Origin of the sequence: Aestuariibius violaceus (assembly GCF_040779325.2) — a bacterium.
In the GTDB taxonomy this organism is placed as follows: Bacteria; Pseudomonadota; Alphaproteobacteria; order Rhodobacterales; family Rhodobacteraceae; genus Aestuariibius; species Aestuariibius violaceus.
This window is the reverse complement of sequence record NZ_JBFONT020000011.1, coordinates 1-57671: the sequence shown is the minus strand read 5'-3', so window position 1 is coordinate 57671 and position 57671 is coordinate 1. Positions and strand designations below refer to the sequence as shown.

The window sequence follows — 57671 nt, the reverse complement described above, 5'->3', positions numbered from 1 at the left end:
GGTGAAGCTCGTTACGATATCGATCGCCTCGAAGAAGGCTTGCATATGCGGGATAGGCTTGTGCGGCGGGTGATCAGGCACTGGCGCCGGATCAGGATGGAAGCTCGCGGGCAGGCCCTCGATCTGATCGGCGTTGAACACGCGATACGCCTTCTGAAACCGAAACCCGCTCGTTTCGGCCTCATCGTCCTCTGTGTCACCCGCTTGCCCGTCGCTCCGGTTTTTCGCCTGGCCATAGTAGACCACGACGGAGGATTTCTCGCCCTTACGGACCTTGGCTTCGAGTGCGTTGGCCTGCCGGAGCGTCATCCAGAATGGCGAGCTAAAGCCCGCGAGCTGTGTGCGCATCGTGAGCAGGAAGTTGTTGATGCCTTGATAGGGCTCGCCGCTGTGCCGCAGCGGGCGCGAAGCAGCACCAGCCGTCCACGGCTTTCGCCAGGGCAGAATGCCGCGCTCGATCACGCGGATCAGCTCACTTGTAATCGCCTCCGAAGCGTCGAATCTGGACGCGCGGGATCGGGCCATGGCTGGCCTCCTTTCTGGGGTGCGATTGGGGACGATGTCGGGACGCGCAGCATGGCCGCGCGTCGCCACGGATCCGCGCGCCGAGCGGCACGAGCGGATCGCTTTACGAGGATAGAAAGACTTCCGGGGCGGGCGTGTTGGCCTAAACGACCTGCCGCCATCGTGCGACGGCGGTCACGGGCAGACAATGCCTGTCAGCAGAGTTCAGGGGGAGATCGTTGATCCTGACCGACAGGCCGAACTCCGACCGGACCCGTCAGAGACACCCCCCAACTGCCAGTTCCGTCAGTACCCAAATAGTAAGGGCACTTTCACTTTCGAAGGACAGGAGAGGACCCGCAGACCGAGGAGCTCCGGAGGGAACAGGCCCTACTTGATCGCGTAGTCCTCGAGCGACTTGCCCGCCTCGAGACCTTCCTTGATCCAGGCAGGCTGACGACCGCGCCCGCTCCAGGTCAGTGCAGGGTTCTCCGGATGGCGGTACTTCGGCGGTGAGGCCTTTGCTTTCCCCTTCGCCTTGCCCGTCAGATCGGCCAGCGAGTAGCCGAACTCTTTCGCCTTTGCCTCGACTGCAGCGAGGGCCTCTTTGCGCTGGTTCTCCTCGAAATCGTCGATGGCCTTGGCCACCTGCTTTTGGAGCGTTTTCAGTTCGTCGAGGGAAAGCTTGTCGATCTTGGGAAGAGCCACTGGGTCAGTCCTTGGGATGCGCGGATAATCGTTCTTTAATCATGAGTTGGACCTAGTTGGAAGAGAATGCGCAGATCTGGCGATCCGCAGTCAAACGTCTTCTTTGCGCGATGAGCTCACCAGGGTACGGATAACCGAGAACTATCGTCACCTTCGACGTCGAGGTCTTGTTCCAGTCCACTAACTTGCCCGACTTTTTTTCCGCCCGGATCAGTGAACCGAGATGTGTTGCGTAATTCGGTTGCAAATCAATTTCATTTTGCAACAGGTTTGCGAGACACGGCGAGTTGAAAGAACAACAACGGGCAAAGCCGAAGAAATCCTAGAAAACATTCTACAACAATGGTTTGCATGAGGTCGACCGCGCCTCGCGGCGTGGCGTAAAAGGACGTTTGTGCACGGCCTTTCTGCCATTCTAGCCATGTCCGATCTGGAACGGCCGTCAGACCCTCTGCTTCCTGCGAAGCGAAGATGGCGGCCTTCCGTAGAGCGCCTTGAACACGTCGTTGAAGCGCCGGACGCTTTGAAAGCCCGCCGCAAATGCGATCTCTGAAAGAGCTAGGTCACCGGCATCAATCATCCGTTTAGCGCGCTGCACTCTCGCCGTCGCTGCAACTTGCGACGGGCTAGCTCCTGTGTGTTTGGCAAACAGGCGCGACAGATGCCGTGATCCAATGCCGAGAGATGCTGCCAACTCATCCACGCTTCGCGTGTCGAGAAAGCCGTCTTCGATAAGCCGCATGGCGCGACCAACAGTGGTCGCGGTGCCGCGCCAAGCCGGGCTTCCGGGCGCTGTCTCTGGGCGACACCGCAAACAGGGGCGGAACCCAGCCCGCTCGGCGGCCGCTGCTGTCGGATAAAACGTGACGTTGGCCGATTTGGCCGGGCGCACCGGGCAGACAGGACGACAGTAGATTTTGGTGGACCGGACACCAGAAAAGAACAGCCCATCGAAGGATGGATCGCGTGCAAGCCGAGCTTTGTCGCACGTTTCAGGATCGGGGAACAAAGGTGAGACGTCTTCCATACCTGAACTTCGCCCGAAGCCGTGATCGCGGTCTAGCTGGAATCGGACTCCATCGGGGGATGACATCTGATTCCAGCCAGCGGAGCTGCCCAGTGCGGGTGATAACGCGGGAAATTCAAAGGTCTCCCATGTCGCAATCGCCTCAAAACCCCGTACTCGAAATCGCTCTGCTCGTCTTATTGTCTTTCCTGTGGGGTGCGTCCTTCACGCTGATCGAAGTCGCCATCGACACGATTCCGCCTGCCACAATTGTGTTTGGTCGGCTCGTCATCGGTGCTGCACTGCTTGTGGTTCTCGCCCTTTGGAGCGGCGTTGCCTTTCCAAGGTCAATGACACGCTGGGGCGCGCTATTGATCCAGGGCATCCTTCAGAGCGCACTTCCGTTCACTCTGATAAGCTGGGGCCAGAAACACATCGACAGCGGGCTCGCAGGGTTGCTGAACACGACGCCGCCGCTATTCGTCTTTCTGATTGGATTTTTCCTCCTTAAAGATCGCAGCGCGGGGACCAGGCAAGTTCTCGGTATTTCATTGGGTTTCGCGGGCGTTCTTGTGATCATGGGTCCAGCGGCATTTGCCGGTGAGGGCAGTTCTGTCCTCGGACAGTTGGCCGTAACGGGAGCAAGTCTCAGCTACGCGGTTGCGGCGATCTACGCGAAGCGGTTCTCAGATCAACCCCCGGTCCTGACCGCTGCGTGCTCGATGGCGTTCGCGGCGCTCCTCATGGGGCCTGTATCCTTTTGGGTTGGTGATCCTCTAAGCCTCGAGCCCACTGCGCCCGCAATCGCCGCCGTCATTGCCATGGGCGTATTTTCGACGGCAATCGCCATGGCGATCTACTTTCGGCTTGTCCGCACACTCGGACCTTTGGGTGTCACGACAGGCAGCTATATACGGGCTGGATTCAGTGTGGTCTTGGGTGTTGCACTACTCGGCGAAGCTTTGTCACCGACGCTCATCGCTGGCCTTGTGATGATCTTTGCAGGTGTTGCCATCGTCACAGGTCATCTGAAGCTGCCAACCAAGGGGCGTCTATTGAACAAAAGTGGCTGATCACCATGCAGGGTTACCCACCTCGGCGGCTAGACCGGCTCGCACATGGCGACTGTTGCACAAAGGAGCGGTTGCGCGCGGCCAGAGCTGCTCAGAAACCGTCCAGAACCGCGCCGCCTCTACCGAAAGGTTCCGGCCGGGCGGAGTCGATGATCCTCCGAGGCTTAGGAGCTCGGACAGAATCCACCGATTTTGCGCTGGCCGCTATCACAGAGGAGACAAGGCTTCCGATGGTCTGCGCTCGCGAAATGGCCTTCTAGCTGCGATCCTAGACGGCTTCAGCGTGCGCGCCGCCCGCTTCAATGATGGCGGCAGCGAGCGGTCCATAGAGGGTTCCGTGCAGCGATCCGGGGATGATCTTCAGGACCGAACCGGGAAGCGCGCGATGGAGAGACCATGCGGTCGAGAGCGGGCAGGACAAATCAAGTCGGCTGTTGATGAGCGTCACCGGAAGGCCCGCCAGGTACCCTGCGCGGTCCAGAAGCGGCGGATCGAGCCATGCCAGATGTCGGAAGTAATGCGTCACGATGCGTGCAAAGCCCAAACGGAAGACGGGATCGTCGAAGCGTCCCGATGGCTCCGCGCGCGGGTCCACCTGAAGCACGGCCTCCTCCCATCGGCACCACGCGCGCGCGGCCTCGAAGGCGATGCCCGGATCATCGCTCGCGAGACGTGTCGCGTGGGCCTCCGCCATGCCGACGCCCGGCGCACTGTCCGGGGCACCTGCGCGAAAGGCCTCAAATGCCTCGGGAAGAAACATCCCTGCGCCACCGTAGAGCTGGTCCAGTTCGACCTGCCCCGTCGTTGTGACGGCAGCGAGTATCAGACCAGTGACGCGATCCTTATGGGCATGGGCGTAGGCCTGCGCGAGCGTCGTTCCCCACGATGCTCCGTAGACTGTCCAACGCTCGACCCCAATCAAGGAACGCAGGCGTTCAAGGTCGGAGACGAGGCAATCGGTCGTGTTGGCGTGGAGCGCACGAAGGTTTTCGCCTGCATGCGGGCGCGAGCGGCCGGACCCGCGCTGATCGAGCGTCACGATGTGCCATCGCTCCGGATCAAAGAGGCGCGGAAGCCGCTCTGACGTGCCTGCCCCTGGACCGCCATGCAGGAGGACAACCGCAGGCCGCGATACGTCCCCGAATGTTTGCCACCAGACTTCGTGGCCGTCCTCCTTCGGCAACCAACCGGACTGAAGTGGAGGAGAGGCTTTGAAAAGCGCCATGTCTGAACCTCGCAAAACAATGCCTGGTGTTCTTATTCAAGAGGGAAGGGTGCGCTGGTCCTCCACGCCTCTGGTCCTTCGTTAGCTGAGCCTTTCCGCCATGAACGCTTCAGCGGCCTTCCATGCCCTGTTGGCGGAACGCTCATCATAAGCCATCCCGGTTTCTGGAGAGTTGGCCCTTGGATGTGTAAATGCATGACCGGTATGGCCAAAGGCGAGGAGCTGCCAGTCCGCCCTGGCCGCGGTCAATTCAGCAGCAAGGCTCAACACATCTGAGGGCTGCGCCAAGGGGTCGTCCCATCCATGAAGAATAAGGATAGCTGCTTCAATCGCGGCGGGAGACTCAGGGAGCCAATCCGGCTTATTGAAGAGGCCGTGAAACGAGACCGCAGCTTTTATCCCGATGTTCGCTCGCGCCGCGTCGATCACGCATTTGCCGCCAAAGCAAAAGCCAATCGCGGCTGTCCGCTGAGCGTCGACGCCATCCATTGCGATCATTGTCGTATGAGCGATCCTTAGTCTTTCGAGTAACTTGGCGCGGTCTGCATTCATCTCGCCCATAAGGGCATTGGCTTCTTCTGCATTCGCCGCACGCCGTCCTTGGCCGTAAACATCCACTGCAAATCCCACGTAGCTCAGACGGGCAAGTCGTTCGGCGTACCCTACATCGATATCGGACTGGCCGCCGAATGCATGACAGACCATAACGCCTGGTCTGGGGCCGTCGGTGCCGACAGGGCGAAACCGAACTCCCTCAAATGGTCCACCGGGGCCATTATAAACAATAGTGTCCGTTTCAATATCAGTCATCGCTCTGCCAAATCTAATCTCATTCCAAATACTGCCGATTCCACAATGACCCTGTTTTCCCAATTGCTTTCGCAAGCTACCTTCTGAGGAAACCCAACTCTACACCTCGTAGGGCCGCTCAACACCCAAAGCCTCTTGCAGCTTGTCCCAGGTTGCGACTTCGAACCGCTCCGGCCAGTCCACGCCACGCTGTTTCGCGAGCTTGCGGGCGCGCGGCAAATAGGCCTTCGCATAGGCGAGGTGTGTTGCGATCATCGCCTCCCGCTCTGCGACAGGCGCGGGCAAGGCGGTAATCAACGCCTTCTGCTCTTCGGTCAGCAGGCGGTTCAAGTGAAGTGCTCCGCCTCGATCCGGCGCAGCGGTTTCTTCAACCATGAGGTCGATCAGTTTGGTGCGCAGGTGGAAGATACCCGCGACACCGTTGATGTATTCTTCGCGACCTGCCGCAAGATGCAGAAGCCCCAATATGCGAATGAACTCCTCGATCTGACGGAACAGGCGCGCCGGTGAAGCCTGCGGTTGTGGTTGCTCTTTCGGTAACTGGTCGTAAAGACCGTCATGATCGAAGAGAGGTCGAAGGCTTGTCTGATTGTGTGCTGCGAACTGTTCGGGCTTCAGGATGATCACATCCGTGCGTGTCCAGTCTGCGGTGATGGCATTGATCAGCGCAGGACGAACATTCCGATCCCACCACATCACGATGTCGCCGGTGCGTGCGATGGCGGTCTTCCACGCTCCGGCAACCTTGTCGGTAGGCCCGTCTTCCGACACCAGAACGAAGTCGATGTCACTATAGGCGTCTGCCCGTCCGTTGCCGAAACTGCCGCTCAGGAAAAGGCCGCGAACGGCAGAATGATCGCATAGCGCGTTGCTGATCGTATCTATGACACGCTCTGACTTCATGAACTCTTCCTTTCACTTGGCATACGGATTCGCACTTCAGGGACGTGAAAAGCCGTTGAGGCGCGCTGCGACCGGAGGCTGTATGGCGGATGCTACCGTTTGATGGACCAGACCATCGCGATCTCGTAGCCAGCAGCTTCCAGCACCTCGATCTTGGACGTCCATCCAGCCGGGCAGACGACAAAGGCGGCTCCCATACCGCGGTTGACGAACGCCGCCTCGGCCGCGCGCAACAGTGCATGGGAACCCTCACTTCCTTGGTCAAGCTCCGCCGGGTTGGCCAGCTCGGGGTGGTAGTAGTCGTCAATCACACCCGTCTCGGTGATGTCATGGGCCGGGGGAAAGTGCAGCCGTGAGGCGGGCTGTGCGATGATGTAGCCCTGCAAATCCTCGGACGCGCCCAGGACCATCATGTCCCGATCCCGGAGCGTCAGGCTCCGCGTCATCCATGCTGAAAACCGGGGATCTGCGTCAGGATGGGTTTCCCAGAACGGATCGATGTCGAAAAGTACCTGCCGGTTCTCGACGCTGCGTGCAACGACACCTGGAACATCGTCTTCCGTTGCTTGCCGTACACCGGGCGGCATTCCTTGGTCGCCAAGCTCACTGCGTGACAGATAAAGCGTGAGAGGTTCATACCCGTTTGCCTCGAATGCAGTTCGCCAGACTTCGCCTGCGACATGGGATGCCAGTTTGATCCTTGCACCGGCTTCGTGAAGGGCGTTCTCGGCTGCGGCCAACAGGCCCTCTGCCGTGCCGCTTGGAGCATCGGTTGCTAAGAAAGAGTCCGGCAGGATCAGTCCCGGCTCCCCGAACGAGCCCGCGTAAATTGGGGGCACTGGAAACATCATCGCATGGATGACGCCCGTGATCTGATCCCCATCCTCCGCGACATGCCAAAACTGTCGAAAGGGTTGCCCATCGGCCGTCAGCGCAAATGTCAGCGCCTTCTCGATCTGCGCGGGCGCGTCATCTGCCAACTTCCAGAGGATGGCATCCTCTGCCTGGCGCGCCTCGGCATCCAGCATGAGGAGCTCGACCAGGCGCGGCATGTCATCGGGTGTCGCTGGTCGGGTTGTCTGGGTCATCGCTCGGTCTCTTGTAGCTATCTCTGAGTGCGGCTTGCCCGTTTGTATCGGCCAACTGCACCAAATTGACAAAGCAGGATAATTCCATCAGCGTTTAGAAAAACTATCGCCTCCAAGGTGTCGAATGAAAAACGTGAACCTCAACGCGCTCCGGGTGTTCTCTGTCGTCGCATCGCACGGAAACCTGCAACGCGCTGCTGAGGAGTTGAACCTCTCGCGTGGCGCAGTCTCCCAGCGGATCAAGCAGCTCGAAATCGAGCTGGGGGCGGTTCTTCTCGTGCGTGGCGCACGCGGTGTCTCGATGACACCGGAAGGCGAGCGCTGCCATGCAGCCATGCAAGAAGCCATCGCGATCATTGATACTGCGTTAGTGAGCTTCGGCGAGGACGATAATCGCGTCACGCTACACCTTGGGTCTTCCACCGCAACGAAGTGGCTGATGCCCCGGATGGACGCTTTCGCGGCCAAGTTTCCGAACGTATCCCTGACCACGCAGGTCCACGAGCAAATCCTGGCGCGCAGTCTGGGCCGCAACGAGATCGCAATCTGGCCTGGCAAAGCACATGACACGAATACGGCCCACGGTTCGCGCCGCTTGACCGACATCCGCCTTGTTGCCGTATGCAGTCCTGATTTCCTGCGACCAGACTGGCCAATGGGGCTAGAGACATTGCTGACGCTGCCACTCCTCCAGGATGCTCACCGGCGGTGGGAAAAGCTGATCCAGGAAAACGGGTATGGAAACACGCACAAGTTGCTCAACTTCGACCGTTCTGCCTTGGCTCTCGATGCTGCCATCGGTGGTCACGGCGTTACAATCGCGCCGACCTATATGGTGGAGCACGATCTTCGGTCAAAGAAACTGGTGGAGATTTGGGTCGATCCCGACCCCTCTGATGATGGGCTCTATATCTCGTGGGCAAAGGACCATTTTGGCCAAACTCGCATCAAGCGGATCGTTGATTGGATCGCTTCAGAGTTTGAGTAATGGGTCCCGTTATTGTTAATGCTGGACGCGACCAGTCGCTGTTCAGAAAATGGTATCAGTCTTTTCCATTGAGCAAAACAATGCGCATAAGCCTGTTGTAGAAACTGGTCGCTCTATTCGACGATACTAAAAGCGCGCCTTGTCTCGCAAAACATTCCTGACCCTTACGTGATCAGTCGGTCCTCATTTGCAAGCGCCAAGTTCTGATAGATCCGTCCGGGTATGGGAACTCTCGCCCGTCACCAGTTCTATACAACAGTGTCCCCCGATACCCGTTGCCGGGACTCACTTTCCGTGTCAGCCTGCCCATGCATTTGACACGGAGTTTTTTATGCCTCGCATTCTCTACGCCTGTCTTGGCGCACTTGTCCTGTCGATCTCTGGCGCCGTCGCCCCTGCACAACGGGCCGTTCCCGACGCCCGGGCCGTCTACGATCCGAATACCGATCTCGTCGGCACCGACCTCGCCAACATCTTCGACACCACGCTCGAGGCTTGCGAGGCCGCCTGCGCTGCCGACGCCGAATGCACCGCCTTCACTTTCAACCAGCGCAGCAATGCCTGCTTTCCCAAAACCGATATCCGCGACATCATCCCGTTCGACGGCGCCGTCTCGGGCCGCATGGTCCGGGCCAGGCCCGAGGTGCTCGCCGGGCTCGACGCACGCACCGCCGAGCTGTCCTTCCTGACCGAAACCGACTTCGACCGGGCGCGCGACCTGGTCCGCGGCACCAACTGGCCCCAGCGCGGGGCGACCACCAATCAGCGCGAGGCGGGTCAAAGGGCGCTGACCTCCGACCTGTCCGCCGCCTGGCTCGAATATGCCCGGCGCGCAGGGCGCGAGAACAGCCGCATCCGCCGCAACGAACTGCCCGCCACAATCGCCGCCTACCTGCGTGCCATCGATCTCGAAGACCGCCGCTCCGCCGCTGTCGCCATGGCCTTCGCGCTGGAAAGAGAGGGGCGCGGCCGCCGCATGATCCCCGCCCTCCGCCTGGCCCAGTCGATCCGCTTCACCGACGTGATCGAAGAGCGCCTTGAAGAGGCGATCGGCAAATACGGTTTCCGCGTCATCAACACCCAGGTCGATAGGGACAGCGCAACGCCTCGCATCTGCGCCACTTTCAAAGAGGATCTCATCCAGGCCGGGACCGACTACGCCCCCTTCGTCCAGCTTCCCGATCCCCAGCTCGTCGTCTCGGCCAAGGGCGATCAGCTCTGCATCGACGGCGTCACACATGGCGAGCGTTACCGCTTCGTCGTCCGCGAGGGCCTGCCCGCCGCCAGTGGCGAAACGGTGAACCGACCGATCGAGCTCACGCTTTATGTCCGCGACCGCTCTCCGGCCGTCCGCGCCGTGGGCCGCGCCTATGTCCTGCCCCGCCTCGGCGACGTTGCCCTCCCGATCGAGACAGTGAATACAACGGACCTTGAACTCACCCTCCACCGGATCGATGACCGCAACCTTATGCGCGCCATCCAGCAGGGCCTGGTCGGAGAAACCGGCGGCTGGGGTGCCGGATACCTCTCCGACGAAATCGGGGCGGAAATCTGGTCCGGTACGGCCGAGGTCGCGATGGAGCTCAACCGCGACATGCTGACCCGCCTGCCCCTGACCGAGGCGCTCGCCGGCCAGCCCGCCGGCCTCTACGCGCTGACCGCTTCCGTCGCGAGCGAGGCGAACGACACGCCCTCGGCGCGGCAATGGTTCGTGCTCTCCGATCTCGGCGTCGCCACCTATCTCGGCAATGATGGCCTTACCGTCGCCGTGCGCTCCCTCGCCGACGCCTCCGCCATGGCCGACGCGACAGTCACCCTGATCTCGCGCGCCAATACCGTCCTCGGCGACACCACGACCGACGCGGACGGCACTGCCCGCTTTGCCGGGGGCCTCACCCGTGGCACCGGCGGCAACGCTCCGGCTCTCGTTACCGTGGAAAGGGACGGCGACCTCACCTACCTGTCGCTCACAGATCCGGCCTTCGACCTGTCCGACCGCGGGGTCGAGGGGCGCGAGCCCAGCCCGCCAATCGACGTCTTCGCCGCCACCGACCGCGGCGCCTATCGCGCGGGCGACACGATCCACCTCACCGCGCTCATGCGCAACGAGGTCGCGACCGCCTTGCCCGGTATCCCGCTGACCGCGATCCTCGTCCGCCCCGACGGCGTCGAATACATCCGTACCACGGCGACCGCCGACCGCGCGGGCGGCCATGTCTTCACCCTGCCCGTGGCCGCCTCCGCCCCGCGCGGCACCTGGCGGATCAACCTGCTTGCCGACGAAGACGCGGCACCGCTCGCCACTACCACCGTCCTGGTCGAGGATTTTCTGCCAGAGCGCATCGACTTCGATATGGACCTCCCCGACCGGATCCACCTCGGCGACAGCCCCACGCTCCGCATCGACGCGCGCTACCTCTTCGGCGCTCCGGGCGCCGACCTCGGTGTCGAGGGCAGCGCGCTCCTCCGCTCCGCCACGGCGCTCGACGGCTTCCCCGGCTACCGTTTCGGCGAATACGACGCGGCGTTCGACGCCCAGCGCAGCTACCTTGACACGGCGACCACCGATGCGTCCGGCGCCGCCACGCTCCCGGTCGCGCTGCCAGACGTCACGGCGGCACAGCCGCTCGAGCTGCGCGTGACGGCCCGCGTCAAGGAAGGCTCCGGCCGCCCGGTCGAACGCACCGAAACCGTTCCGGTCCTCCCCGACCGGCCGATGATCGGCATCAAGCCCCGCTTCGACGGCGTGATGGCGGAAAACACCGCCGCGGGCTTCGACCTCATCGCGCTCACGCCCGACCTTGCCGCGGCCGATCTCGACGTGCAATGGACGATCAACAAGGTCACGACCCGCTACCAGTGGTACTCGGTCAACGGCAGCTGGGATTGGGAGCCGGTCACGACCCGCACCCGTGTCGCCAGCGGCACCGCTACCCTCGGCACAGCACCCGTTGCCGTCGACGGCGTCGTCGACTGGGGCCGCCACGAGATCCTGGTCGAGGCGACCGGCCCGGTCTACGCCGCGGCCTCTACCGATTTCTACGCGGGCTGGTACGCGCCCGCCTCCGCCACCGATACCCCCGACCTCCTCGACGCGTCGCTCGACGCCGACCGCTACGCCCTTGGCGACACCGCGACCTTCCGGATCGTGCCACGCTATGCGGGCACCGCCGTCGTGACCGTGATGTCAGACCGCGTGATCTCGATGCAATCGGTCGCCGTCACCGAAGGCGAAAACCTGATCGACCTTCCCGTGACCGCGGAATGGGGCGCGGGCGCCTACGTCAGCGCCTCGGTCATCCGCCCGATGGACGCCGCCGCCAAACGCAATCCGGCCCGCGCGCTCGGCCTCGGCTACGCTCAGGTCGATCCCGGCGACAAGGCGCTGTCCGTCACCCTCGACGCACCCGAGAAGATGGAGCCGCGCGGCCCTCTCACCGTCGGCATGACGGTCGACGGCATAGCACAGGGCGAAACTGCCTATGTCACGCTCGCCGCCGTCGATGTCGGCATCCTCAACCTCACCGCCTTTGCCACGCCCGACCCCCAGGGCCACTATTTCGGCCAGCGCAAGCTCGGCGTCGAACTGCGCGACGTCTACGGCCGCCTCATCGACGGGCTGAACGGCGCCACGGGCACTGTCCGCTCCGGCGGCGACGCGATGGCGCAGGCGGGTCTGCAAAGCCCGCCACCCACCGAGGATCTCGTGACCTTCTTCACCGGCCCCGTGACCGTCGGCGCCGATGGCCGGGCCGAGGTGAGCTTCGACGTGCCGGCCTTCAACGGCACGATCCGCCTGATGGCCATTGCCTGGTCCGAGACCGGCATCGGCCAGGCCGATCACGACGTCATCGTACGCGACCCGGTCGTCGTGACCGCCAGCCTGCCCCGCTTCCTCGCGCCGGGGGACCAAAGCCGCATGCTTCTCGAGATCGTCCACGCCGACGGCCCGGCCGGAGAGATACGCCTCGACGTCGCCGCAACCGGCGTCACTCTCGACGCGAGCGGTCCGTACACCTTCACCCTGGCCGAGGGCGGCAAGGAGGTCTTCGAGATCCCCGTCACCGCTCGCGATCCCGGCACTCACGACCTGACCGTCACCCTGACTGCGCCCGGAGACCGCACCCTGACCAAGACACTGCGCATGCCCGTCGTCGTCAACGACCCCGAGGTCAGCCGTATCAGCCGCTTCACCCTCGCCGCGGGCAGCACCTTCACCTTCGACGACAACGTCTTTGCCGGCCTCGCTACGGGCACCGGCAAGGCGACGCTCTCGGCCGGGCCGCTCGCCCGCTTCGACGCGCCGGGGCTTCTCAACGCGCTCGACCGCTATCCCTACGGCTGTACCGAACAGATCACGTCCCGGGCCCTGCCCCTCCTCTATCTCGACGGGGTCGCGACGGCGATGGGCCTCGCCACCCGCGACCAGATCGCCAAACGCATCGACGAGGCGATCGCCGAAGTCACCGCCAACCAGGCCGCCAACGGCGCCTTCGGGCTCTGGCGGCCGGTCTCGGGCGACCTCTGGCTCGACGCCTATGTCACCGATTTCCTCTCCCGCGCCCGGACGGCGGGCCACGATGTCCCGCAGGTGGCCTTTGACAACGCCGTCTCGAACCTGCGCAACGCGGTGAACTACTATCCCGACTTCGACAATGGTGGCCGCGACCTCGCCTACGCGCTCTTCGTCCTCGCCCGTCAAGGCAACGCCGCCGTCAGCGACCTGCGCTACTACGCCGATCAGAAGGCCGAGGCCTTCAGCTCCCCGCTGGCCCTTGCCCAGATCGGCGCCGCGCTGGCCCAATACGGCGACCAGCCCCGCGCCGACGCCATGTTCCGCCGCGCGGGCCAAGCCCTCGATCGCGAAATCGCGCGCACCGAGGCGAACAGCTGGCGCCATGATTACGGCACCATCCGCCGCGACACCGCCGCTGTCCTCACGCTCGCCGTCGAGGCGGGCAGCATCGCGCTCGACCGCGACCGCCTGCTGACCCGGATCGGCACCAATACCAGCCGCGCCTCCACGCAAGAGGCTGCCTGGACACTCCTCGCCGCCAACGCGCTGGTCAACGACCTGCAAAGCACCAGCCTAACCATCGACGGCACGCCACCCGACGGCCCCGTCGTTCAGCTCCGCGACGACCGAACCGCCGCCGCGCCCGTCACCATCGCCAATACCGGCACCCGCCCGACCGAACTCACCGTGACCACCTTCGGCGTCCCGACCGAGCCGGAACCGGCCGGCGGCAACGGCTATGCCATCGACCGTATCTACACGACGCTCGACGGCCAGCAGGTGAACCTTGCTGATGTCGCCGTCGGCACGCGGCTCGTTACCATCCTCACCGTCCGCCCCTTCGGACGGCAGGAGGCGCGGCTGATGGTCGACGACCCTCTCCCCGCCGGGTTCGAAATCGACAACCCCAACCTGATCAGGGCGGGCGACATCGACGCGCTCCCCTGGCTCAAGCTCGCCGCCACCCGAACGACCGAGTTCCGGGCCGACAGGTTTCTGGCTGCCGTCGACTGGCGCTCGAACGAGACCTTCCAGCTCGCCTATATCGTCCGCGCCATTTCTCCGGGCGACTTCCACCACCCCGCTGCGTCGGTCGAGGATATGTATCGCCCGCAAATGCGCGCCCGCACTGCGCCCGGCCGGGTTCTCATCTCGCCCTGATGCGCTGGCTCGTCACCCTCGCGCTCGGCCTCTGGGGTGTCGCCACTGCCCTGGCCGAGCTCGACAGCTGGATCGCCGCGACGGACCGGCCGCCGCTCGACCCCGCTGCCAGCGCCGAAGTGACTGACCGCACCGGCACCCTCCTGCGCGCCTACACGATGGAGGATGGCCGCTGGCGCCTGCCCGTCACGCTGGATCAGGTCGACCCCGCCTATCTGGACATGCTGATCCGCTACGAGGACAAGCGCTTCTACCACCATCCCGGCATCGACCCGATCGCCATACTCCGCGCGGGCGCCCAGGCACTCCGCCACGGCCGTGTGGTTTCGGGCGGGTCGACGTTGACCATGCAGGTCGCCCGTCTGCTTGAGGACGGTTCGACCGGGCACTGGGGCGGTAAGCTCCGCCAGATCCGCGTCGCCCTTGCCCTGGAACGGCAGCTGACCAAGGATGAGATCCTCGTCCTATACCTTAACCACGCCCCCTTTGGCGGCAATATCGAAGGCGTCCGCGCTGCCTCTTACGCCTATTTCGACCGCCCGCCGCGGCGCCTCACCCCGGCACAGGCGGCGCTTCTGGTCGCGTTGCCCCAGTCCCCTGAAACCCGCCGCCCCGACCGTGCGCCCCGGGCCGCCACGGCCGCGCGCAACACTGTCCTCGCCCGCGCCCGTGCCGCCGGACTGATCGACGACGCGGCCCTTACAGCGGCTACCCACGATCCCGTCCGCCCGGTGCGTCACGCCTTTCCCGCCCGCGCGCCGCACCTCGCCGACCGCGCCGTGGCCGCCGACCCTTCCGGCCAGCGTCACGTGCTGACCATCGACGGCCAACTCCAGACCGCCCTCGAACGCCTCGCGTCCCAGACCGTCGCCCACCGCTCCGACCGCGTGCAGGTCGCGATCCTCGCCGCCGACCACCACAGCGGTGAGATCCTCGCCAGCATCGGCTCCGCCGCCTACCGCGCCGATGGCCGCGCCGGGTTCCTCGACCTCACCCGGGCCGTCCGCTCGCCGGGATCGACGCTCAAGCCGCTGGTCTACGGCCTCGGCTTCGACCGGGGCCTGATCCATCCCGAAACCCTGATCGCCGACCGACCGACCGATTTCGGCGGCTACCGCCCGCAGAACTTCGACGGCGCTTTCCGCGGAGACCTGCGCATCCGCCGCGCCCTCCAGCAGTCGCTCAACATCCCCGCCGTCGCTGTGACGCAAAAGCTCGGCCCCCATCACCTGATCGCGGGCCTCCGCCGCGCTGGAGCCGACCCGCAGGTGCCGGGCGGCAGACCCGGCCTCGCCGTCGCGCTCGGCGGGGTCGGCGTGACCCTCGACGACCTCGTCCGCCTCTACGGCGCCATCGCCAACGAAGGCCGCGCCATCGACCTGCGCTGGCACACAGGAGCCACGCCCGGCTTCGCACCCGCCCCGGTGATGAATCGCGCCGCCGCGTGGCACCTCGCCGACATCTTGGTCCAGACGCCGCGCCCAGCAGGCGTGATGGGCACTGGCATCGCTTTCAAGACCGGCACCTCCTATGGGCACCGCGACGCCTGGGCGATCGGGTTCGACGGCCGCCACGTGATCGGCGTCTGGATGGGGCGCGCCGACGGCACTCCCGTTCCTGGTGCCTTTGGCGGGGACCTCGCAGCCCCGGTCCTCTTCGACGCCTTCGCGCGCCTCAAGCCAAAGGCAGACCCTATCACCCCACCCCCGCACGAGGCGCTTTTGCTTCCGACCGCCCGCCTGCCCGAACATCTTCGCCGCTTCGGCCCGCCCGCGCACGAGGCCGCACCTGGTCCGGTAATCCTCTTCCCGCCGGACGGCGCCGTCCTCGAAGGCGCCCGTTTGGCAGTCAAGGTTCGCGACGGCCGGGCGCCTTACGTCTGGCTCGCCAACGGTCGCCCGGTCGGGCGCACCCACCGGCTCCAGCTCGACATCGGCGGCCTCGGCAGCGGCTTCTCGTCACTCACTGTCATCGACGCCCAGGGGCGGACCGCCAAGACCTCAATCGAGCTTCGCTGACCGCCCGAAATCCGGCCTGAACAGTCCCCCACGGTGAGCTGGCACTGTTCCTGTCTAAACCCGTGCGGCTGGGCCATTTCCTCGTAGGGTCTTTGGTGCTGTGGAACTCACCCCGTTTCTCGACCATCGTAATGGCACGGTTTTAAGGCGGAAGGACACGCAGAGAATGTACGGGGGCTTGGATTAGAGATCATCGGCACTTAAGAGAATGATCGGATAAGTCCGCTTATGCGAAGCCGTTAAACGCCAAGCGGGAGCCGCACAAATAGCCACCCAGCAGTCGTAGCGCCTTAATTTCTGAACTAGTATGGTTTTATGGATTGGCCTCGCCTATCAAGAGACCATAAAACGGGCCTTTGGCGCCAGAACAGGAGCAGGATCAGTGGCAAAGATCAGACTCGATAAACTCTCGCTCGATGAGTTGAAAAACCTTCAGAAAGAGGTCGCGCAGGCGATTACCAGTTTTGAAAAACGCCAGCGGGATGACGCGCTCGCCGCCATTCAGGCCGCCGCAAAAGAGCATGGCTATTCGCTGGACGAATTGATGGGCGGGTCCTCAAAGAAGACGGCCAAGCCCAAGACACCTGCAGCGCCGAAATATCGTCATCCGGAAAACCCCGAAATGACCTGGTCTGGCCGCGGACGGCAGCCGAAATGGATCAAGGATGCGCTCGCCGATGGCAAAACCCTCGATGACTATCTGATCCAGTAGCGCCTCTTCCTATCGCAGTGGATCCAAAACAAGACTTTGGAGCGACTGAACCCACAGAGTACACAGAGATGGAGCGACCATGTTGGAATTGGCGTTCCCAGGTGAGTTATTCGAGTAGAGAAGATCACCTGGGAACGGACCAAACCGCCTAAGGGACAGGACGGTGCAACGCCGCGGTAAGGAAGGAGGAAGCAGAGATTCGCGGCTAGAGATATACATAGGCTGCATATATCTAACATGTCGTTAACGACGGGTTAGTTTCTTGCTGGGCAGCCCAAAACAGCACTCCCGTCCCTGCCTTTTCGATCAGCTCGCACAAACGCAAAGGGCCAAATATAGATCGACATCCGCCCGCACCAGGCGCTCAACACGCGACCCCTGTGCCAGAGACCCTACGAAGAAGTGGCCCAGCGATCGGGGGCTAGACAGCGAACGCAGCATCTGATCGCCCGGCTAGCTGTTTCCGATGAGGACGGCCCGAACCGGATGAGGTGGATGGCTCCTGCTCCACCGGCATCGAATGTGCCAAAGTGCAGTTGTCAAAGACTGCTAGGAAAGGAGCCACCCAATGACAGTAAAGACCGTCGGCCTTGATCTGGCCAAGGATGTTTTTCAGGTGCACTGCGTTTCGGCAACCGAGCGCAGGATCATTAACAAGAAGATCAAGCGCGCAAAGCTTATGGCATTCTTCGAGACGCTGCCGAGATGTGTGGTCGGCATGGAAGCCTGCGGTTCGGCGCAAAGGCGATCTGCTCATCCGTGAATCGTTTTTTCGGGATCTGGGCACTCCTCTCCTTCCGGAAATGTGCCCGAAAATTCGCTTTCAGTTCGGATCAGTTTCAGGGGTCAAGACGCACTCAGGATCGCGACAGTCGCCATACGGTCTATCGCCGCTCTAGTCAGCAAAGGGTCCGGTCACTGGATCAGGCCTAACCTGGTTCCTAAAGCTCGACTTCGCTTGTCAAAGAACTCACCGGCAGCGCAAAGTTGCCATCGCCAAATGTCAGAACCTGCTCACCGAGGTAGAACACGAGACCTACCATCGAGCGCCCCCTCCCCGGTCCTTCGGTCGCAAACCATCTCAGATGCCGGAAGTCATCCGCCGCCACAGTGGCGGCTGACTTGACCTCGACACTAACGAGCCGATGCCCGCCGTCAATCACAACGTCGATCTCTCGCCGGTCCGCACTTCGCCAATGATACAATCGGTAATCGCCCTCCTGAAGCGGGAGGGTCCTTTGCAACTCGCCGACGACAAAGCTCTCAAGCAGCCCGCCCAGAGCTTGCGGGCTGTTGCCGATCTCGAAAGAGCGATCATTCAGCCTTCGAAGGGCCGCAGCAATTCCAGTATCGACGAAATGGAACTTCGGCTGCTTGATGTCTCGCTTGCCCTCGCCCGGCGTCCAGGCGCTTATTTTACTGACCATCGATAGCCGCAGTAGAATATCGAGATATTGATCGACCGTTTCGCGCTTGAGCTTAGCAAGCTTCGCCAATTCAGAGGTGTTGATCTCCTGAGCTGTCCGCGCCGCCATCTGATCAATCAAAAACCGCAGCGCGTCCGGCTTACGGATCGGCATGACATCTGCCACGTCGCGATCCACGACGGCATCGATGTAGTCGCGATACTGCCGCTGCCGCGCCCTCAGTGGGAGTTCGCGAATCTCGGGGAACCCACCGGCAAGGAGAAGTTCGATGTAGTCCTTGCGGCTGAGTGCTCGGGCAGGCGAGAGTTGCGCAAGCGACGGGTTATCCTGCATGGCCCAATCGATCAGCCGGCTTGGCTGTACCCGACTGACTTCGGACATCGTCAAGGGCCAGAGCTTGAGTGTTCGCATCCTGCCCGCCAATGAATCCGCCACTTCGGCCGTGGTGAAGACGTTCGACGATCCCGTCAGGACAAACTGTCCCTTGCGCCGGTCCTGGTCGACAATCGCCTTCATCGCGAGGGCGAGTTTACGCGACCTTTGCGCCTCATCGATAACGATCGGTCCGCTTTCTTGATCATCCGCAAGGCTGGAAAGCTGCCCGCGTGGATCTGCTTCGATGGCGGCCAGAATGTTCTCATCGTCCAGAGTGATGAAACGCCCTTGATCAAAGAGATCGCGCACGAGGGTCGTCTTACCGACCTGTCTCGGCCCAATCAAGTTGACCACCCGAGCTGCGCGCAGGGCATCGCGGAGCTCCGACGTCAGATGCCGTGGCAGATAATCACCGTTTTGTGTCATGTCACGGGATGCCTACTTAAGGTCTCACGAAATGTCCAACAGAGAAATCACGAATTGCCCACTATTAAGTTCGTAGATTGACCCATAGGGCGCAAGAATTCAGCCCTTCATAACCCAGCCTCCTCCAACTGTTCACGATCTGGCAAGTCCTGCAGCGACTGCAGATCAAACGCCACCAGGAACTGCTCGGTCGTCATATAGATGTAGGGTGCCCCACCCCGTGGCGACCTTGGTCCGGTCCCGATCAGCCCACGCGCGTGCAACCGCCCGATCAGGTCGCGGCTGATCTCCTTCCCAAAGATGTCCTTTAGCCCGTCCCGCGTGATTGGCTGGTGATAAGTGATCGCGGCGAGGACCGCGACATCACACTCGCGCAGATCGAGGGCGTGTTCGCCGAGATCCGCCGCTGCGCGGATCGCCGGTGCGAAGGCGGACCGGGTGCGCAGCATCCAACCACCGCCAACCTTCGCCACTTCGAAAGATCGCCCCTCCAGATCGGCGCCCAAATCCTCGATGAGCAGATCGACCGAGACCCCCTGCCCCACCACGCGCGCCAGGTTTCAGAACGGAGGCACACATGGACTGGCGCATCACACTGGAAGCGGTCGGCCCGGCCGGCGACGACTATCGCAAGGAATTTATGGTCACGAAGGACCTCGATGGTCTGACAAGGGGCTGCGTGGGCTGCAGGATCGACGACGGAAAGTCGATCATCATGGCGCAGATCTAGCAGATCGTTGTCGAGCGTGAGCTGGACCTCTGGGTCCGGTACTGCCGCGCCTGCCCAACTTATGAAGGTCGGCTCCCGATCAAGGACTACAACAAGCGCACTCTGCTCACCGTGTTTGGCCCGGTATCGCTGAGCGTTCCGCGTCTGGTTGTCTGCCAGACCTGCCACCCCGGGACATGTTTCGGCTTTTCACCAGTGGCGGATATCTGCCCGGATCGTGCGACACTTGAGCTGCTCGAACTGTCCGCCAAGATGGGCGCGCGGTTCTCGTACAGAGAGGCTTCAGAGGTGTTGGCGACCTTCTTGCCAGGCCAGAAAGCGTCCCGTTTCACCACACTGCGCCATCGCACGTTGGCGGTCGGAAAGCGCATTGAAACCACCGAAAGGCATCAACATTGGCATGAGACATTGGACTACCAAAACAGGAAGCAGCTCGAGTTGGACATGTCAGACGATCCGGCCAGCGAGTTCGTCTTCAACGTCGACACGGCCCACATCCCCTTGGTCAGACATGAGTTCGGTCCCACCTTCGAGGCCGTTGTTGGACATTGTGGCAGTGGCGCGCGGAGCAGCTCTCCCGGTCCGGTCTTCGCGTTCGAGGGGACCCGACCGAAAGAGCTGAAGGCCGTCGCAACCCCGGCCCTGAAAAGACAAGGCTACGCGGATCGCGGCACCATCACGGTGATTTCCGATGGCGAGGAGTGTTTGAAACGACTATCCGGTATGCTCCCACAGCCTGTGATGCACATCCTGGACTGGTTTTATATCGCAATGAAGATCCAGCCTCTCGCCCAGCTTGCGGCCACAGCGCCGGAGGCTTTGGCCTCACTTGGCGAAAGCATAGAAAGGATCAAGTGGCGGCTTTGGAATGGGCAAGCGGGGCGAGCGCTCTCACTCATGAAAGAGTTGCGCCGGGACTTGCGTGAACAAGAGATGGTATCGATCTGGGAGAGACGCACGGACAAAAGCCTTGAAACGCTTCAGACCTACATCCGCAGGAACACGGGCTCGGTCGTCAACTATGGCACACGGTATCGCTCGGGCGCGCGGATCGCGACGTCCCCAGCGGAGGCAACTGTCAACAGGCTCGTCGCAAAGCGCTTCATCAAGAAGCAGCAGATGCGATGATCTCGCGCAGGAGCGCACTACCTGCTGAAAACGCGCGCGGCGGTGCTCAATGGAGACCTGTCCGAAAGCACGCGATACGATCTGCCGAAACATCCCGTCCAAGGGAACCTGGCAGCTTTCATCAGCCCAAAGCTCCCGCTGTTCAAGATCGCTGAGGCGGCGTGACCCCATAGAATTGAACGGTCTCTCCGTAGATTCTGATTAACTAGGGTACAGTGACATCGGCCGCCAGGGCATAACCGCCGCCCCATTCGGTCACCAGCAGTCGCGGGTGCGCGGGGTCGTCCTCCAGCTTTCGGCGCAGACGTACGACCGCGTTGTCGATGGCCCGATCATATGCTTTCGCCTCGCGTCCCTGTGTGAGGTCGAGCAAACGTTCGCGTGAGAGGACAGTGCGGGGATTGTCGAGGAAAACGGCGAGCAGGCGGGCCTCGCCAGAGGTCAGCGCGGCGGTGCGCCCATTCTGGTGTGCAAGCGTGCGGGCTGCAGAATCGAACGACCAGCCCCCGAAGTCTCGTTTCTCCAGCGTGACCTCGGCCCCGGGTGGCTGTGCCCGGCGCAGGACAGCCCGGATGCGCGCGAGTAACTCACGCGGCGAGAACGGCTTCACGACATAGTCGTCGGCACCGAGTTCAAGGCCCAGAACGCGGTCAGCGTCCTCGGTCATCGCCGTCAGCAGGACGACCGGCGGTCCTCCCCGATCGACCAGCCAGCGCGTCAGCGACAGCCCGTCCTCACCCGGCATCATCACGTCGACCACCGCCAGATCGACCGCCCGTTTCTCGACCGCGCGCCGAGCTCCGCTAGCGTCTGCGGCGAGCGTCGTGCGGTAGCCGTGTCGGCGCAGGTAGAGGCCGAGTGGCTCTCGGATATCACGGGCATCGTCGACGATGAGGATGTGCGGTTCGGCTTCGGTCACGGCCTCAATCTAGCGGAGGGCGCGGCGCTACGGACAGGTGTTTTGTCGCGAAGTGTGTCAGGCCCCCGCCCCCGCGACGATTGGCGACAAAGCCATGCTCGGAAAGGTCTTCGATGCATGGCAGGCCAGTCTCAGATCAAGCATGCCGGTTGCAGCAATCGCAGACCGTTCCGCTTCAGACAGGAGACATCCATGAGAACCCTCACACGATCCATCTTCATCGCTGCCACACTCGCGGCCGGGGGCGCGATGCTCGCCGTTGCCCAGGGCGTGCCCGGTCCAGACGCTCCGGCCGCAGAACCTGCGGGACCGTCTGCAAACGAGCGGCTGGCGCCCGCGCAGGCTCGCGGCGAACGTGCCGGCGACGTTAGACATAGCCGCCGCAGCCGGGCGCAACGGAGCGGTCTGGTTGGTGTGTTCGGCCCTGGCAACCTCCGCACGCTCTTTGCAGAACTCGATGCCGACGGAAGCGAGACCGTCTCGCAGGACGAGATCGACGCTTTTCTCGCGTCCGAGGTCGCGGATGCCGATACAGACGGCGACGGCAGCCTCTCCCTTACAGAGTTTGAGCCGATCTACATCGCCCGCATCCGGGAGCGGATCGTCGATCGGTTCCAAGACCTCGATGCCGATGGCTCCGGCGCGATCACCGCAGACGAGATCGATACCCGCTTCGGCGATACCGTGTCCCGCCTAGACCGGGACGGTGACAACGCTCTGACGTTAGAGGACCGCGCCTCACGACGAGTCCGCGACTGAACTGATCTCAGCTTCGACAAGGAAGGATAACCCATGCGCCTCATTCCGATTGCCATGTGTCTCACCGCCCTCGGTCCGACCACGTTGCGCGCCGAGACCTTCCAGGCCGACGTCTGGGCCGACAACTGGTTCGAGATGCGGATCGACGGCATCCCGATCGCCGAGGACAGCGTGCCGATCACTACCGAACGGTCTTTCAACGCCGAGAGCTTTGCTTTCGAGGCAGAACGACCCTTTACGATCGGCCTCGTCGCCCGCGACTTCATCGAGGACGATACCGGACTCGAATACATCGGCACGCGCCGTCAGCAGATGGGCGATGGTGGGGTTATCCTTCAGATCGTCGATGCTGCCGGTCGCCCCGTCGCCCTGTCCGGCGCGGACTGGCTGTGCCAAGTCATCCACGCCGCCCCGCTCGACCCGGCCTGCGCAGCCGAGGCCAGCCCTGTCGCAGGGGAAGGGGCGTGTGGCTTCGACATCGCAGAGGAGCCGGACGGATGGGACTTGCCCGGCTCCGACGCTTCGGACTGGCCCCAGGCCACGATCTATTCCCCGGCCGCCGTCGATCCGAAGGACGGCTACGACCGGATCGCCTGGTCTCCCGAAGCTCAGTTCATCTGGGGACCGGATCTGAAGCGAGACAATACGATCCTCTGCCGCCTCACCGTCGAATGAGATCGCTTCGGGAAACCAGAACCGCAACTGATGAAGGAGCACGCAATGATCTATCGCCACCTCCTGACCGTTATGCTCGGCGGCCTCGCCCTTACCGGTGAAGCCCAGGCCCATGGTGAGCATTGCGAGGCAATCGCTGCCTCCGTCGCTGACGCGGGATTTGACGACAGCGTCACCGTCACCTGCAGCGACGCGCATGCCGTCCTTCGATCGGACACCTATCCTGACCACGAGATGATGACCGGCATCACCGGCACGAACGAGCAGGTGCCTGTCCCCGCCGACTACGCGGTTCCAGTCCTGCTAGATCCGGTGCCGGGAACCGTGCCACTGACCCGGGACTCAGCGCTCGGCGTCGCGGTGAACGGCGTGCCCATCTTCGATTACACGGCCGGCGGTGAGATGAGCCAAACGGACCTGGCCCACCACCAGGCGCATCACGACACCGTCCAGACCGGCCAGCTCGATGCCTGCGGCGGCCATGAGGGGCGCGGCGACGACTATCACTATCACGCCGAGCCGGTGTGCATGATCGCACAGATGGAGAATGCCGGTCCCGACGCGATCATCGGCTGGGCCTTCGACGGCTATCCGATCTACGGTCGCCTGAACCCCGACGGAACCGCGATCCCGGACGGCGCCCTCGACATCTGCAACGGCCAGCCGGACGAGACGTTCGGATATCGCTACCACACCTCCGAAGGCGCGCCCTACATCGTGCAATGCCTCATGGGCGAGGTCGCCGCCTTCGACGCGCTGCCACGGGTGCGGGCCCTGACGACGGCGGACGGCGGTGGCGTCGACCCGGGCCGGCCTCCGCGTGGCGGTGTCGAGGGTCTCGTCTTCACCGAGAGCGCCGACGGAAGCCGGAGTATGGATTACACCTACGAGGGCGAAGACTACTACATCCGCTACGCCCCCTCTGAGAGCCCCGGCTGCTACGACTTCACGACGCGCACCGTCACCAATGGCGGCCAGGTCGTGAGCGGGGAGTACTGCCGGTGAGCCGCGGAGTTCCCAGACGGGTCGTCCCTTTGAGGGAGAAGTGGGGTATGCCGCCTGCCGACGAGACCGAACCCTCACACGCGTCGGCGAGGTACACACCGCTGCAGATCACGCTGCACTGGCTCACGGCGGCACTGTTGGTCGCCCTGGTCGGCTCCGGTCTCGCCTATTCTGCGGACCTCGCCGAACGGGCCGCGATCTGGGTCCACCAAGTATCGGGCCAGATCCTGATCCTCGTCGTGGCCCTGCGGTTTGTCGTCCGCTTCTTCGCGTCGCCTCTCCCGGCCGACCCGGACCACGCGGTATGGGAGCGGCGCCTCGCGGCCTTCACCCATCTCGGGCTCTACGTGACGCTGATCGCCATGGCAGCGACCGGCTATGTCGCGGCTTCGGCACTCGGCCACACAGCGTTAGCACTGCCGGTGAGCCAGAGCTTTGCACGATCAGATGCCGGCGAGGCCCTGCTATTCGCCCACTTCGCCCTAAAATGGGTCCTGCTCGCGCTCGTGGGCCTGCATCTCGCCGGTGTGCTCAAGCACGCCCTGCAAGGCCGGGACGGCACGCTGTCCCGGATGACATTCCAACCTCGAAAGGAGAAAGAGAATGCATAAACTGACGCGTCGCCATGTCATCCACGTCATTGCCACCGTCGGCGCCTCTTCCACCGGTGTGTTCTGCCCCGCGCTCCTGAATGCGCAACCCGTCACGCTCGTCGATTGGGAAGGCATCCCGACAGACCGCCCTATCGGCGAGGACCGACTGATCGAAGTCGACGGCGGTACGGTCGAGGTCGACATCTCCGAGCTGGAACCCGGTGAAGTCGCTGTCATCGCGCGCCCAACCGACGACCCGGCCTATTCCGAGACGGGAATGATCCAGTATGTCGCCGTCCACTACAGAACCAACGAGCAGATTGCCTTCGGCGAGATCAACGACCGCGCGGGCACCGTGCAGGACCCACGCTACTTAGTAGTCACCCTCCTCTGCACCCATCGCGGAAGCGCCATCGGCCTGACCGGAAACCCCGAGACGCCCTTCGCCTGCACCGACCTGCGCGACCGCCATTCCTCCTTCTTCGACCCGACGGGTCGCGGCATCGCGGGCGCTTCGGAGGACGAATACCTGCCCATCCCCGACTACCACCTCACCACTTCGGATGACGCAGTTTTGCTGTCTCTCGCATAGGCGCCACGCGTGCAGAAAGTGCACGGGCGGCCCCGACACTCGGCCAACGGAGGCGATACGGATGACGACGGTAATTAGGACGCTCATGCAGGGCATATTCGCCGCTGCGATCCTCGTCAGCGCTTGGGTCTACGCGTTTGGCGTCCCCGATGCGTTGCGGCTTGGCGAGATCGATCAGTCAGCAGAAATTGACTCAGAAAGATCAGGTCGCGCTCCTGGTGGAACCCGTGACAGGCGGCAGGCCGAGACAACCGTCGTCGCTGGTCCCCTTTCGGTGGAGCCGTACACCGACATGTTGCACGCCATCGGAACCGGCGACGCGCTGCACAGCAGCACGGTGATAAGCGAGGTGTCCGGGCGCGTCGTCGAGATCCATCTCACTGCGAACACGACTGTCGCGGTGGGAGAGGCCCTCGTTCGACTGGAAGCGCGAACCGAGGAGATCGACGTCGAGACGGCAGAGCTTGCGCTCGCGGAGGCGCAGAACACCTTTGCGCGCTACGAAAGCCTGCGTAGCTCCGGGAACTCGGTAGTCACCGATGTCACCCTAGCCGAGGCCAGCACGGACATGGCTATCGCCGAAGCTGAACTGCGACAGGCGCAGGCAGAACTGGACGAACGGACCATCAGGGCACCGATCTCAGGACGGCTCGGCCTATCCGATGTCTCCGTTGGTGATATGCTGTCGACAGGTGACACCGTGGCGCGTGTCGAAGACACTGCGGCTATACTCGTCGTGTTCGAACTGCCGGAGCGGGCTATCCCCCTCCTCGCGATCGAAGAGACCGTCCTCGCCAGCACACCATCCTTACCGGGCCGCGTGTTCGAAGGGCTCATCACAACCCATGACAACAGGCTCGACGAGACGACCCGCAGCGTGACCGTCGAAGCGCGTATCGAGAATACGGATGGCGTCTTCTGGCCTGGAATGACCTTCGCCATTCGCGTCGAGCACATCTCGGACCCTTTTGCCGTGGCGCCAGGCACCGCGCTGATCTGGAACCGGACCGGCCCGAATATCTGGGCGGTCCAGGACGATACGGTTGAGGCTGTTCCGGTGACGATCCGCCATCGTCAGGGCGACTTGGTCTGGATCGAGGCAGACGTTGCGGCGGAGGATCTCATCGTCGTGACCGAAGGAGCGCACAAGCTGCGCTCGGGTAGCCGGGTGGCGATCGTGCCCTCCGAACCAGAGGATCCAGCTGCCCCTAGGGTGATGTCTGAGCCTTCCGAAGAGTCGTCTGCGGTGCGCCCCGACCTAGCGGAACGGGGGGCAAGTTTGTGACAGTCGCCAACTCCAATTTCCAACACGATCAAGGGCAACGCGGCATCGCCCGCCTCTTCGTCGCGCGGCCAATCCTAGGGATCGTGCTTAATCTGCTGATCGTGATTGCGGGCTTCGCCGCCCTAACGGCGGTGGATGTGCGCGAGATGCCGGATGTCGACCAGCCGGTTCTGTCGGTGCGAACCGACTATGACGGCGCCGCCCCCGCTATCGTCGATCAGGAGGTGACGCAGGTGCTGGAAGACGCGCTGCGCAGCCTCGATGGCCTCTCCGATATCTCGGCCACCTCAAGCACGGGGTCGAGCCGCATCACCATCGATCTCAGCGAAGGGACGGACATCGATGTAGCTGCCAACGAGGCGCGCGAAATCGTGTCCGAGACAGTTCGGTCGCTGCCGGAGGATATCGACGATCCGATTGTGACCAAGAGCGACAGCAATTCCGATCCCATCATTCGCCTCGCCCTGTCAGGCGACGCGAGTATCGCGGACATGACGGAGTTCGCCGAAGGAACGCTCTACGACCGGCTCTCCGAAATAGACGGCGTGGCGGAGGTCACGGTTCGGGGTGCGCAAAACTACGAGTTCCGCATCGTGGCCACGATGCCCTCACTACTTGCGCGGGGGCTAACCTTCGAAGACCTCGCCGACGCGCTGGAAGTCTTGCGCGACGACACGCCCCTGGGTGACGTTGAGAACAGCGCCCAATCGATCACGGTGCGGCCAGCCAGCCCCGAAGTCACGAGCGAAACGATTGAGCAACTCCCCGTCGATGCGACCACGCGCATTGGGGATATCGCTCTCGTCCAGTACGTTCCCGAAGACGCTGACTCAGCCAGCCGCGTCAACGGAGAGACCTCCGTCGGGGTAGAGATCACCCGGCAGTCGGTCGGCAATACGCTTGCAATCTCACGCGCGGTCAATACCGCTCTGGACGACCTTCGACCCGTCCTGCCGGACGGGATCGAGCTGATCGTGACCTCGGATGACGGCATATACATCGAGGCTTCGATCACCGAGGTGGCGCGATCGATCGGGATCGCGACGCTTGTTGTTGTCTTCGTCATCTTCCTCTTCCTGCGCTCCGCCCGTGCAACGATGATCCCGGCGGTCACGATCCCGATCGCGCTGATCGGGACGGTGGCGGCGATCTGGCTGACAGGCTTCTCGGTGAACACGATCAGCCTGCTTGCGCTGGTGCTTGCCACTGGCATGGTTGTGGATGACGCCATCGTCGTGACCGAGAACATCGTGCGCAAGCGGAGGGAGGGTATGGGACCACTCTCCGCCGCTGTCGCTGGGGCGAACGAGGTCTTCTTCGCCGTCATCTCGACGACCGCGACACTGGCGGCCGTGTTCGTTCCCATCTCGTTCCTGCCGGGCCAGGCTGGCGGTGTCTTTAGTGAGTTCGGTTATGTCCTGGCCTTCAGCGTCGCCATCTCGTCGGCGACGGCGCTGACGCTGACACCGATCATGGCGGCCACCTTGGATCCTGGCGCGGCTCGCGCGAAGAAGGTGCGCGGGTCCAGACCTGCGCCTTCCCGTTTCGAGAGGGGTTTCGACCGAGTGGTAGACGCTGCGATCCGCGCCCCACTCATCATCATGGGCATCGCCGTTGGCTTCGCAGTGATCGCCACGGGGTCCTTCACGACCCTGCCATCGGCAATCACGCCTGACGAAGATCGCGGCTTCTTTCTCGTGGCCGCGCGCGGCCCGAACGACGCAACCCTTTCCCTCATGCAGGAGCAGGTCACCGAGATTGAGGCACGGCTCGTCCCTTATCTGGAGACAGGCGAGATCGCAGCGGTGCAAAGCCTGATTGGGCGAGGCGGAACCAACAACGCCTTCATCGTCGTACGCTTGGCAGACTGGGTTGAGCGTGACCGCCCACAGCAGGCGCTCATGGCGGAGCTAGGCGACGTCCTCTCGGACATGCCGCTCGTGACTGTCTCGACCCGCTCGCCCAACAGCCTGAACATCCGGGGTGGTGGGCGGGGACTACAATTCGCGGTCACCGGGACAGACATCGACGAGGTGACGGCCGCCGCCGGCACGCTGGTCGAGGCGATGTCGGGCAACGCGACCTTCGTGAACCCGCAGCTTTCGGCTGAGACGGTCGAGGCGCAGATGCAGGTCGAGGTCGACGCCGATATGGCAAGCGTGCTCGGCCTCACCCCGCAGGAGATAATCGCAACCGTCGGCGAAATGATCGGTGGTCTCGAAGCGATATCGGTCTTCCTAGATGACACCGAGGTGGCGCTGCGCATCGTGCCTGGCGGTGGACCACCGATCGATGATCCGACCGACCTCGCATCGATCTTCGTGACCACTGATGCAGGCGAATTCGTGCCCCTTTCCGCCGCTGCGTCCCTGAGCACAGTGGTCGATCCGACCTCAATCTCGCGCGAAGATGGGGCGCTTGCCGTGACGATCCAGGCCAATCTGGGCGCGGATCTCGATCTTGGCGACGCGGTCGCCGTTATGCAGGAAATCGCCGTGGACGTGCTCCCTTCGGGCACGGGGATCACGCTGCTCAGCGAAGCCGCTTCGCTACAGGAGAGTGAGAGCGGCATGATCCTTGTCTTCGGTGCGGCGATGCTTGTCGTGTTCCTGGTGCTCTCCGCGCAATTCGAAAGCTTCGCCAGTGCCGTCGTGATCATGCTCACCGTACCCTTCGGCCTTGCCGCAGCGGTCATGGCAATCCAGCTCAGCGGTGGCTCGCTCAACTACTACAGCCAGATCGGGATGGTCATGCTGATTGGAGTGATGGCCAAGAACGGCATCCTCATCGTGGAATTTGCGAACCAGCTGCGGGCTAAGGGGCAAGACATCGACAGCGCGATCCGCGACGCGATGCGACTACGGATCCGTCCGGTGATGATGACGATGGTCTCGACCGTTTTTGGCGGACTACCACTGATCCTGAGCACGGGCGGCGGCGCTGAGGCGCGGATTGCCGTGGGATGGGTGATCGTCGGCGGACTCGGCTTCGCAACGCTTTTCACGCTTTCCCTGACACCCGTTCTTTACCGCCGCATCGCGATCCTTGGCGCCGAGCCCGGACGGGCCGAAAGGCGCCTGCAATCTGAAGCGCGCGGCGCGGGCCGGGAGGCGGTCGTCGCCGAGTCACGGCCTATGGAGACAGCGTAGTGGAGGCACGTTTCCCTGTGCTTCGGTAACGGCCTTCAAATGGGGAAGACTTAGGCGATCAGCATCGACCTGACACGCCGCCGCTGACCTCGAGTACTGGGCATACGACCCCCGACAGCGATCCAAATCGGACGAGAGCAAAAAACAGGAGGCGACTTCAATGAACGAACAGACCCATCAAGACTTTGCGCTCGGCGGACGGGCTTCCAAGCGCCCGGAGGTCAGCATGAAAACACTTGGTATCACGCTTGCTCTGACGCTTTTGGCCGTTAGCGCGGCTCAGGCGCACGTGACGATCACCGTCGACGGCGACCAGCGCTGTATCACATCCGATGGCGTGCCCGATCACGAAACCGGCCCCTGGCGGGCCGGGGCCACGGTGCAAGAACAGGACCACCGGTTTTGCATGGATGCGACGCCAGAGCTGACAGGCACCGTCACCCATAGGGCTCGTATCTCGGGTATCACGGTGACCGGCATCCCCCTGCGCCCGGGTACTGCAGAATACTACGATCCGTCGTCTGAAAGCGGCTACTCGCGTGAACCGTCTTCGGGATGGAACGTCGAAGGGATCGGCGGGCTGATCATGGACGCACAGAATGCGCATGTGGACGGTGACGGGATGTATCACTACCACGGCATCCCCTCCGCGGTGACGGGCGCGCTCTACGGTACGCTCTTCGGCTATGCCGCGGACGGGTTCGAAATCCACTACGTGGGCGCCCAGGCACAATCGTCCTGGCAATTGAAACCAGGAGAGCGCGCCTCCGGCCCCGGTGGCGCCCACGACGGCACCTATGTTCAGGATTACGAATTCGTTGCGGGCTCCGGCACTCTGGACGAATGCAACGGGGCACTGCTCGACGGGCAGTATGTCTACTTCGCAACCGACACCTACCCGTTCTTCCCGCGCTGCTTCAAAGGAACGGTGTCGAGTGACTTCACCGGCGGGCGCGGTGATCGACCGCCGCGCGGCAACCGACCTTCACCCGATAACCGGACCCCGCCGAGTGAGTGACGATGGCTGCAAATCGCTGTAGGGCCGAGCTGCATTCAATACGTGGGCTGGTTCGTTAGAGTGCACCAATCCGAGACGGTTCGCTGAAACAATCTGGATGTTTCAGGAGGGTTCATCGCGGTCTATCGTAACACCCTTCATAGTCGGTCTAGATGCTAGTGAAACGGATCGACCAGCTCCCATCGGCCCAAAGCCGCCGTCTAGCAGTGCGCTGCACGCTGTGGTGCAGCTCTCCTTGAGAATGCCCCTTGTCACCATGAAAGCTCTCACACCCGACCGTGGTCACGTCGGTAACGATAACCGAGAACTATCATTCCCCCTCCGAAACTGTGCACCACTCAGGATGTTGCATTTCAATGTCCCGAGCACTCTCGAACGCTGCTTCCAAGAGATCGGAAACCAGATCGCGCTTCGGGAGGTTCGCGTACACGCAGCGGACCTTCAATACACGAGGGACGATCTCTGTCGGTAAGACGACCAATCGCCCGGTTGCAATATCTTCGGCCACCGCGATTGCCGGAATGGCCGCTATTCCCATGCCTTCCTGCAGCATCCAGATGAGCGTCCCGAGCGAATTTGCGCTGTGTGATACGGCGGTTGGGCTCCGGTCGAGACCGGCGGTCAGCGAGAACAGTGGTGACGTCCGCGGATAATGCAAAAGCGGCAACGACGCGAGATCAGCCTCAGTCAGCATCTGGCCCTCTTTTCCGACAAGCGATGCCGAGGCGATCCACCGAACCGCGTAGTTCACGGTGAAATGACGCGGTAGTTGGACGCGCGGCGCGACATTCGACAAGAACGCGACGTCGATCTCCGCCGTCGGCAGATACCTGGTCAATTGATGGTCGGAGGCGCTGACCACATCTACCGGCAGGCCTGGCCAAAGGTCCTCGAGCCGCGCCAGTAGGCCCGGCATCCATGTCTTGAGCATCAGCGAAACCGCGGCGATCCGGATACGCTCGCTCTCGGACGTCGCGCTGTCGCCACCGACCATGCGTGCTTTCAGATCCAGCATTCGCTCGGCAAGGATTGCCATCTCCTGTCCCCTCTCTGTCAGAGCGAAACGCGATTGCGATCGGTCCACGAGATCGGTCCGCAGAAAATCCTCAAGCGCACGCACGCGTGACGAAATGGCTGGCTGGGTAACGAGCAAGCGATCTGCCACGCGCTGATACGTTCCGAGTTGGCAAAGCCAGTAAAAAGCCTCGACGTGTTTCAGGTTCATAACGACACTATGATACATTTTTCTTATAACAATCAGAAATTTTTTGATTTTGACCAGGGGAACTTAGTTTCCAATGCTTGGCGCATGAAGGATTCCGTCTCATCCGCCGAGAATCTGCGGCACCGGTTCAAAAGCGGGAACGCGCTTCGGGCGAGTTGGCTCTTTCTCGGCAGTCCGTCGACGACGGAAATTCTCTCGCTTGTCGGCTTTGATTTTCTCATCCTCGACCGGGAGCATTCGCCTGGTGATCTCGACACTCTCTATCATCAACTCCGCGCCTCGCGGGTTCCCGTGATCGTCCGTGTCGCGTCGCCGGATGCGGACGCGATCAAGCTCGCGCTCGACGCCGGTGCGGCCGGAATCGCACTCTCGAACCTGGCTTCGCAGGAGGACGCGGCAGCACTTGTCCGCGCCACGCGCTACACCCCCCGCGGGACGCGCGGCATCCAGCGTCTGAGCCGGGCGAGCGACTATGGACTCGGATGGGACAGTTACCGGCGCGGGACCGGCGCGGCGCCGGTGGTCATCGGCCTGATCGAGACGCGCGGCGGGCACCACAATCTCGATGACATCCTCACTGTCGAGGGGCTCGACTGCGTTTTCGTCGGCGCGGTCGATCTCGCCTGCGACATGGGTCATGTCGACCAGATGGACCACAAAGAGGTCCGTGACGCGATCCGCGACATCGAAGGCCGCGTCGCGTTGTCCACCGTCATGCTCGGCGGACTTGCGTCCGGTGCCGAGGACGCCGAGGAGAAGGTCGCGCGCGGATATCGCCTGCTGACCTTCGGGTCCGATGCGCTCTATCTCCGCGACGGCGCCGTGGCCGCAGAGAAGCAGTCCAGGATGGTCCTGCGATGAAGCTGTCAGTATATCTCCGCCAGCCCGACCTGTCGCTCTCGATGCTGCTGCTACTGAGCTTCGTTATCCTCTGCTCGCTCCAGGTCGTCGTCAGGTTCCTGCTGCCGATCCCGTTCTCCTGGACCGAGGAACTCGTCTCAGCCTCGGTCATCTGGATGACCTTTCTTGGTGTGATCGCCGTCGAACGGCGTCAGACCCATATCCGGGTCGAGCTTCTTGACGAGATGCTGCCGCCAAAGCCGCTCGCTATCGTGTATGGCGTCTTCGATCTGACGATCCTCGCCTGCCTCGCCGCGATGATCTGGGGTGGATGGGAAACGCTGCACGAGACGTCGTTTCAAAAGACCCCTGCCCTCGGCATTCCGATCAATGCGCTCATCGGGGTTGTTCCGGCGGCGTCTGTGGCGCTCTTCGTCATTGTGCTCAGGAACATGATTGGCCGTTTCCGCAAGGCCTGGAGCTAGAGAATGGACCCGCTCACGCTCACCATGATCGGCGTGTCGATAGTCATCATCATCGCGGGCTATCCGATCGCCTACGCGATGATTCTCTGCTCGCTCGTCTACATCGTCGTGAACGGGCTGCCCGTGTCGCTCCTCGTCCACGAACTCGGGCTCTCGCTCAACAGCTTTACCATGATCGCGATCCCACTCTTCATGTTTGCGGGCAAGCTGATGACGGCGAGCGGCATTTCCGACCGTATCTTTGATTTTGCCAACAATCTCGTCGGACGCATCCCGGGTGGCCTCGGCCACGTGAACGTCACATCAAGCCTCGTCTTCGCCGGCATGTCCGGCTCGACCGTCGCCGATGTCGCGGGGCTTGGCGAAATTGAATACAAGGCCATGACCCGCAAGGGCTACGATCCCGATTTCACGATGGGCGTGACGCTGTCATCGGCTGCAATCGGGCCGATTCTGCCGCCTTCCCTGCCGATGGTGCTCTACGGTGTGGCCGCCGGCACCTCGATCTCGGGCCTCTTCCTCGGAGGCATTCTGCCGGGCTTTCTGATCGCCTTTATGCTAATGGTCTATGTCTTTTTCGTCGGCCTCGCCAAGGGATACCGCATCGATGTCTGGGCCGGATGGGGGGCGCTCTGGAGCTCATTTCTGCGCGCGACGCCACCGCTGATGACGCCCTTCATCATCGTCGGCGGCATGGCCTTCGGATGGTTCTCGCCGACGGAGGCTGCGACGATCGCAGTTCTCTGGGCGCTTTTCATCTCGATCGTGGTCTACCGGACGCTCGAGCTCGCCGCCTTTATCGAGGTCCTCAAGGACGTTGCTCTTTCGTCCTCTCGCCTTCTTTTCGTGATTGCGTCGGCTTTTCTATTCGGCTGGGTTGCTACGTTCGGCCAAGTGCCACAAATGCTGGCAGAGGCCATCGAGAGCAACATTCAGTCCGTGGCTGTCTTCCTGCTCGTCTGCATCATCGTCAACCTGATCCTCGGCGCGATCCTGGAAAATGCGATCCCGCTCCTGATACTCGCGCCGATGCTGGCGCCAATCGCCGAGCAGACCTATGGGCTCGATCCGATCCACTTCGGGGTGGTAATGGTCTTCAACATTATGATTGGACAGTTCACGCCGCCCATCGGCCTGTCGCTCTTCGTCATGCGGGACATCACCGGTTTCCGGCTCGGACGCGTTTTCTTTGCGGTCCTGCCGTTTCTTTTCCCGCTCCTCATCTCGCTCTTCATCATGGCCTACGTCCCGTGGGTCGTCACCGCCATCCCGCACGCCGCGGGGTTCTGATCTAATCCAAGGAGGACACCATGAGTATCGCCAGAAGAAGCTTCATCGCCCTTGCCGCAGCGCTCACCACGCTGCCATCAATCGCCGCCGCCCAAGACGTGACGCTCCGGTTCGCCCATGTCGTGCGCGAAGGCGATCCAGGCTACATCGCTGCCGAGGCGTTCAAGGAGCGGGTAGAGGAAACAAGCGGCGGGAGCGTCTCGGTCCAAATTTTTCCGGCTGGCCAGCTTGGTAACAACCGCAAGCTCTTTACCCAGATCCAGTCCGGCGCCATCGACATGGCCTACACGCCCTTCAACATGCTCTCCGACATCGTGCCGGAATTCGCCACGATAACTGGCGGATACATGTTTGAGTCCATCGAGCACCAGCGCATGGTGCTTGACGGCGAAGAGTTCGGCCAGGCCTGGGGCGAGCGCTTGCTCGAAGACGGTGGTCTGCGCATTCTCGCAAGCTTTCACTACGGCACACGAAACGTCACGACCAAGGAGACGCCTGTACAAAGCCCCACCGACCTGAATGGGCTCAAGCTGCGCGCCGTCCCAAATGCCATGTCGCTCGCCACGGTGACGGGTCTCGGCGCATCCCCAACACCGGTCGCCTGGCCGGAGACATTCCAGGCGCTGCGCCAAGGCATCGTTGACGGTCAGGAGAACCCGACCCCGGTCCTGCACGCGGCCAAGTTCTATGAAGTGCAGGGTTTTCTCATCAAGACCGGCCACCAGATGTCCGCCCTGCCCTTCCTTATCAACGAGACCGCCTGGCAGGGTCTGACGCCGGACCAACAGGCAGCCGTCCAAGAGGCCGCCGATCACGCCGTCACGGTCGCCGAAGAAACGATGATCACTTTCACCGAAAGCCTCGAATCCGATCTGGTCGAACGCGGCATGGAGATCGTCGAGCTCACCGACGAGGAAGTCGCAGTGTTCCGCGACTCCGTTCGCGCACAGGTTGCAGCCGAATTCGACGGCAAAGTCCTCCCAGCGGGTCTGATCGATCAGATCCACGCTCTCGCAGCCACGAACTGACCGCAATATTCGGGGGCGCGTTTCCCCCGCGCGCGCTCCTTTTTTGGAGATGAGAAGATGCGCGCAAGCGTCATTCAAATGAACTCGGTCAACGACAAGGCCGCCAATATCGAGCAGGCGGAGTCGCTCGCCTGCGCCGCAATCGACGCGGACCGGCCAGACCTGATCTCGTTTCCAGAAAATATGAGCTGGTGCGGCGGCAGCGTCACCGACCGGCTTGCCGCAGCAGAACAGATCGAGGACGGGCCGACTTATGCGCTCTGCCGCCGCCTTGCGAAAGGAAACGGTCTCTGGGTCCATGCCGGCACGATCCCTGAGCGCGCACCGGAGGAAACGCGGAACCGCAACACCACCGTCGTCTTCGATCCCAACGGCGAAATCGCTGCCCGCTACTCGAAGATACACATGTTCGACATGACCACCCCCGATGGGCAGGTCTATTGCGAGAGCGAAGTAAACGAACCCGGCGAGAGTGTTGTGGCATTCGACCTGATGGGGTTTCGGGCTGGTCTCACGATCTGCTACGACATACGCTTCTCGGAACTTTATGCGGCGCTGGCCCGCGACGGTGTGACTCTGCTTTTCGTCCCCGCAGCCTTCACGATGCAGACCGGCCGCGACCATTGGCACACGCTCCTTTCAGCCCGCGCGATCGAGACGCAAAGCTGGCTTATCGCCGCCGCGCAGTGGGGAAGCTTTCCCGTGCCGGATGGCACGCGCCAGATGTACGGACGCTCACTGGTTGTCGATCCTTGGGGCACGACGGTCGCACAGGCAAGCGACGGCACCGGACATGTGACAGCGACGATTGATCCCGAACGCACCAAAGATGTCCGCGCAAGAATGCCCACCCTTAATCACCGGCGGGACTGGCTCTGATAGTTCGGCTTCGAAGTCGCCAAACACGTTCCGCGAACTTCGCTAGCCCGCGGAGCGAATCTTGGCTCGACGCCCAACAGTTTATAACCAAACACCCAATCTGAACTTGGCGAACGGTTGTGGTCGCTCTGCCCTAGAGAAATTGTAGGAGTCGGCGTCACGATAGGGGGCTCAATTATCGTTACCGTTGGGCTTGAGAATCCGAGGATAGAATCGAATACGAAGAGCTGCGGATAATCGGCTGTAGATCTCTACCGATCCAAGATCATTCTTTCCAAAATATGACTGACTTGGATCAGTCCGCGATCACGACGTCGCAATCTGGTGAAAGACCAGCCTCTTCCACACGGGCGTTACAATGCTCGACAGCTTTGTCGCGAACGCCTTCACCACCCATCATCTCCCATACGGTGGTTGCTGCCGAACGCACGACAACCACGGCTCCAGGGGCGTCGTCTGACAGCTGCACGAATGCGGCGATCGCCTCTGCGGACAGGATTGGCCCTTCTGTTGGCTCCCAGTTTTCGGGCAGGATCTGACCGATTTCACGACATGATGAGTCTTCGGGGCGTCGGCGCGTTTCACATTGGGTTGTCGCGACCGCACGCGCTGCTTCCGGGGTATGAAGACCCAAGCTTGTACTGATGGACATCTGGTTTGAATTCTTCGGGAAGAAGGCCACGACCGATCCAAAGAAGTGTTGATCAATGACTGAGTCCAAGACCATTTGTCCAAGGGCCTGCTGGTCGTCCGGCGAAAGGTCGGCAGCATTGATTGTCACGCGAAACCGGGTGGGGTCCGGCAGAGATGCCTTGGCCTCGGCGCTGGTCATCGGCAAAGACTGGCTGCTCACAGTCTGCGCTGTCGCGCCAAACAGAAACAGGACGGTGAGCGAGGCCGAGGCTAAGCGCGAGATCGTGACGAGCATCTGTTTAAGTACCTTCGATGTTTGGCCCTCAGGAAACATGGAGCGGCCATGATGACCGGCGCGAGACAGATGTATCCTCGGGGCTGTCCTCTGTTCTCGAAGACCAATCGCCGCTCTGTCTCTTCACCAAACTGGACAAGTGTCCCCTGCCCTGGGCAGGACCTTCATGTCTATTGCGACTGTTCGTAGTCATCCTCAGCGCCCTCGAGATCCTCTTGCAATGCCTCGTTGACCTGGTCCAAGGCCGCTTCCGCCTCTTCGCGGATCCGAGCGATACCGGTCATATCTGGCTTCGAGCAGAAGGATGGCCTGCTCGGTCACGTCGAAGGGCACATCTGATTGCCGGGCATAGGCGTAGAGTCCGTTTTTCTCGCGCACCTCGTTGCCTGAGATACAGTTCTCCATTTTCAGCAGTTGAATGGAAACCTGATTACTGTTGCGCAGCTGCCGTATGCGTACCTGATTGCGTTTCTGCAAAATCTCGATGTTGTTGGCATTGGTCCGGCGCAATTCGTTCAACCATGACCGGGCTTCGTCCGCATCGCTCACTTCCGTGAAGATCCCGCCACCCGCCTCGGCCACCGCTTCAAGTTGTGTGCGGTCGTCAGGCGCCAGGTCAAATCCAATGATGTTAATGACCGCCTTGGTGTCACCGTCACGCAGAACAGCTGCAGCTTGCACCGGGTCTCCGCCGCAGGTTTCTTCGCCATCGGATACGACATAGATTACTTGCTCGCCAGGCGTTTCGCTTGGCTGAAAGGCAGCTCCCGCATGAGTCAGAGCATCCGCAAGCGGCGTCCAGCCGCGGGGTGACAATGTGTCTATCTGGGCTTGGACGGTGGCGCGGTCAGTCGTCAAGGGAACCAGCGTTTCGACCGCCTGACAGCTCGCCTGCCGGCCCGCGTCATCATTTGTCCCGCGATGACCGAAGGCGACGAGGCCCGTTTCAACATCATCTGGGACCGAAGCCAAAAACGCATCTGTTGCTTCTCGGGCATGGGTCATCTTCGTTTGGCGGCCCAGACTACCCGCCATGGACCCAGATGCGTCTACGGCGATCATTAGGCGTCGCAACGGCACCGGAGGCGCATTTTCAGCGGCCTGAAAGATCGCTGGCGGTCCAACGCCTTCCAGATCACCGATCTCCTCAAAGCACGCCTCGTTGTCTTTGTCCGAGGTTTCGAGAAAGGACGATAGAAGGTCATCGGCACGCCACACTTCTTGCTGCTGATCGGCGAGGCAAAGGCCGGGAAGGATAATCAATATCGGAAGATAGCGTACCATAGCTCTTCTCTCATATGGAAATCTGTCGAATTCATCGCGCAGACCGATCTTGGTGGAGCTTCGCGCATAGGCGGCACGGTCTAACTGTCTCTGAATTGCGGCCAAAAGGCCATCTGGAAGGCGTTGGGCCATGCTCTTTTGGCAAAGCCTTGCCACCGCAATTCTAGACTAAGAGTGCCCGTTTGGTTGGTTTTCCGTTGAGGCGAGCGATGCAGACTTGACCGATTGTCTCCTGTCCGTCGTCAGATGAATTGGGACACGCCGACCAGAAAACCTGCCTGGCGTCAAAGACTCAACCGCCCCCCTCATCGCGCAGTTCCACAGTATAGCCGAAGCCACGGACGTTGCGGAGTACGACAGAGCTCGTCACCGCCCCGAGTTTACGCCTGAGGTAAGAAACGTACACTTCAACGTTGTTCGTTTGTGGATCGAAGTCGTAGCCCCACACCTCTTTCAGCAGTTCGGTCCTGCTCAAAACGCGCTCGCCATTTGTAATCAACGTCTCAAGAAGTGAGAACTCGGTCGCCGTCAGCATCAGCGGGCGCCCGTCAACCATCGCACTCGCCCGGCCGCGATCCAGCGTGAGCGGTCCCAGGTGCAGAAGGTTCGGTCTCGGCGTGCCGCGGCCAGCGCGCCGTAAAAGGCTCTGAACGCGCGCCACGAGCTCGGACACCGCAAAAGGCTTGGTCAGATAATCGTCAGAGCCTGCCTCGAGCCCCTCGACTTTCTCCCCAAGTGCATCCCGCGCCGTCAGCATCAGGATCAGGACATCGTTCCCGACCGCCCTCAACTCCCGGCATAAGTCCGCACCTTCCACATCCGGCAGCATCCGATCCAGAACCACCAGATCGTGATGCTCCTCGGCCAGGCGTTCGGCGACACCCAACCCGGCATTCACAATATTGACGATGTAGCCTTCCATCGTGAGCGCGTCGCTGACGACCTCGCAGATCTCCGGATCGTCTTCCACGACGAGAATCTTGGCGGAACTCATGCGCTCCTACCCACCGGGACGAGGAGAGAGACCTCCGCTCCACCACTGTCCGAATTAGCCAGGCGGATGAGGCCGTCATGCCCCTCTACGATCCAATGCCCTATTGAAAGCCCCAAGCCCGCTCCCCCCGAACGCCCATGATAGAACCGTCGTGTCGCCTCGCCGATCTCTTTTTCGGTAAAGCCGGTGCCTTCATCCGTGATCGTGACCCGTGCCATCTCCCCTTCGACGGCCAAGGCAACATGCACGTTACTGCCGGGAGGCGCGGCATGTATCGCATTATCGAGTACGATCAGGATCGCCTGGCGCAACCTGTCGGCATCGCCATGGATGACGACCGGATCTGCCGGGTGTCGCGGCAGGACAGAGACGCGCTTTGGCAGTGCAAGAGTCCGGCTGTCCAGGATCGTATCATCCAGAACCTCCTGCATCACGACAGGGCCCCGCTGGATGGGTATGGTCCCCGACTCGCTGCGGGCGAGGAAAAGCAAATCATCGACCAGCCTGCTCATGTCGGCGGACTTGCGCACGATGCGTTCCAGCGCGTTGCGCAATTGTTCAGGGCTGGTCGACGGATCGCGCAGCGCGACTTCGGCCTTGCCGCGCACCACCGTCAGCGGCGTCCGCAATTCATGACTGATATCGGCCAGGAAGCGGGCGCGCCCTTCCGACTGAACCTCGAGGCTCTCCAAGGCGTCACGCAGCTCCTCTGTACGGGCATCCACCTCATGCTCAAGATCGGCCTTGGCCCCGAGCAATGCGGTGCGCTGCGCCTTGATCTGAGCCGTCATCCGATTGAAACGGCGGGTGAGCTCACTCAGTTCATCCCCGCGTTCCACTTCCGCAACGACATGATCGAGGTTTCCAGCCGCGACAAGTTCAGCCCCGCGTGCCAACGCTTTCACCGGTCGCAAGACACTGCGGTAAAGAAAGATCGACAGGGCAACGAGCGCCGCAAGAGCGGCCAGTGCAAGCGCGAACGTCACCATGCGCATCCTATGCGCGACGACCGCCGTCTCGCCCAATGCCTCGACAACCTCGCCTGTCTCTCGCGTGATCGCTTCGCCGACGAGCCGATCCAGGGTCTGGTCAAGATTGCCCTCGATCTCGTCACGATAGATCACCATTGCGTCGTTTAAGCGGCCATCGCGCAGATGTGTTTCGATGCGCGTGCGCGCGGCCTCGATCCTTTCGATGAGGATGCGCATCACCTGTATCCGCTCAAGCTCCTCCATTTCCAAAACACGTTCGGCCGCGTGACGCCGTGCGGTCAGGCCGTCCAGCTCATCCTCGACCTCGTTCTCCATTGTCGTGACAACCCGCAAAAGATCATCGCGCGCAGCTTCGGCCTCGCTCGGGCTCGGGCCTAGAATGAACATTTCGGCAATCTGCTCGGAATAGTCGTCTGCCGCCTTCGCAATGGAGGTGACAGCCAGTGTTTGTTCGTAGGAATTGCTGATCTCGCGCGCGGCATCGCCACCGGCCGTCAGTGACATGAGCATTGCTGCCAGCAGCAAACCAAGCCCGGTAGCAAGCCCCGCTTGCGCGATCCCGATCTTGGTCTTGAAGCGCACATCGCCCCCCGCCGAAGTCGCTGAACAATGCCATCCCGGCAATATGCCGTCAGCATATCCCACAATTTACAGCGACTTTGTGCCTGCGCCAGCGGCACCAAACATCTCTAACAGAATTCTAATGCAGGGATCTGCGCCTCGCACACTACAGTAATACGACAGTTTGATGACAGAGCGACGCGCACAGGAAGAGAAACCTTATGTCCCGCATTGCGAAAGACACGCAGTCTCGCCCTCAGAGGATTGTACTCTATTCCCATGACACGCTGGGCTACGGTCACCTGCGGCGAAATCTGCTGATCGCTGCCGCTCTTTCCGAGATGACGCCGCGCCCCGAAATCCTGCTGATCGGCGGTATGAGAGAGGCCGGCGCATTCGTCCTGCCAGCCGGTGTCGATTGCGTGACCCTGCCCGCCTACGCCAAGCAAGGCGATGGCAGCTACCGACCGCGTGATCTTGGAACCGATCTGACGCGTTTGACCGCACTTCGCAGCCAGATGATCCGCAGCGCCGTTGAGGGGTTCGACCCCGAACTGATGATCGTCGACAACGTGCCTCGCGGCGCGCAGTACGAACTGGACCAAGCGCTGGCCATGCTAAGCCATCAGAAGCGCTGCCGCGTCGTTCTGGGCCTCCGGGACGTGATCGACGAAAGTGCCGTCACACGCCGCCAGTGGTTGCGGCAACGCAATTTCGAAACCGTGCGGCGCCACTATGACGAAGTCTGGATTTATGGCGACCCCGACATCTACGACATTCTAACGGATTGCGGGATGTCGGGCCCCATCGGCGCGCATTGCCGTTTTGTCGGCTATCTGGACCCGACGGGGCGTCGCGATTCCGTTCAGGCGGCTGCGGATCTGGCTCAGGTCATTGGATGCGATCCCAGGCCATATATCTACTGCGCGGTTGGTGGCGGGCGCGATGGTGTAGCCCTGTGCGAAGCCTTTGCAGCCGCGCCGCTTCCCGATGGGCATCGCGGCGTTCTGGTGACCGGAACCCAGATGCCCGAGGCTCAAAAAACGCGCATCGCTGCACTATCCAAAGGCCGCGACGATCTGCTGGTCCTGCCCTTCCTGCGCGAACCGATCGACGTGATGAACCGGGCCGCCCGGATCGTCGGAATGGGAGGCTACAACACGACGATCGAGATACTTGCCCTGCGCAGGGCCTCTCTCATTGTGCCGCGCTGCGTCCCCCGGCGCGAACAGGTCATGCGCACCGAGCGGTTGGCGGCCCGCGGCCTTGTGTCGATGCTGTTGCCCGGTGATCTGACGCCAGCCACGTTGGGCGACTGGATGGCGGCGCCGGTTCCAACGCCAGGCTACCAGCTGGACATGACGGGCCTTTCCAGCGTCCAGGCCCTGGTCAGATCCGCCGCGACCCCGATCCCGACCGCTGCGTAAGGAGAGTTATCGTGCCCGATATTCATCCCCCGATCGGCCGCATCGGCTATGTGCTCAAAAGATATCCGCGTTTCTCCGAAACCTTCGTGATCAACGAGATCCTCGCCCACGAAGCCGTCGGTCAGGAGATCGAGATCTTCGCCCTGCGCCCGGTCGAAGAGACGCATTACCAGGACATTCTGGGCCGCGTACGTGCCCCGGTCACCCGGATCAAAGACCGGTTCACAGGCCCCGATGCCATATGGGATCGCTTGACGCGCGCGCGTGATCTTCTGCCTGGCGCGTGGGATGCTCTGGCCGCGCTGGACGGGGTGACAGGCGGGCAGGACGTGGCCCAGGCGATTGACCTCGCGGTCGAGGTCCGCACCCGCGGGATTGTCCATCTCCACGCGCATTTCGGAACCGTTTCGGCAAGTGTCACACGACTGGCCGCCGCGATGTCGGGCGTCAGCTGGAGCTTCACCGCGCACGCCAAGGACATCTATCACCGCTATGAGGAGCCTCAGCATCTGGATCTGAAACTACGCGACGCGGACGTGACGATCACGGTATCGGATTACAACCTCGCCCATCTGCGCAAGACATATGGCGCCGAACGGCTGGCGCGCGTCTATAACGGCCTCGATCTCACGCGATTTCAGCACGCCAGACCCCGAAGAAATGCCACCGAGATACTGGCCGTGGGGCGGCTGGTCGAGAAGAAGGGCTTTCACATCCTGATCGAAGCCGTCCGCCTGATGGCAGAGGCAGGCGATGTGCCGTCCTGCACCATCATCGGATCCGGTGAGGAACACGACGATCTCGCCGCCCAGATCGCCGACAGCGGCATGGGCGCCCATATCCGCCTCGAAGGCCCCCGCCCCCAATCCCAGGTCATGGAGGCGATGCGCAATGCAGCGGTCCTAGCCTGCCCTTGCGTGATCGGCTCGGACGGCAACCGCGACGGCATGCCCACGGTGCTGATCGAGGCGATGGCCCTCGGCCTGCCCGTGATCGCGACCGATATGGTCGGAATTCCGGAGCTGGTGCGGGACGGCGAGACAGGCCTTCTGGTGCCCGATGCGGATCCCCAGGCCCTGGCCGACGCGCTGCAGCGCGCCACGCGCGACGCGGATCTGCGCGCAGCGCTCTCGGCACGGGCCCGCGCGCTGATCGAGACCGAGTATGACGTCACGAAGTCCGCCTCGACGCTGCGCGGTCTCTGGGCCGAAGCGTCGGCGCGCCGCGATCAGTCCGAGCGGAGCGCTGCCTGATGCGCATCGCCTATGTCAGTGCTGATCCCGGCATCCCCATCTGGGGATCCAAAGGCGCTTCGGTGCATGTGCAGGAAATGCTGCGCGCCCTCACCCGCGCCGGTCACGGTCTGACAGTGCTGACACCGCGCGTGGAAGGCACGCAGCCCGACGACCTGTCACAAGTCGCGGTCCTGCCTCTGCCACCGGCCCCGAAGGGAGAACCGGCAATGCGTGCGCGGCAACTCCTCGCGGCAAATGCGGTCGCCCAAAAGGAGTTACAGGCGCTTACCCCTGATATGGTCTATGAGCGCCACGCCCTCTATGCCTTCGCTGCGATGGAATGGGCTGCCCAGGCGGGAATCGCCTCGGTATTGGAGGTAAACGCCCCCCTGTTGGCCGAACATGCTACGCATCGCACCCTGGCACTCGCTGCCGAGGCCGAGGCTGGCGTTCGACGCGCCATGGACGCGGCTGGTCTGATCACCGCCGTCACCGAACCCGTCGCCGCTCATGCCCGGGCGATGGGCGCCAAGGATGTGATCGTGGTGCCCAACGCCGTGGACCCAGAACGTTTTCCCACGTCTGCACCGCTCGCAGCGGCGCCATTTACGATCGGGTTTCTCGGATCGCTCAAACCGTGGCATGGCCTGCCGACGCTGGTGGAGGCCTTCACGCGCGTCCACGCGGCCCGGCCCGAGGCGCGCCTGCTCATCATCGGGGACGGGCCGGAACGTAGCGCAATCGAAGATGCGCTTGGGCGCGCGGGCCTGCGCGACTCCGCTGAGTTCACAGGGCTCCTGCCCGCCTCCGCTGTGCCCGCCGCGCTTGCGCGGCTGGATGTCGGCACAGCCCCCTATGGCGCGACGGAAGCGTTCTATTTCTCGCCGCTCAAGATCTACGAATACATGGCAGCGGGCCTGCCCGTCGTCACCAGTGACACAGGCCACCTGCCCGAGATCGTCACTCACGGCTCAACCGGGCTTATCGTACCACCGGACGACCCCGCTGCACTTGCCGCAGGTCTGATGCGCCTCGCCGGTGACGCCGCCCTTGGCCGTCGCCTTGGCGCCGCAGGGCGGGCCAGGGTCCTGACCCACCACACATGGGCCGGGACAGCCGCCCATATCCTGGCGCGCATCACGACCAAACCCACCGCTGCATGAGCCGCGCCAGCCACCTGACCGAAACGCTGCCCGGTCTGGGCCGGATCGTGCGCCGCCTCTCCCCCTATCTGCGCGGCCACTGGCGGATGCTTGTCGCATCGGTGCTGGCCCTGCTCCTGGCCACCGCCGCGAAACTGGCAGAGCCGTGGCCTTTGAAGTTTGTCATCGATGCCGTGGTCCCCGCCGCATCCGGCGAACCGGCGTTGGCGGCGATCGACCCGATGCGCCTCCTCGCGCTTTGTGCCGGTGGGCTGCTGTTGGCAGTGCTGACCCGGGCGGGGTTCCAGTACCTTGCCACTATGGGCTTTGCGCTTGTCGGAAACCGTGTTCTGACCAAGGTCCGCGCCGATCTTTTTGCGCATCTGCAATCACTGTCTGTCGGCTTTCACGCCCGCTCCCGTGCCGGCGATCTGACCATGCGCCTGATCGGCGACGTCGGGATGCTGAAAGAAACACTGGTGACCGCCGCGATGCCGCTGGCGGCCAACATCCTGATCTTTGTCGGCATGGTCAGCGTCATGCTGTGGCTCAACTGGCAGCTTGCGCTCGTCGCTCTGGTTCCCCTGCCGATCCTGTTCCTGCTCTCACGCATCCTGACTAGGCGCATCAGAAACATCAGCCGCACCCAGCGCAAGCGGCAGGGCCAGCTTGCAGCAACCTCGACCGAAACGCTGGCGGGCATCCGTTCCGTTCAGGCCCTCGGGCTGGAGGACAGCAATGCGAAGCTCTTCGGCGGTGCCAACGACAAGGATATGGCCGCGGGCATCAAAGCGGCCCGCATGGCGGCAGGCCTCGAACGGTCGGTCGATCTTCTGGCGGGGGTCGGCCTCGTCCTGATCCTGTGGTTCGGCACGTTGCAAGTGCTCTCTGGGCGGATCACGCCCGGCGATCTGCTGATCTTTGTCAGCTACCTCAAACACACGTTCAGGCCAGTGCGCGGCTATGCAAAATACGTGGCCCGCCTCGCCAAGGCCCTCGCCGCAGGCGAGCGTGTCGTAGCGCTCATGGACGAGGAAGATGCGGTACGCGACCGCGAGGATGCGCGGCCTGCCCCCGCCTTTGACGGTGCGCTCAGCTTCCGGTCCGTCAGCTTCTCTCACGCCGATCGCAATGGTGTCTTCGACGACCTCGACATCGACATTCCGGCGCAGCAACGCGTCGCCATCGTCGGGCCCTCGGGTTCAGGCAAGTCAACGCTCGTCGCCCTGCTGATGCGGCTGCATGACCCGGACGACGGTCAGGTCTGCATCGATGGCATCGACCTGCGCGACGTCACCCTTTCCTCTCTGCGCCAGCAGATCGCGCTGGTGCCGCAAGAGTCGCTCCTAGTGTCCGGAACGATCCTCGAAAACCTCGCTCTAGGGCTCACCCGCACACCATCCGATGCCGAGGCGGACTGGGCCTTGCGCGTCGTCGGCGCCGAAGACTTTGTCGCCGGAATGGAAGGCGGGCTTCAGGCCGAAGTGGCGGAGCGTGGCGCCTCTCTCTCAGGCGGGCAGCGGCAACGGCTCAGCCTGGCCCGGGCATTGCTGCGCGAAACACCCATTCTCGTGCTCGACGAACCAACAACGGGGCTCGACGGAAACAGCGAGGCGCAGGTCGCGGCAGCTATCGAAGCTGCGGCGCAAGAGCGAACCACATTGATGGTGACCCATGATCTCGCACTGGCCACACGGTGCGAAAGGGTAATTGTCTTGGGCGAAGACGGCCTAATACAGGACGGCACGCCAGAAGCGCTTTTGGCGTCCAGTGGCTGGTTTGCGGCCGCCCATGCCGCCCAGACGGGAAAGCCTCCGCGTGCCGTCGCAGGCTGACGACGCCGCGCTCTGCACGCGCGACCCCGATCTGCCGGGGCTGGCATCGGTGCTGGAGGCGCCGACACTGGCACATCGTGCCGGCCTCCCGCCTATGCGGCACTCCTATCTGCGCCACAAACCCGGCACGAGCTGTGTTGCCGGATTGATTGCCGAAGACGGCCAAACTGCGTGGAGTGCGCTGTGCTACCCCGCCGATCGCTATGCGGAGGTCAGGGCGCGCCCGTCCTGGGCCAGTGCGCTTTTTTTCGATGACATTCAAACCGTTCTGGTGCCGCTTCGGCTGGAGCGGAGGCTGCGCGTGGCCCGGGCCCTGACCGATCCAACCCAGCAGGCGATACTGCTGGAAGCGCTCGGCCTGGCGGGCACCATGCTTCGTATCCTGCGCTACAAGCCCGGCCGCCGGATCGTTCTGCGCGCTGACGGGCCGTCTGGCCCCCGCGCTGTTATAAAGCTGCACACCGATGCAGATGCGTTCGAGGCTGCATATGACGGGGCCCGACACAGTGCCGCTGTCGATGGGCCGCCCCTGCTCGGCCAGTCTCGCACCCACCACGCCATCGCGGTGGGCTGGTTGGCCGGCGAAGTCCTGACACCACGAGGCGGCGTCTCCCGCTTCATGCGCGCGGGCGAAGCTCTAGCCAAGGCTCACAAGGCTCCAACCACCGATGCGCTCGCCACTTGGAAAGCCCAGGACCCGATCGCCCTTGCTACATCTCTCGGGCAAATCCTCCCTCACCTGAAAACCGCGGCCCATGATCTTGCTAACAACCTATCCCTCCCGGACGTGGACAGATCCGTCCCGCTGCACGGAGATTTCAGTCCCGATCAAGTTCTGACCGGTCCGAACACTGCGCAAATCGTGGATTGGGACCGTGCCGCGCACGGAGATCTCGCGCGCGATCTCGGCAGCTTTCTCGCCGCTCTCGACCTGTCGAACATACGCGGCACACCCACGGAAGCTGCAGTCGAGGCATTCCTGTCCGGCTACGAGGCCGCCAGCGGCGCAATCGATGAACAGGCCCTCCGGCGCCATCAGGCCCATGCTCTGTTCGCGCTTGCACAGGAGGGGTTCCGCGACAGGCGACCAAACTGGAGGGCCGAGGCAAACGCCGTCCTCGACAGGACGCGCGCGCTTCTATCGATCTCCAAGCGTCGGATCATTCCCGGCCTGTCCGACGCCCTGAATGGTCAACTCATGGGCCCTAAGATAGCCCCATCGATCGGAAAGGATCCGCAGCGCCTCAAGCCTGAACTCGTGCGCCTCAAACCGGGCCGTCGCGCGCTGATCCGCTACGCATTGCCGGGGGGACAGGCCGTGCTGGGCAAGCTGCGCGCCAAAGGCCTGGATCAAAGGGCCGCCAGCATACAGGCTGACCTGCGCGTGGCCGGTCTTGATGGCTCGTCAGGTGTCGGTGTCCCAACCGTCAGGGGCGCGCTTGGGCACCCAGCTCTTTGGCTCCAGACCGAAGTCCCCGGCACACCCCTCGGCCTGCTCCTGCAGAGCGGCGATGCCGCGTCCGCGCTCCACAGAACGGGGCGGGCCCTTGCCGTACTCCACGACACACCACCACAAACCCGAACGCGCTGGACATTGACCGACGAGATGGACGTGCTCCGGCGCGCCATAGGCCACGGGCCCTATGCCGACCTCCTGAGCCCGGCCAGGCAGGCCATCGAGGCTTTGCCACAGGCCGCACCTTCGGGACTTCACCGCGATTTCTACTTCGATCAGGTAATCGTGGACACGGACGTCATCTGGCTTGTCGACCTTGACCTGCACGCAAGCGGCGATCCGGCGATCGATATCGCCAACTTCCTTGCGCACCTGATCGAACTTGCGCTGCGCGGGGGCGGCGACTGGACCCTCCTCGAACCGCTCGGTGCCACCTTCCTTCGGGGCTATAGCGCCACGCGGCCACTGCCGCCGCAGGACCGGATTGATACGCTCAAATGGCTGTCCCTGGCCCGCCACATCGCCATCGCCGGCGGCTTCGAAGAGCGGCGCCATACCATCCCGATCATCGCGGATCTGTGCCGGGACCGGCTCGGCGCTCAGCCCGCTTCGCTCAAACGCGCTGCGATGTGATCCGCAATGGCCTGCCCCGCCTCCGGGATACCGCGAAAACCAGGGAACGGGTTCACATCGACGATGCCGAACACGCCGTCGCGCCCGACCAGATCCACCCCGTAGATCTCCAGATCAACCGCGCGTCCGACGCGCAGCGCCAGATCCACCATCTTCTCAGGCGGCTCGAATGGCATGGGCGAGGCATTCTCCTCCCGTGGCCACGCTTTCAACAGGCCAAAGACCCGCTCACCCGCAACGTAGAGTTTTCGGTCGAACCCATCATTGGCCAGCTGCGCCTCGACATGCCACGGACCGGGAAAGGGCGGCTCTTTTGGGGCGCCGTTCGGACAGGCCAGCACGCCTGCCCCGCGCCCCTCGGCTCCTGACATCGCCTTGAGAAAGACCGGTACCGACGCCGCTCTTTCTTGGACACTACACCAGTCATAATCGGTTGCCGAAACGGGGACAGGCAGTCCCACCTCTCGCAAGACCCTCTCAAGCGCAGCACGATCGGCAACGCGCAAACAGGCGCTTGGCGGGTTGACGATCCGTTCCGGACGGCGGACAGCAATCTCGGCCAAGACATCCAAACCGACACCGCGATGTACGAGAAGCTGTGATGCCTCCGCCGCGATGGCGCCTAACGGGTCCCTCCACTCAACTTGGAGCTTTGCGCCACCGGCCACAAGAATCCTAGTAACAACCTCAAGTACAGTTCCCGGACGTGGGCGCTTGCCTGCCAAGATCATGATGTCGATCAAGGATAGCCACTCCGCTGAGAGCAGTGTGTCGACGGTGCCTTCACACTAGCCGCATCTTTCAAGCAGTATCGGACACCTCTACGCGGACTCGGACGGTGCGTCGGCAAAACGAAGACACTAGGTATTTGATTTGTTCGTTCCATCACGACAATACCGCAAGGAATCATATGAGAGTACCCACTCTTCCCGCGTCAGGCAGAGTGGGAGGGTTCATTCGCGTGAGAGTGGTTGTCATCGTCTTGGTCTTTGATTTTAAGACGTAATGCTTGCCGAATTGACATGCTCATCCTTGGCGAAATCCGAGGCGACAACGCCGCCCAGGAAGTCGCTCTTTGCAGCTCAGGCCACACTGCCCTTCACGACGTCAGGCATGCCATCAACGCCGCCAGCAGCTGACAGGGCCACTACGGGGTTCCAGTAGTCCCGGTAGTCGACGATCTTGCCGTCCCGAACCCGGATGACGTTGATGTATCTTTGATCGTACGGCAGGCCGGTTTTCCGGCCAGTACTGTTCCGTGCCTCGAATTCAAGGATCACGACTTCCGGATCGGTAGTTCGGTAGAATGCGGTCTCAGCCAGTTCCTGAATGTCATAGTGTTCACGAACCACCGGGAGGTAGTCGGATACGGCGGCCTGGCCCTTGAGGAAATTGGATCCAGCCGGAGCATATGGCGCCTCAAATACTACATCCTCGGCGCACATCTCCGGAAAGCTGTCAGCCGGGTCGAGAAGATCACCCAAGCTTTCTTTAAGCAATTTCGTGAGGGCGGGTAATGGATCGGTGTCAGGCATCGAAGTGCTCCTTTCTTCACGGTGCTCTGGAAAAGAAGGTGGGGAGCAATCGTTGGAACGCAATCGTTCCGACGAAAAACTGTTGCGACATCTGCTCCGATGCATATGAGAGACGAAAACCTGGCAAGGTCCCTGGATTGGTCTTACCGGCCATTTCCGGTTTCTCTGGCAAGAGTGGAACGCTAACGTATTGACGTGAAAACACTGGATGCGGATGGCACACTCGAGCTCCAACCAACAGCCGCAAAAACCATCCGGCGCAGCTGTTCAAAGGCCCGAGCTGACGCAAGCCCTCTATCGCGCTTTCTTCGACGAATGGGCCGAGCGAGGCTACGCTGCAATTAGCCTCGAACGTGTTGCCAAGAAAGCAGGGGCAGGCAAAGCTGCAATCTACCGCCGTTGGTCATCAAAGCGCGAGTTTGCCAACGAGGCGATAGAAGATGTCGCGTTGGCCGTGACACCCATCCCTGACGAGGATAGCCTCGAAGCGGATATCGCCGCCTTCCTGCGGTCGCTCGCGATCCTTTTTCGTCACCCTCAGATCCGCCGCATCCTGCCGGACCTCTTGGCCGAGCGGGCCCGGTCGGACGAATTGGCGTCGTTGCTCGAGACGATCGCGATGGCGCGCCGCAGTCGGGCCAAAGATCTGCTCGATCGGGCGATCGCCCGCGACGAACTTCCTGTCGACCTCGACCGCGAGCTCGCCCTGGATCTGCTTCCATCGCCGTTATACTGGCGCATGATCGTGAACCAGAGGCGGATATCCTTGACCGAGCTGCACCGGCAGGCTCATGTCCTTGCCATGGCATTGAAAGCCGCAGGGTAGCGCGAAGCGGCTCTGACGTTGCTTTGTGATCAGGCGCTCCGAAGGGGCTGTCCTCCGTTGGGGCGAAAGCCCGTCTTATCGGAGCCTCAGCCCTTGAACATCTCTGCCAAGTGGTCCGTCACGGCGCGCACGCGTGGGACGTGTCGCAAATCCTCATGTGTGACGACCCAGGTTTCCAAGACGTTGATCTGCAAATCCGGAAGAATGCGAACAAGCGCCGGGTCTTGTTCGGCCACGGGCACCTGAACCGCCGCGATCCCCAAGCCCGCCCTCATGGCGGCAAATTGCGCCGGGTGGCTGTCAGTTCTGAGTACGAATTTAGCGGGCGGTACACTCGGCAGAACCTTGGCCGCCAGGGTCAGGTCCGACTGAGACCGGTCCGGGCCTATGACATCGTGTTTTGCGAGATCTTCGACCGTCTTGGGTGTTCCGCGACGGCTCAGGTAGTCCCGATGCGCAAACAGCCCAAGCGGTATCATGGCGACCTTCCGCGCGACCAATGCCTTTTGCTTCGGGTCGGTCATCCGCAGCGCGATGTCCACCTCCTGTTCAAGCAGATTCGCGCTGATGTTGGACAGGACGAGTTCGACACGAAGTTCCGGGTGCCGCGCGCGCAGCGACGCCAGCATTGCTGGCATGACCTCAATGCCAATGAATTCCGAAACGCTCAAACGTACAACGCCGGCGACCCTGTCGGACGCAGCAGATGCGGCCCGCATCATCGCCTCTGACGCCCGTTGCATGGGACGGACATGATCCGCAAGCGACATGGCCTGACCTGTAGGCACCATGCCATTAACCGAACGCACGAAAAGTGCGGTGCCAAGCGCGTGTTCGAGCGCGGAAATTCTGGCCCGAACAGTCGGCTGCGAGAGTTTCAGGCGCCGCGCCGCAGCCGAGAGACTTCCCTCCTCTATCACTGCAAGAAAGGCGCGTTGATCGTTCCATTCGGCTTCGGCGTGCGTTGGAGTGCCCATAAGTTTTTTATGTACTGAATAAAATAATTAAGCAATTACTTTCATTCATCCTCAACACCACCTCTACCTTGTCAAACCGAGGAGAAAGACATGACAGATGCCTCCAATCAAAGCCGAACGGTGCTGGTGTTGGGCGCGACAGGTGGTGTTGGCGGGGCGATTGCCCGCGCACTTGCCGATCACGGCTGGACTGTCCGTGCCATGGTGCGCGACATCGCCAAGGCCAAAGCTGCCTGGAAGACACCGGTCATCCCAGAATTCGTCGCCGGTGACGCCATGAAGCGTGAAGACGTCATCCAAGCTGCCACGAACGGTGGCGCTGTTGACGTGATCGTCCACGCCGTCAATCCACCGGGCTACCGGAACTGGGACAAGGTCGTGCTGCCGATGATCGACAATACCATCGCCGCGGCCAGCGCCGCCGAAGGTGCGCGCATCTTGCTGCCCGGCACGGTCTACAATTACAACCCCGTCGATACGCCGGTGATCGACGAGACGACACCGCAGAACGCGATCACCCGCAAAGGGAAAATCCGCATCGCGCTAGAGAAGCGCCTCGCCGACGCGACGTCGGAGGTTCCGAGCGTGATCGTCCGCGCCGGTGATTTCTACGGCCCCAACACACGAGCCAGTTGGTTCGCGCAAGCCATGATCACCCCTGGAAAACCCGTAAGAAAGGTCACAAGCATGGCAGCCGGGGTGCCGCATGCCTATGCGTATCTCCCAGATCTCGCTGAGAGCTTCGCGCAGCTGCTTGATAGGTCTGACAGCCTGCGCCCACACGAAGTTGTTCAGTTCGAAGGAACCTGGGACGCAGACGGGCGAACAATGCTGGACACAATCCGCAAGGTCGTCGGCCGCGATCTCCCGCAGAAAGCCTTTCCCTGGTGGCTGATGCGTTTGCTGGCTCCATTCGGCGGCTTTCCCAAGGAAGCGCTCGAGATCGAACCCGTTTGGCGTCATCCAATGCGGCCCGATAACGGGCGGCTCGTCGAACTGCTCGGTCAGGAACCGCGGACCCCAATTGCGACCGCAATTGAGCATACGCTCATCAACATGGGCTGCCTCGCCGAGACGTCACCGTCATCGATCAGCCTCACAGCCTGATCTGCACCCGTTCCAGTTCTTCGGGCTGGATTGGCTGTCCCAAATGGAAAGGATTTCTCCAATGACCTTCCGCACCTTCCTGCTTGCCCAAGCCTTTGGCATCACGGCCTTCAACATTGCCATCAATTCAGCCTATACGTCGTTCCTTTGGCGCAATGAACCGCAGCTAATGCTTGGAGATATCCGCGCCGATTTGGTCATGACTCCGATCTGGATTGGCCTGCTATCTGTGCTGCTTGGAACCTTCTTTATCCGGAAGGCGTTCGCTGACGGGACCATGTTGCGCGACGCCGGGCGCAGGCCTCATCCGATACTGCGACAACTACCACGCAGGATACTGACACGGTCGGTCGTTGCCGCCGCACTCTGTGCAATTGCTTTCGCTTTGCCGTTGTCATTGCTTCTGCCACTGATCGGAGACGGCATCCTCACCCCCGCAGGCGCAGTCGGCACCAAGGCGATCGTAACGGCTATCTTCAGTCTCCTGATTGTCCCGCTCATCGTCTATGCCACGACAGCAGATGCCATCTGAAATAGCATGATCCCTGCAACGGCATGCCACCCTGATATCCGCAGATCAGGGTGGAAACCTCGTTGAGTTCTCCTGTTCAACGGCTCTAGCATCAGAGCAACTATTCACGCATCGCATCACATTTCAACCGAAGCCGCCATTCGTTCAATCCGCAGCATCGGTAAAAAGGGGCTCTCTGCCGACCTTAGCTGCACAGTCTACGGATGACGGCAAGGCGGGACTTTGCCGCCGTTAGCCATACTCCACGCAATGACCAGTTTGGGAGATCAAGCGGGTCGCGACTTTCTTAGTATTGAATCGAACCCGCCGGTCTCCAATAACTTGAGTGAGATTTTTTCGGAGCGTTTTGCGGTGAGCATCTCGACAAAAAAGCTTCAAAGCAGGCCGACATGTCCCTTCGACTTTTGGAGGCTGAGCTTGACCGGGTCACAGTTTGAAATCGGACAGCAGCTTGCAGAGTTCGCGCTCAAGACGCTCTCAATGCCGCCGCAAGGGGAAGATGAGTTATCCGCCGCCGAAGAACGGTCGCTGGATGATATCTTCAAAACCTATTGTTCGACACTATCCCAACGTGCAGAGGGCGTGGCCGCGCTGTTTGCAGACCGCGGATTAAAGGGAAACAGGTACTCACTTTCCATAGCTGACCAGCCACCGCCCTTCGCGTGTTCGGCCGCATCTTTTGCAAGCCCACCAAGTCCGATGTTGATCCGCAATTTTGATTTCACATTGCGTTCACTTGCAGAGCTTGTCGGTATGCCAGCAGCACAAACGCGACCGATGGTGGACCCGGTTGTGCTGATGAAGATCGCGCCCGATGTCGGTCGCCAGACTATTTCGATGGTCAGCATGGATCTATTTGTTGGCGCGATTGATGGAATCAACGATGCAGGTTTTTGCGCGGCGCTTCTGTCGCTCACCAACGAAAACGCGATCCCAAAGACACCACGGTTTGATCGGTTCGATGAGCTGTCGATCGTTCGGATTCTTATTGAGCAGTGTGCTTCTGTTTCCGAAGCCGTTGAACTCTTTCGCGATTTGCCAAAGTATACCGTGTTTTTGCCTTGCCATTACATCGTCGCGGACCGTCATAGCGATAGCGCCATCTTGGAATGGGATGACAAGGGCGCTCATATCTTCCAAGGCACACGCGGTGGCAGATTGGTCTGCACAAATCATTGCGTGGCGACGCCTGATGCAGGGATCAAGACCACACGGCAATCAGACAACACTGGCTCTGTCGAACGCTACGAACAACTGTCACATACACTGCAAGACGCGCCCCATGATCGTGACGCCGCTTGGAAGGCAGCGACGTTGGTCCGACTTAATGCTTTTGATGCGCAGGCGGATGTTTTTGGTGGCACGCTTTGGAGCGCTCTATATGGGCTCGACCCACCCAGCCTCGAAGTGCGTGTATTGGGACAGGCGGACGATGGCATTGGAGGTTACAATTCCGTGCCGATTGAGTACCTGCAACACGGATCACCGCGTAATGCGTAAGCGTTATACAGAACCAGATCTCAAGCGTACTACCGGCCAACAAATGCCTGCGCCTGAGCGACAAGCTCTGACCACATGTCAAAATGAGCATTAGATACGACCAACCATTCCTTCATCACCCGTTTCCCGACAACAAGACGCTTTCCGAGGTCGCGCCTTTCCAAGTCGGAAACGTCACTGGCAGGCAGTTTCACAACCAGGCCGTCGGTCCCGAGATAGGCGAAACTCTTGCCTTTGACACGAAGACTCTGCGCGTTAAGCATTTTGCCAAGCGAAACATCGGCATCCTTCAAACACTGTGCAACGATTGTATCATAGGAGGTTTTCGCGCCTGAATGTGTCATAAATCCTTCCTCCATATATTGGATATTGGACCTTATGCTGTGCTTGGCAACGCCTGACTGCATGTGACGCAGTATACACGATCCATCGGGAAATCGGACATGCGCCGCAATTGCGCCAACGTGAAGTAAGGGCTCCCAGCAGACCTAGGCGGCGATGCCGCATGGTCGATCTGTCGGCTGAGGGTGGGAACCAGCACCTCGCGGCCCAAACCGGTCACTCGATCTAACCTAGAATTGCTGCATTTGCATTCCGCATTGCAGATGGGGTGCATGGCTCCCGCTCCCCGGCGTCGCAATGCGCCATACTGCAGGTGTCAGAATCTGCGATAGATAGGAGCCACCCCATGCAAGTTACCACCGTTGGCCTGGATTTGGCCAAGACCATCTTTCACGTGCACGGAGTTACTGAGACCGGAGAGGTTGCATTCAATCGGCCTTTGCGCCGAGTTCAGTTGCTTGCATTCTTCGAGCGTCTCGCGCCCTGCCTCGTCGGCATCGAAGCCTGCGCATCGAGCCACTACTGGGCTCGTGAGCTGTCCAAGCTGGGTCACACCGTCAGGTTGATGCCACCGATGTATGTCAAACCCTATGTGAAGCGCGGCAAGTCTGATGCGGTCGACGCAGAAGCCATCTGCGAGGCGGTGACGCGCCCGACGATGCGGTTCGTTGAGATCAAATCCGAGGAGCAGCAGGCACTGTTGTCCCTGCATCGGGCACGGGACTTTGTGGTCCGCCAGCGCACTCAGCTGATCAACATGCTTCGCAGCTTGGCGGCGGAATTCGGCGTCATCATTGCGCGCGGCGTTTCGCGAGCCATCGATTTCGCAAAAGGGATAATAGAAGGACGACAGGCCGATCTGCCCGAGCTTGCGCTGGACGTCCTGCGCGTCCTCAGTCGGCAGCTTGTGCAACTCCACAATCGCCTTGGCTGGTACGAGATCACGATGCGCATTCAGGCGCGCCTCAGCAGACAAGCGCAGCTTCTGCAGTCCATTCCGGGTGTTGGGCCAGTCACAGCGTCGGCTGTAGCCGCGACGATCGGTTCGGGTCACCAGTTCCGAAGCGGTCGCGAGTTTGCCGCCTGGCTGGGGCTCACGCCACGCAACCATTCCAGTGGTGGCAAAGAGCGGTTGGGAAAGATCACAAAGATGGGTGACAGGTATCTGCGCCAGCTCATCGTGGTCGGCATGACATCACGGGTCAGGCAGGTTGCCAATCATCCGGACCGAGCCGATCCATGGCTTGCCGATCTCTTGCAACGAAAGCCTGCGCGCCTCGCGACAGTCGCCATGGCGAACAAAACGGCTCGGATCATGTGGGCCGTGCTGACCAGGAACGAACCCTACAGACCGCACGCAGCCTGAAAGCGAAAGAAACAAAGAGATAGCAAGACCGACGATGTGATGGTGTACCCTTCAGCCGCAAAGATCAGGACGCTCCGCCCAATGTCCCGGGCGTAATAGTCCGCAAAGCAGTTAGGAACCTGATCTGCGGATCCCATCAGGGCCAGCGGTCAAAACCGCGCAAACAGGCCGGACACAAGACCGCTTCTGAATAGGTACACGAAACTCCATTTAACTCTTGCTATGCGGGAGCCATCCACACAGGACATTGGCGGCCATCCGCAGCATCTTGAAATCGGCAATGGCCAGGTCGCGGGACCATGCCGCCATTCACTTTTTGAGCTTTGCTGCCACAGCATTCCTTCGAGCCTGCGGCACAACAAACGCTGCACCGCATCTGAGTCGTGAGAGCGGTCGTTCGCGGGCTAGGAATTTACCTAAACCAAAACCGCGCTTTCGCCGCGACCGGCTCCGGCAAAC

The 57671-nt window shown here is 61.9% G+C and carries 49 protein-coding genes and 2 pseudogenes (1 of these 51 running past the window's edge); 31 read left to right on the top strand and 20 right to left on the bottom strand.

Going from position 1 to position 57671, the window contains the following annotated elements:
- The 3 genes from AADZ90_RS20140 to AADZ90_RS20130 all read right to left on the bottom strand — a co-directional run.
- Nucleotides 1–525, bottom strand: partial view of an ArdC family protein gene (locus AADZ90_RS20140; protein ID WP_367312335.1) — the 5' portion only. It extends 408 nt beyond the left edge of the window; 525 of the gene's 933 nt are visible here — the first part of the coding sequence; its start codon is at nucleotides 523–525; its stop codon lies off the left edge, out of view.
- A gap of 369 nt (nucleotides 526–894) precedes the next feature.
- Nucleotides 895–1212: an H-NS histone family protein gene (locus AADZ90_RS20135; RefSeq protein ID WP_367312285.1), complete on the bottom strand. Its 318-nt coding sequence runs from the start codon at nucleotides 1210–1212 to the stop codon at nucleotides 895–897.
- Between the two features lie 442 nt (nucleotides 1213–1654).
- Nucleotides 1655–2239 (bottom strand): bifunctional transcriptional activator/DNA repair enzyme AdaA, encoded by a 585-nt coding sequence (locus AADZ90_RS20130; protein ID WP_367312287.1) that lies wholly within the window; start codon nucleotides 2237–2239, stop codon nucleotides 1655–1657.
- Nucleotides 2240–2367: 128 nt separating this feature from the next.
- Here AADZ90_RS20130 and AADZ90_RS20125 point away from each other — a divergent pair, with 128 nt between their 5' ends.
- Nucleotides 2368–3291 carry a DMT family transporter gene (locus AADZ90_RS20125; protein ID WP_367312288.1) on the top strand — a complete coding sequence of 308 codons (924 nt, stop codon included), beginning with the start codon at nucleotides 2368–2370 and terminating at the stop codon, nucleotides 3289–3291.
- A gap of 268 nt (nucleotides 3292–3559) precedes the next feature.
- On the opposite strand, the gene AADZ90_RS20120 is transcribed toward AADZ90_RS20125, so the two are convergent.
- From AADZ90_RS20120 to AADZ90_RS20105, 4 genes are all read right to left on the bottom strand, one after another.
- Nucleotides 3560–4516: an alpha/beta fold hydrolase gene (locus tag AADZ90_RS20120; RefSeq protein ID WP_367312289.1), complete on the bottom strand. Its 957-nt coding sequence runs from the start codon at nucleotides 4514–4516 to the stop codon at nucleotides 3560–3562.
- Nucleotides 4517–4597: 81 nt separating this feature from the next.
- Nucleotides 4598–5326 (bottom strand): dienelactone hydrolase family protein, encoded by a 729-nt coding sequence (locus AADZ90_RS20115; protein ID WP_367312290.1) that lies wholly within the window; start codon nucleotides 5324–5326, stop codon nucleotides 4598–4600.
- 99 nt (nucleotides 5327–5425) lie between these two features.
- Entirely contained in the window at nucleotides 5426–6229 is an 804-nt protein-coding gene (locus tag AADZ90_RS20110) for a nucleotidyltransferase domain-containing protein (protein WP_367312291.1), read from the bottom strand.
- A gap of 92 nt (nucleotides 6230–6321) precedes the next feature.
- On the bottom strand, nucleotides 6322–7317 hold the full coding sequence (locus tag AADZ90_RS20105) for a GNAT family N-acetyltransferase (protein ID WP_367312292.1): 996 nt from the start codon (nucleotides 7315–7317) through the stop codon (nucleotides 6322–6324).
- A 124-nt stretch (nucleotides 7318–7441) separates the two neighbouring features.
- Between AADZ90_RS20105 and AADZ90_RS20100 the strand changes: the two genes are divergently transcribed.
- The 5 genes and pseudogenes from AADZ90_RS20100 to AADZ90_RS20080 all read left to right on the top strand — a co-directional run.
- On the top strand, nucleotides 7442–8305 hold the full coding sequence (locus AADZ90_RS20100) for a LysR family transcriptional regulator (RefSeq protein ID WP_367312293.1): 864 nt from the start codon (nucleotides 7442–7444) through the stop codon (nucleotides 8303–8305).
- 331 nt (nucleotides 8306–8636) lie between these two features.
- Complete coding sequence (locus AADZ90_RS20095) at nucleotides 8637–13982, top strand: alpha-2-macroglobulin family protein (RefSeq protein ID WP_367312294.1); 5346 nt, start codon at nucleotides 8637–8639, stop codon at nucleotides 13980–13982.
- On the top strand, nucleotides 13982–16000 hold the full coding sequence (gene pbpC, locus AADZ90_RS20090) for a penicillin-binding protein 1C (RefSeq protein ID WP_367312295.1): 2019 nt from the start codon (nucleotides 13982–13984) through the stop codon (nucleotides 15998–16000). Before AADZ90_RS20095 ends, pbpC begins: the two co-directional genes overlap by 1 nt.
- Nucleotides 16001–16307: 307 nt before the next feature.
- Nucleotides 16308–16712, top strand: coding sequence for an H-NS histone family protein (locus AADZ90_RS20085; RefSeq protein ID WP_411997117.1), 405 nt, complete (start codon nucleotides 16308–16310; stop codon nucleotides 16710–16712).
- Nucleotides 16713–17280: 568 nt separating this feature from the next.
- Nucleotides 17281–17451, top strand: a pseudogene (locus AADZ90_RS20080) (IS110 family transposase); the annotation flags it as partial.
- A 202-nt stretch (nucleotides 17452–17653) separates the two neighbouring features.
- On the opposite strand, the gene AADZ90_RS20075 reads toward AADZ90_RS20080, so the two are convergent.
- Both AADZ90_RS20075 and scpB read right to left on the bottom strand, forming a co-directional pair.
- Nucleotides 17654–18940, bottom strand: a complete 1287-nt coding sequence (locus tag AADZ90_RS20075) for an ATP-binding protein (RefSeq protein WP_367312297.1) — start codon at nucleotides 18938–18940, stop codon at nucleotides 17654–17656.
- A 107-nt stretch (nucleotides 18941–19047) separates the two neighbouring features.
- Nucleotides 19048–19497, bottom strand: coding sequence for an SMC-Scp complex subunit ScpB (scpB, locus tag AADZ90_RS20070; RefSeq protein ID WP_367312336.1), 450 nt, complete (start codon nucleotides 19495–19497; stop codon nucleotides 19048–19050).
- A 20-nt stretch (nucleotides 19498–19517) separates the two neighbouring features.
- On the opposite strand from scpB, the gene AADZ90_RS20065 reads away from it, so the two are divergent.
- Both AADZ90_RS20065 and AADZ90_RS20060 read left to right on the top strand, forming a co-directional pair.
- Entirely contained in the window at nucleotides 19518–19670 is a 153-nt protein-coding gene (locus AADZ90_RS20065; RefSeq protein WP_367312298.1) for a hypothetical protein, read from the top strand.
- A 195-nt stretch (nucleotides 19671–19865) separates the two neighbouring features.
- A complete protein-coding gene (locus tag AADZ90_RS20060; protein ID WP_367312299.1) occupies nucleotides 19866–20798 on the top strand; it encodes a hypothetical protein in 933 nt (310 codons plus the stop codon).
- Nucleotides 20799–21003: 205 nt separating this feature from the next.
- Here the strand turns inward: AADZ90_RS20060 and AADZ90_RS20055 are convergent, their stop codons facing one another.
- Entirely contained in the window at nucleotides 21004–21717 is a 714-nt protein-coding gene (locus AADZ90_RS20055; RefSeq protein ID WP_367312300.1) for a response regulator, read from the bottom strand.
- Nucleotides 21718–21909: 192 nt separating this feature from the next.
- Here AADZ90_RS20055 and AADZ90_RS20050 point away from each other — a divergent pair, with 192 nt between their 5' ends.
- The 8 genes from AADZ90_RS20050 (at nucleotide 21910) to AADZ90_RS20015 (ending at nucleotide 30793) form a co-directional block, all read left to right on the top strand.
- Nucleotides 21910–22476, top strand: a complete 567-nt coding sequence (locus AADZ90_RS20050; protein ID WP_367312301.1) for an EF-hand domain-containing protein — start codon at nucleotides 21910–21912, stop codon at nucleotides 22474–22476.
- Between the two features lie 33 nt (nucleotides 22477–22509).
- Entirely contained in the window at nucleotides 22510–23151 is a 642-nt protein-coding gene (locus AADZ90_RS20045) for a PEBP family protein (protein ID WP_367312302.1), read from the top strand.
- Nucleotides 23152–23196: 45 nt separating this feature from the next.
- On the top strand, nucleotides 23197–24156 hold the full coding sequence (locus tag AADZ90_RS20040) for a YHYH protein (RefSeq protein WP_367312303.1): 960 nt from the start codon (nucleotides 23197–23199) through the stop codon (nucleotides 24154–24156).
- A 47-nt stretch (nucleotides 24157–24203) separates the two neighbouring features.
- Nucleotides 24204–24767, top strand: coding sequence for a cytochrome b (locus AADZ90_RS20035; protein ID WP_367312304.1), 564 nt, complete (start codon nucleotides 24204–24206; stop codon nucleotides 24765–24767).
- Nucleotides 24760–25341 carry a hypothetical protein gene (locus tag AADZ90_RS20030; RefSeq protein WP_367312305.1) on the top strand — a complete coding sequence of 194 codons (582 nt, stop codon included), beginning with the start codon at nucleotides 24760–24762 and terminating at the stop codon, nucleotides 25339–25341. Before AADZ90_RS20035 ends, AADZ90_RS20030 begins: the two co-directional genes overlap by 8 nt.
- Nucleotides 25342–25402: 61 nt before the next feature.
- Nucleotides 25403–26626, top strand: a complete 1224-nt coding sequence (locus AADZ90_RS20025; protein ID WP_367312306.1) for an efflux RND transporter periplasmic adaptor subunit — start codon at nucleotides 25403–25405, stop codon at nucleotides 26624–26626.
- Entirely contained in the window at nucleotides 26623–29775 is a 3153-nt protein-coding gene (locus AADZ90_RS20020) for an efflux RND transporter permease subunit (RefSeq protein WP_367312307.1), read from the top strand. Before AADZ90_RS20025 ends, AADZ90_RS20020 begins: the two co-directional genes overlap by 4 nt.
- 226 nt (nucleotides 29776–30001) lie before the next feature.
- Nucleotides 30002–30793 (top strand): YHYH protein, encoded by a 792-nt coding sequence (locus tag AADZ90_RS20015; protein ID WP_367312308.1) that lies wholly within the window; start codon nucleotides 30002–30004, stop codon nucleotides 30791–30793.
- Between the two features lie 310 nt (nucleotides 30794–31103).
- Here the strand turns inward: AADZ90_RS20015 and AADZ90_RS20010 are convergent, their stop codons facing one another.
- Nucleotides 31104–32018, bottom strand: coding sequence for a LysR family transcriptional regulator (locus tag AADZ90_RS20010; RefSeq protein WP_367312309.1), 915 nt, complete (start codon nucleotides 32016–32018; stop codon nucleotides 31104–31106).
- 84 nt (nucleotides 32019–32102) lie between these two features.
- Here AADZ90_RS20010 and AADZ90_RS20005 point away from each other — a divergent pair, with 84 nt between their 5' ends.
- The 5 genes from AADZ90_RS20005 to AADZ90_RS19985 are packed head-to-tail and all read left to right on the top strand — an operon-like array spanning nucleotide 32103 to nucleotide 36540.
- Nucleotides 32103–32879 (top strand): HpcH/HpaI aldolase family protein, encoded by a 777-nt coding sequence (locus AADZ90_RS20005; RefSeq protein ID WP_367312310.1) that lies wholly within the window; start codon nucleotides 32103–32105, stop codon nucleotides 32877–32879.
- A complete protein-coding gene (locus AADZ90_RS20000; protein WP_367312311.1) occupies nucleotides 32876–33343 on the top strand; it encodes a TRAP transporter small permease in 468 nt (155 codons plus the stop codon). The genes AADZ90_RS20005 and AADZ90_RS20000 overlap by 4 nt, the downstream gene beginning before the upstream one ends.
- Nucleotides 33344–33346: 3 nt before the next feature.
- Complete coding sequence (locus AADZ90_RS19995; protein WP_367312313.1) at nucleotides 33347–34633, top strand: TRAP transporter large permease; 1287 nt, start codon at nucleotides 33347–33349, stop codon at nucleotides 34631–34633.
- A 20-nt stretch (nucleotides 34634–34653) separates the two neighbouring features.
- Entirely contained in the window at nucleotides 34654–35661 is a 1008-nt protein-coding gene (locus AADZ90_RS19990; RefSeq protein WP_367312314.1) for a TRAP transporter substrate-binding protein, read from the top strand.
- 57 nt (nucleotides 35662–35718) lie between these two features.
- Entirely contained in the window at nucleotides 35719–36540 is an 822-nt protein-coding gene (locus tag AADZ90_RS19985; protein WP_367312315.1) for a carbon-nitrogen hydrolase family protein, read from the top strand.
- A 295-nt stretch (nucleotides 36541–36835) separates the two neighbouring features.
- On the opposite strand, the gene AADZ90_RS19980 is transcribed toward AADZ90_RS19985, so the two are convergent.
- The 4 genes from AADZ90_RS19980 to AADZ90_RS19965 form a co-directional block, all read right to left on the bottom strand.
- On the bottom strand, nucleotides 36836–37468 hold the full coding sequence (locus AADZ90_RS19980; RefSeq protein WP_367312316.1) for a hypothetical protein: 633 nt from the start codon (nucleotides 37466–37468) through the stop codon (nucleotides 36836–36838).
- A 195-nt stretch (nucleotides 37469–37663) separates the two neighbouring features.
- Nucleotides 37664–38752: a vWA domain-containing protein gene (locus AADZ90_RS19975; protein ID WP_411997116.1), complete on the bottom strand. Its 1089-nt coding sequence runs from the start codon at nucleotides 38750–38752 to the stop codon at nucleotides 37664–37666.
- A gap of 292 nt (nucleotides 38753–39044) precedes the next feature.
- Nucleotides 39045–39746, bottom strand: a complete 702-nt coding sequence (locus tag AADZ90_RS19970) for a response regulator transcription factor (protein WP_367312318.1) — start codon at nucleotides 39744–39746, stop codon at nucleotides 39045–39047.
- The gene (locus AADZ90_RS19965; RefSeq protein ID WP_367312320.1) at nucleotides 39743–41320 is read right to left on the bottom strand and encodes a sensor histidine kinase; all 1578 of its coding nucleotides are present in this window, start codon (nucleotides 41318–41320) and stop codon (nucleotides 39743–39745) included. The genes AADZ90_RS19970 and AADZ90_RS19965 overlap by 4 nt, the downstream gene beginning before the upstream one ends.
- A gap of 200 nt (nucleotides 41321–41520) precedes the next feature.
- Between AADZ90_RS19965 and AADZ90_RS19960 the strand changes: the two genes are divergently transcribed.
- Genes AADZ90_RS19960 through AADZ90_RS19940 form a run of 5 tightly spaced genes read left to right on the top strand, consistent with a single transcriptional unit; the run spans nucleotide 41521 to nucleotide 49027 of the window.
- Nucleotides 41521–42726 (top strand): glycosyltransferase family protein, encoded by a 1206-nt coding sequence (locus AADZ90_RS19960; protein ID WP_367312321.1) that lies wholly within the window; start codon nucleotides 41521–41523, stop codon nucleotides 42724–42726.
- A gap of 11 nt (nucleotides 42727–42737) precedes the next feature.
- Nucleotides 42738–43979 carry a glycosyltransferase gene (locus AADZ90_RS19955; RefSeq protein ID WP_367312322.1) on the top strand — a complete coding sequence of 414 codons (1242 nt, stop codon included), beginning with the start codon at nucleotides 42738–42740 and terminating at the stop codon, nucleotides 43977–43979.
- Nucleotides 43979–45124 carry a glycosyltransferase family 4 protein gene (locus tag AADZ90_RS19950; protein WP_367312323.1) on the top strand — a complete coding sequence of 382 codons (1146 nt, stop codon included), beginning with the start codon at nucleotides 43979–43981 and terminating at the stop codon, nucleotides 45122–45124. Before AADZ90_RS19955 ends, AADZ90_RS19950 begins: the two co-directional genes overlap by 1 nt.
- On the top strand, nucleotides 45121–46938 hold the full coding sequence (locus AADZ90_RS19945) for an ABC transporter ATP-binding protein (RefSeq protein ID WP_367312324.1): 1818 nt from the start codon (nucleotides 45121–45123) through the stop codon (nucleotides 46936–46938). The genes AADZ90_RS19950 and AADZ90_RS19945 overlap by 4 nt, the downstream gene beginning before the upstream one ends.
- Entirely contained in the window at nucleotides 46895–49027 is a 2133-nt protein-coding gene (locus AADZ90_RS19940; RefSeq protein ID WP_367312325.1) for a phosphotransferase, read from the top strand. Before AADZ90_RS19945 ends, AADZ90_RS19940 begins: the two co-directional genes overlap by 44 nt.
- On the opposite strand, the gene AADZ90_RS19935 is transcribed toward AADZ90_RS19940, so the two are convergent.
- Together AADZ90_RS19935 and AADZ90_RS19930 are read right to left on the bottom strand one after the other, a co-directional pair.
- The gene (locus AADZ90_RS19935; RefSeq protein WP_367312326.1) at nucleotides 48994–49398 is read right to left on the bottom strand and encodes an ATP-grasp domain-containing protein; all 405 of its coding nucleotides are present in this window, start codon (nucleotides 49396–49398) and stop codon (nucleotides 48994–48996) included. The genes AADZ90_RS19940 and AADZ90_RS19935 overlap by 34 nt on opposite strands.
- A gap of 711 nt (nucleotides 49399–50109) precedes the next feature.
- Nucleotides 50110–50562, bottom strand: a complete 453-nt coding sequence (locus AADZ90_RS19930) for a nuclear transport factor 2 family protein (protein WP_367312327.1) — start codon at nucleotides 50560–50562, stop codon at nucleotides 50110–50112.
- Nucleotides 50563–50776: 214 nt separating this feature from the next.
- On the opposite strand from AADZ90_RS19930, the gene AADZ90_RS19925 reads away from it, so the two are divergent.
- The gene (locus AADZ90_RS19925) at nucleotides 50777–51388 is read left to right on the top strand and encodes a TetR-like C-terminal domain-containing protein (protein ID WP_411997115.1); all 612 of its coding nucleotides are present in this window, start codon (nucleotides 50777–50779) and stop codon (nucleotides 51386–51388) included.
- Between the two features lie 86 nt (nucleotides 51389–51474).
- Here AADZ90_RS19925 and AADZ90_RS19920 read toward each other — a convergent pair whose 3' ends face one another.
- Together AADZ90_RS19920 and AADZ90_RS19915 are read right to left on the bottom strand one after the other, a co-directional pair.
- Nucleotides 51475–52131 (bottom strand): substrate binding domain-containing protein, encoded by a 657-nt coding sequence (locus AADZ90_RS19920; RefSeq protein ID WP_411997121.1) that lies wholly within the window; start codon nucleotides 52129–52131, stop codon nucleotides 51475–51477.
- A gap of 42 nt (nucleotides 52132–52173) precedes the next feature.
- Nucleotides 52174–52365: pseudogene (locus AADZ90_RS19915) on the bottom strand (helix-turn-helix domain-containing protein); the annotation flags it as partial.
- A 120-nt stretch (nucleotides 52366–52485) separates the two neighbouring features.
- On the opposite strand from AADZ90_RS19915, the gene AADZ90_RS19910 reads away from it, so the two are divergent.
- The 3 genes from AADZ90_RS19910 (at nucleotide 52486) to AADZ90_RS19900 (ending at nucleotide 55504) form a co-directional block, all read left to right on the top strand.
- On the top strand, nucleotides 52486–53472 hold the full coding sequence (locus AADZ90_RS19910; RefSeq protein ID WP_367312330.1) for an NAD-dependent epimerase/dehydratase family protein: 987 nt from the start codon (nucleotides 52486–52488) through the stop codon (nucleotides 53470–53472).
- Between the two features lie 61 nt (nucleotides 53473–53533).
- Nucleotides 53534–54004: a hypothetical protein gene (locus AADZ90_RS19905; RefSeq protein WP_367312331.1), complete on the top strand. Its 471-nt coding sequence runs from the start codon at nucleotides 53534–53536 to the stop codon at nucleotides 54002–54004.
- 249 nt (nucleotides 54005–54253) lie between these two features.
- Nucleotides 54254–55504: a C45 family autoproteolytic acyltransferase/hydrolase gene (locus AADZ90_RS19900; RefSeq protein ID WP_367312332.1), complete on the top strand. Its 1251-nt coding sequence runs from the start codon at nucleotides 54254–54256 to the stop codon at nucleotides 55502–55504.
- A 29-nt stretch (nucleotides 55505–55533) separates the two neighbouring features.
- On the opposite strand, the gene AADZ90_RS19895 is transcribed toward AADZ90_RS19900, so the two are convergent.
- A complete protein-coding gene (locus AADZ90_RS19895; RefSeq protein ID WP_411997114.1) occupies nucleotides 55534–55848 on the bottom strand; it encodes a hypothetical protein in 315 nt (104 codons plus the stop codon).
- Nucleotides 55849–56192: 344 nt separating this feature from the next.
- On the opposite strand from AADZ90_RS19895, the gene AADZ90_RS19890 reads away from it, so the two are divergent.
- Nucleotides 56193–57212, top strand: a complete 1020-nt coding sequence (locus AADZ90_RS19890; RefSeq protein ID WP_367312334.1) for an IS110 family RNA-guided transposase — start codon at nucleotides 56193–56195, stop codon at nucleotides 57210–57212.
- The last annotated feature ends 459 nt before the right edge of the window (nucleotides 57213–57671 follow it).

Coding starts and splice junctions, on each gene's coding strand:
- AADZ90_RS20115 (WP_367312290.1), bottom strand. CDS start 5,326: ATGACTGATATTGAAACGGACACTATTGTTTATAATGGCCCCGGTGGA.
- AADZ90_RS20005 (WP_367312310.1), top strand. CDS start 32,103: ATGAAGGATTCCGTCTCATCCGCCGAGAATCTGCGGCACCGGTTCAAA.
- AADZ90_RS20040 (WP_367312303.1), top strand. CDS start 23,197: ATGATCTATCGCCACCTCCTGACCGTTATGCTCGGCGGCCTCGCCCTT.
- AADZ90_RS19900 (WP_367312332.1), top strand. CDS start 54,254: ATGACCAGTTTGGGAGATCAAGCGGGTCGCGACTTTCTTAGTATTGAA.
- pbpC (WP_367312295.1), top strand. CDS start 13,982: ATGCGCTGGCTCGTCACCCTCGCGCTCGGCCTCTGGGGTGTCGCCACT.
- AADZ90_RS20050 (WP_367312301.1), top strand. CDS start 21,910: ATGAGAACCCTCACACGATCCATCTTCATCGCTGCCACACTCGCGGCC.
- AADZ90_RS20075 (WP_367312297.1), bottom strand. CDS start 18,940: ATGACACAAAACGGTGATTATCTGCCACGGCATCTGACGTCGGAGCTC.
- AADZ90_RS19970 (WP_367312318.1), bottom strand. CDS start 39,746: ATGAGTTCCGCCAAGATTCTCGTCGTGGAAGACGATCCGGAGATCTGC.
- AADZ90_RS20000 (WP_367312311.1), top strand. CDS start 32,876: ATGAAGCTGTCAGTATATCTCCGCCAGCCCGACCTGTCGCTCTCGATG.
- AADZ90_RS20105 (WP_367312292.1), bottom strand. CDS start 7,317: ATGACCCAGACAACCCGACCAGCGACACCCGATGACATGCCGCGCCTG.
- AADZ90_RS20095 (WP_367312294.1), top strand. CDS start 8,637: ATGCCTCGCATTCTCTACGCCTGTCTTGGCGCACTTGTCCTGTCGATC.
- AADZ90_RS19985 (WP_367312315.1), top strand. CDS start 35,719: ATGCGCGCAAGCGTCATTCAAATGAACTCGGTCAACGACAAGGCCGCC.
- AADZ90_RS19950 (WP_367312323.1), top strand. CDS start 43,979: ATGCGCATCGCCTATGTCAGTGCTGATCCCGGCATCCCCATCTGGGGA.
- AADZ90_RS19995 (WP_367312313.1), top strand. CDS start 33,347: ATGGACCCGCTCACGCTCACCATGATCGGCGTGTCGATAGTCATCATC.
- AADZ90_RS19980 (WP_367312316.1), bottom strand. CDS start 37,468: ATGCTCGTCACGATCTCGCGCTTAGCCTCGGCCTCGCTCACCGTCCTG.
- AADZ90_RS19890 (WP_367312334.1), top strand. CDS start 56,193: ATGCAAGTTACCACCGTTGGCCTGGATTTGGCCAAGACCATCTTTCAC.
- AADZ90_RS20130 (WP_367312287.1), bottom strand. CDS start 2,239: ATGGAAGACGTCTCACCTTTGTTCCCCGATCCTGAAACGTGCGACAAA.
- AADZ90_RS19940 (WP_367312325.1), top strand. CDS start 46,895: ATGCCGCCCAGACGGGAAAGCCTCCGCGTGCCGTCGCAGGCTGACGAC.
- AADZ90_RS20065 (WP_367312298.1), top strand. CDS start 19,518: ATGGACTGGCGCATCACACTGGAAGCGGTCGGCCCGGCCGGCGACGAC.
- AADZ90_RS20045 (WP_367312302.1), top strand. CDS start 22,510: ATGCGCCTCATTCCGATTGCCATGTGTCTCACCGCCCTCGGTCCGACC.
- AADZ90_RS19975 (WP_411997116.1), bottom strand. CDS start 38,752: ATGGTACGCTATCTTCCGATATTGATTATCCTTCCCGGCCTTTGCCTC.
- AADZ90_RS19990 (WP_367312314.1), top strand. CDS start 34,654: ATGAGTATCGCCAGAAGAAGCTTCATCGCCCTTGCCGCAGCGCTCACC.
- AADZ90_RS20120 (WP_367312289.1), bottom strand. CDS start 4,516: ATGGCGCTTTTCAAAGCCTCTCCTCCACTTCAGTCCGGTTGGTTGCCG.
- AADZ90_RS20025 (WP_367312306.1), top strand. CDS start 25,403: ATGACGACGGTAATTAGGACGCTCATGCAGGGCATATTCGCCGCTGCG.
- AADZ90_RS19920 (WP_411997121.1), bottom strand. CDS start 52,131: ATGCAACGGGCGTCAGAGGCGATGATGCGGGCCGCATCTGCTGCGTCC.
- AADZ90_RS19945 (WP_367312324.1), top strand. CDS start 45,121: ATGAGCCGCGCCAGCCACCTGACCGAAACGCTGCCCGGTCTGGGCCGG.
- AADZ90_RS19925 (WP_411997115.1), top strand. CDS start 50,777: ATGGCACACTCGAGCTCCAACCAACAGCCGCAAAAACCATCCGGCGCA.
- AADZ90_RS20030 (WP_367312305.1), top strand. CDS start 24,760: ATGCATAAACTGACGCGTCGCCATGTCATCCACGTCATTGCCACCGTC.
- AADZ90_RS20085 (WP_411997117.1), top strand. CDS start 16,308: ATGGTTTTATGGATTGGCCTCGCCTATCAAGAGACCATAAAACGGGCC.
- AADZ90_RS20125 (WP_367312288.1), top strand. CDS start 2,368: ATGTCGCAATCGCCTCAAAACCCCGTACTCGAAATCGCTCTGCTCGTC.
- AADZ90_RS19895 (WP_411997114.1), bottom strand. CDS start 55,848: ATGACACATTCAGGCGCGAAAACCTCCTATGATACAATCGTTGCACAG.
- AADZ90_RS19960 (WP_367312321.1), top strand. CDS start 41,521: ATGTCCCGCATTGCGAAAGACACGCAGTCTCGCCCTCAGAGGATTGTA.
- AADZ90_RS20035 (WP_367312304.1), top strand. CDS start 24,204: ATGCCGCCTGCCGACGAGACCGAACCCTCACACGCGTCGGCGAGGTAC.
- AADZ90_RS19935 (WP_367312326.1), bottom strand. CDS start 49,398: ATGTCAGGAGCCGAGGGGCGCGGGGCAGGCGTGCTGGCCTGTCCGAAC.
- AADZ90_RS20015 (WP_367312308.1), top strand. CDS start 30,002: ATGAAAACACTTGGTATCACGCTTGCTCTGACGCTTTTGGCCGTTAGC.
- AADZ90_RS20110 (WP_367312291.1), bottom strand. CDS start 6,229: ATGAAGTCAGAGCGTGTCATAGATACGATCAGCAACGCGCTATGCGAT.
- AADZ90_RS20100 (WP_367312293.1), top strand. CDS start 7,442: ATGAAAAACGTGAACCTCAACGCGCTCCGGGTGTTCTCTGTCGTCGCA.
- AADZ90_RS19905 (WP_367312331.1), top strand. CDS start 53,534: ATGACCTTCCGCACCTTCCTGCTTGCCCAAGCCTTTGGCATCACGGCC.
- AADZ90_RS20010 (WP_367312309.1), bottom strand. CDS start 32,018: ATGAACCTGAAACACGTCGAGGCTTTTTACTGGCTTTGCCAACTCGGA.
- AADZ90_RS19930 (WP_367312327.1), bottom strand. CDS start 50,562: ATGCCTGACACCGATCCATTACCCGCCCTCACGAAATTGCTTAAAGAA.